Raw genomic sequence first — 57,671 nt, 5'->3', positions numbered from 1 at the left:
ATCCCATTTCATCTCGTAAAACACTATCTACATTTGCTATAACAAGACCTACTGTATCGCCATATTTTACCGATCCCACAAATCCAGATATTGGTGTTTCTATATTCATTACATATTTCTCCTTTTGAAGTTAAATTTTATCTTCTGATTTTATAATTTTACTTATTTACTTATTTACTTATTTACTTATTAAGAGTCAAATTTACTTAAAATTTAGCTAGAGAATAGCAGTAGTGTTTTATTATTAGATTATTACACCTTCAAAATGATCCATTTCATGTTGAATTATTTGTGCCGTAAATCCAGTAAACACTTGCTTTTGCTTTTTAAAATTTCTATCAAGATACTCCACCTCTATCATTTCATATCTCTTTGTTTTTCTAACGCCAATTAAAGATAAACAACTCTCTTCTGTTTCATAAAGCTTTTCTTTCTTTAATATAACTGGATTTATCATAGGCACAATAAGGTTACCTACAGTAAATACCAATATACGCTTTTTTACTCCAATCATGTTACCAGCCAATCCAACACAATGCTCTAAGTTTGCTCTTAATGTATCTATTAAATCATCAATTACTACTATATCATTTTTAGTTGCCTCTTCTGATTTTTGTCCTAAAAACAATATATCTTTTACAATCGGTTTTATCATATTTATACCTCTTTTTTAGTTATATTTCTTATAAAAAATAAGATATGATTTTAAAATATATCTTATAACCTAACCCTATTAAATAAATTTGCTTGACTATATCCTTTCTTAATAATTAGCTATAAGTTCTTTACTTAATTACTTATTTCCTAATAAATATTATTTATATTATAAACATTAGCTATTTCTTCACTTAATACACATCTTTAACTCAAAAAAATTATAACATAAACCAATGACAATTTTAATATCATTGGTTTATTTGCTAACATTTAATTAATATCTATTTATTTTGGTTCTCCACAGGTACGCTTCACAATATCATAAGTAAAAAATAGACACTTCCCCGTATACATATATCTAAATCCTTTATTATAATTTCCCACAAAAAAAGTAGCTAGTATATAATTAGTTTTACTAGCTACTGATTTAATATATTACTTGCGAAGCTTTGCACTTTTTTATAATTTTAACTATAAATATTCTTATACTTTTTTTCTATGCTATGAAATCCTAAGACCTTAATATAGTTTTCCTCTACTAACTTTTTTATGACCTTCTCATCTTCTTTATTGTATTCCATGGATATTCCACAACAAGTTGAAAGTTCTCTTGGTGTTGGTACTATGGTATATTTTATTTTATGCTTTTTTAGTATAGTTTCTAGGGCAAGTCCACTACTATGCGAAGGAAATAATACATAATTTTTTATATTTCCATTACTGTTCATTAAAATTCATCACCTTAAATCATTTCTATGAAGGCTTCCACTCTTGTTTTTATTTGACCTGAGTCTTCTGTTGAGTAGTCTGTTTCTATATTAATCATAGGTATTCCTGCTTCTTTTAAAGCCTTTTCTACCCTATTATATTCTACAGAATAAGTGTGGCAGAATGAAAGGTTTGAGTAAACCACTCCGTCTATGTTGTATTCTTTAACGTATCTTAATATATCATCTATTCTTCCTTCATTTGGTGTAAAGCAAGCACAGTTTATATTTAAATATCTGTCTGCTAGATTAGTTATTAAGTCTTCTATAGTCTCTCCTTCTGGATTTACTTCATTTTCAAAGTATCTAGTACCTGTACAAGTTTCCTCTACAACAACCTCTGCTGGAAGGCTTTCTATTATACTGTGAAGCTTCCAGTTAGGAATAGCCATAGGTGTACCTGTTATCATAATTCTTTTCTTTCCTTCAGGTTTGCCTTGCTTTACTCTTTCATCTAATTCATCACATAGCTTGTTTAACTCTTCAGTGAATCTTTTAGGATCATCATTGAATGCAATTTGTGATATTAAAAGAGAATCAAGCCCTGTTATCGGAGAAGGGGTCACCTTTCTTAAATCGTAAAGTCTTTTAAGGGCTCTTCTCTTCTTATTACAGACATCTATACCTTCCTTTAAACTTTCTACTGTAACTTTATTCCCTGTAAGCTTTTCTACCTCATCTATGAACAATTTTATCTCTTCCATCCACATACTATAGTCCTTATTTCTCTTCATTTGTGGAAGATCCATTACATGAACAGGTACATAGTCACTTAAGATTTCCCAAGCTTTCTTTTTACCATCACAAGTAGTTTCACCAATTACCATATCGCAAGATTGGAAGTAAGGGCATGTACCACTTACCTTTGCACCAACAAAGGCCTTTATTAGTGGACAAAGATTTCTTGGTAAATGTTTTTCACCATCTTCAACCCAAAATTGTGATCCAGCACAAAGTCCTACAGATATAGCATTGACTGCCAATATAACTTCATCTGGTACAAATACGCAAAAGGTTCCAAGCACCTTTCCACCTTGCTTTTTATGATCTTCAAGTTCTTTTATCCGAAGTCCATGAACCTCTGAAAAAACAAAGTTAAAATAGTTCATACCTTCCGGTCTATTTTTTTGAGTTAAATATACGCTTCCAAACATTTCAGGTAAGGCTGCACAAAGCTGATCATGTTTTTCTAAATCCATGTCTAACTTGCCCCACATCTCTCTGTAATCTGCCATTATTACTCCTCCTTAAAATTAGGTTTGATTAAATATTAAACTTTGCTAAATATTAGCCTTCATTATATATGTAAATGTTATTTAATCCCAATTTAACTTATCACTTGTTTCTTTTGCTACAATAGCTGCACCTATAGCTCCTGCATATCGTCCTAGCTTACTAGTTTCTACATTTTTCCCCAGCTTTTTTGCAAGACTATCTATTAAGTATGTATTTTCTGAAAGCCCTCCACTTAAAAAGTAGTTTTCATCCCTTCCATGCTTTTGGCATAAAGAGTTTACCTTTCCTGAAATAGATTCAATGACGGCAAAGGCAATATTTTCTCTCTTTTCACCACTGCCTATAAGACTTATAACCTCAGATTCTGCAAAAACGGTACACATAGAACTAATACTTATTCCTGATCCATCTTTAGAAAGTTTGCTCATCTCCATAAGATCAAGCCCTAAAGTATTTGCCATCATCTCTAAGAATCTTCCTGTACCTGCAGCACACTTATCATTCATAGTAAAGCTTGTAACCTTACCATTTTTTATTGTTATTATCTTAGTATCTTGGCCACCGATATCGATTACAGTGCAATCCTTATTAATAATGTAGTTTGCTCCCTTACCATGACAAGTTATTTCAGTTACAGTTTTGTCTGCATAGGGCACAGAAACTCTGCCATAACCTGTAGCCACAATATATGAATTTTCTACATAGTTCTTACTTTCTAGATGATCTTTTATCTCTTCTGCAGTTTTCACGCTACTCCAACCCGTTGGAATCATAAAAGTTTCCACTAAATCTTCATGACAAAATACAGCAACCTTAGAAGCTGTAGATCCTATATCTATACCAATATAATGCATACTCATCTTCCCTTTTTAGTAATTTTTTTAATATAACCTTAGAAATGTATTTCTATAGACAACCTCATTATACTTTACATAGATCCTTTCTTCTAATTCAAAAAAGCTATACTATACGCTTGTCCTATTGGTAATATTGATAATACATTGCATCAATGATGTCATCCTTACGGTTCTATTAATCCATATTTTATCTTTATTCTATCTAGTTTTTCTATCATTGGCTGTGATATTACAAATAGGAAAAACACTGTGGATACAGCGTGTACTGCATCAAAGGGTATACCTGATATAATGCAAGCTATGAATACCTCTATGCTGAACTTAGAATACATCATAAATACAGAGGCTGTATTTAATAATATTCCGTATATAAAAAAGGTGGCTAATCCTCCATATATACATAGGGCTATCCTATTTTTCTTTAGTCTCCCCTTTTTAAATAAAATCCCTGCAAGAAAGCCAATTATTCCGAATCCGAACATCTGCCATGGTGTCCATGGGCCCTGTCCAAAAAAGAAGTTGGATACAAATCCTGATATAGCTCCTACAAGAAAACCTGATTCTGCTCCAAAGCATACTCCTGCAATAATTACTATTGCAACTACGGGTTTAAACTGTGGTAGCATAAAAAAGGCTGCTCTTCCTGCCACTGCAATTGCTGATAATACTGAAATTATTATTAGTTCCCTTGCCTGTGGCTTTCTTTTTTCAAACACCATAAAAAATGGAATCATTGTATCTATAACAATTAGTAAACTTATGAAATAATATTTTCTATCATGTAACACAAAGATCCCAAATAATATAGTTACTGGAACTACAATTAATATTAATACTGATGCAAATAAGGTTCTTTCATTTAATTTATTGCTTTCAGCTTTAGCTTCCTCTTTATATTCATCATCTGTTTCTTTTTGACTTTTATCTTCATTTGTTTTGTAACTGTCTAGAGAATTCTCATTGTATTTTATCTCTTCCTCTATTTCATCTTCCCCATATTTATATTGCATAAATTGATCACATCCTCACAGGTTACTGTATTTTGAAATACATGCCGTGACATCCTATTGGCAGCGGTAGTATAAAAGCTATTCCCAGAGAAAAACTTATTAGGGGTATCAGAGGTAACTATATTACCATCAAAAAATAGTGCACACCTATCTCCATATTCAGCGCAAAACTCGATGTCATGGGACACCATAACTATGGTGACACCTTCATTAAGTAACTTTTTGAAAATTTTATATAGCTTTTCTTTAAAGTGTCCATCCAGTCCCTTTGTAGGTTCATCTAGTAAAATAATTCTAGGCTCTAAGAGTAGAACCTTAGCGAGGGCGGCCCTTTGTTGTTCTCCTCCACTTAAGTCATAAGGGTGCATAGCTAAAAGATCCTCGATTTCTACTATCCTTGCTATTTCTTTAACCCTTTCTTTTTTCTCTTCTTTACTTAACTTAAACTTTGACAGCATTTCATGTAGGTCAAGTTCCACCGTCTTTTTTACAAATAGCACCTGAGGGTTTTGTGGCAGTACTGCTAGGTTTTTTGTAAATAACTCCTTACTTGCCATATTCCTTATGTCCTTACCCTGTATTAGAACTTTACCTCTATAGGGTTTATTTATTCCATTTATAATTGAAAGTGTAGTGGTTTTACCTGTACCATTTCCCCCTACAATGCAGTAAAACTCTCCGGCTTTTACCTCTAAAGATAAATCTTTTACTACATCAGGTAAGTTCTTCCCATATTTAAACCATACATCTTTAATACTAATTGCAATATCTTCTGATGCCTTAACTTTGCCTTTAAATAGTTTATTATTCGAATTTTTCATTGAAGGATCCTTATAACTAATTCTGAATCTTTCTTCGATTTTTTTTTGAAAGATATCCTTTTCTTTTAACAGTTCATTAATCCAATTACGCCCTTCTCTTACGGTAATAGGGCAGCTTAAGTTGTTTTCTACCATTGAGTGTATCTTTATAGCAGAGGGCATGGCTATAAACATTTCATGTTTGATATCTTTTAATGTTTTACCTACCTTTTGAGGAATATCATTAATTATAATTTCACCCTCATCCATTACAATTACTCTATCTGCCATGGTAAATACCTCTTCTAGACGGTGTTCTGACATAATTATAGTTATTCCAAGATCTCTATTAATCTTTTTTATAGTTTGAAGGAAATCACTTGCAGCTATTGGGTCTAATTGGGATGTTGGCTCATCTAAAATCAAAACTAATGGTTGCATTGACATAATTGATGCTAGGTTTAATAATTGTTTTTGACCTCCTGATAATTCTGTTACCTCCTTCATAAACCAAGTTTGGATACCAAAATAGCTTGCCATTTCAGCTACCCTAAGTCTTATAGTCTTATTATCACATCCAAGGCTTTCAAGTCCAAATGCAAGTTCATGCCATACTTTGTCTGTGACTATTTGATTATCAGGACTTTGAAGTACATATCCTATGTTAGATGCATCTTCCCTCATTGTCATATCTTCAATGGGCTTCCCATTAAATATAATCTCACCACTTCTAGTCCCGTGAGGTGTTAAGGCAGTTTTAAAATGACGTAGTAATGTACTCTTTCCACAGCCTGACTTTCCGCATATTACTAAAAACTCTCCTTGTTTTATAGTCAAATTAATATCATTAAGTGCTTTCGTATCTTTAAGTGGATATGTAAAGTTTACTCCTTTAAGTTCAAATGCCTCCATTTTATTTCCTCCTTAAGATCTATGATAAAAGGCATCATACAAAGTAGAATATATGCAATATAAACTAGTATACTGAATACAGTAATTGCCTTTATTTTTATAATAGGATAATATATTATGGTGTTTTCTCCTAAAAATGAACCTAGTAAAATTATTATTGTAAGTCCTATCATGGATAAAAATGTAATCCTATCTCTTCTATCGAACCTAAATATAGAAAAGCTTGTACGTCCTTTTAACCCATAGCCTCTTGCCTTCATTGAATCTGCTGTTTCAATAGCATTTTCTAAAGCCCAGGTGGTCATAATTGATAAAATCTTAATACCATTTCTAGCTCTAGCTATAATATTTCCATTACTTACATCACGCCCTATACATTTTTGACCATTAGATATAATCTTAATTTGTGCCTTATATCTTGGAACAAATCTTAGTACCATGGAAATTATAAGGGAAGTCCCTGGAATGATCCTTCCCCATAAATAAATAAATTTATCTGATGACATTACTGCATTATAACCTGAAAACCATAAAATAACTGAAATAAACATTACCGCTGCTGCAACACCGTATAATATGGATTCTAAGGTCATAGGATTTCCACTCTCAAGATAAAATAAAATAGTCACACCTTGATGATTGAAGACTGGGTTCATAATTGCGGTTATAATGAGTAGGGGCAACATATATAAAAGATTAAATTTAACTGCCTTTTTCCCATTTAAACTTACAGAATAAATAAAGGAAGAAATTAAAGAAATACCTAAAAATATTGGATGCATAAAAAACATACTAAATATTATAACCACTGTGAAATAATAAAAGTTCACTACTGGATGAAAGTCTTTAAAAGAATTAGTCAAAGTTACTCTCCTCCCATCCACTCACAGCCAACATCTCTACCTAAATCGCAGGTGTAAACCCACTCAATAACATCCCCCTCTTTAAGTAAGTATCTACTACATCCATAGTTAGGAAACCATCCATTAACCTTGTACATCCATCCACTTAAGGCTCCTCCATCAAACTCATATAAATTATGAATTCCTTGGATATAGTTACTGTTATATATTGGTGTCATTTCAAATTCCATGTGTATTTTATTCTTTTTTACTTCCCTTAGAAGTACATCAAATACAAATTCTCCTTCATAAAAATCCACTGTCTTTGTAGAATAAATGATACCATTTGAAGGAATCATCTCTTCCTTTCCATTTGATTTTGCTTCTGCATAGTTAGCCTGCTTTAATAATGTATCGCATCTAATAGAAAGGGTAGCATGTCTAACTTTGCTTTTATCAACTGATGTATCTTGCCATTCTATAGGTACTGGCTTTCCCTCTGGAATAGGATCTGTTTGATACTTATCTTTTTTATCAGAGCCCTTTGCCATTTGTGCTCTTTTTTTTGCGGTGGACTTATACTTTTCTTTAGATTTATTAGTATAGGTACCTACTCCTGATTTTCCTGACTTATTAACTTCTCCAGAGTTACTATCTATTAAATACTTAGGAGATTCACCAATCTTTTCCTCTTCTTTTTTCTTTTCTTCTTTACTAGAAGCTGTATCTAAGGATTCTCCTGTACCTACTATGTAGAACTTTCCTTTATTATCTAAATGAATGAAGGTTATCATGGTATTTCCTGAATTCTCAACGCTAGCTCCTGATATTATTTTATAGCTATTGCTCTCTTCGTCAAATTTATAGATATCTGCTCCACTGCAATCCCATTTATTATTTAGTTCAATAGATATTGTTGGATTATAATCAATAGAATCCTCTTCCTTAAAACTAAAGCCCTGTATCCATTCTGATTTGGTTTGATCCTTTATTAAATCTAATTTATCATTATTAAACTTCATTAATAAATTTATGTCTTTTGGTTTTTTTATATCATTGCCTAAAAATAGCCATTGATACTTTATGCCATCCTCTTCTCCACTAAACATCTTCATATCATGACTTTTCATAAGTTTTTTAAATACCGAGGCCGAAACTACCCCATCACTTGGAATGTCATCACTTCTAGAATTGCCCTTTTGCTTATATATTGACCATGCTGTTAAAGACCCCATTATAATCACAGCTATTAAAAGCACTGGTATAACTATCTTCTTCCAATTCTTTTTCACAAAACATCCCCCCTCACTTATTTTTTAACTACTATCTTACAGCTTTTAGCTCTTAGCGTGTTTTGATTTGTAGCAAGACTGGTTTTTTCTTTATCTCCATTTACAGTAGCCATTACTGCATCATGAATAGTAATATTATATACTTCACCTTTTACTGCACTATCTTTCAATTTAAATCCTAATCTAAGCACCACATTTTTTGACTTTTTATCAAATCCTTCATTAGAATAAGCGTACTTTCCTGCAGTCATATCTAAGTACATAGTATTTATCTGACCTCCCTTATTTGCATTTTCTACATTACAATTCCAAAGAGGAATATCAAAAGAATTTTTATCTATTGTCACATCTCCATGAGTCATCATAGTTCCAAGCTTTGTTCCTGTAAATTCAAGCTTATTTTTATCAAATCCTAAAGTTGAACTTGCTGCTGGATATATATTTTTAGGTAGGTCTGATAAAACTATATCTATAATTATTTCATCTCTATTTGAAACCTCTATAGGTGCTGGTGGTACTAAAGTAAGTGTGGGGGTTTTTATTACCCAAAAGATTTTAAAAATCAAAAAGATAATTAAAGCTACAATTATTACAGCTGTAGATGCTCCAATTATTTTTTGTTTTCTAGTCATATTTTTAATTTTATCTATCACAATAAGACCCTCCTAAACATTAGATGCAACCCATAGGAAGTTTCCTATGGGTTGCCCTATATTTATCATGTAAGCTAAACATTACTTGTTAATGCCTAAAAGTTTATCTAATCTCTAACATTGTCACCATTTTTCTCTTAATAAAGATTTATTTTCCTATAACCTTATATTCGATTCCATTTACGTAAGCTTCCATCATAGAAAGCACATCATAAGTATCAATTCTTGAATCTCCAGTAACATTCATAGAAAGTATGGAATTATTATCTGGAGTTCCAGTTTTACGTAGCCACCCTGATAAAGTATTTAAAGCATCCTGTGCATTTACGGTGTTATCACCATTTGAATCTCCAAACTTAAGGGTATCTGCCTTCTTTTTACTGCTTATATCATACCTATTTATATCCTTTAATCCATCTAAAGCTACAGTAGTATCAACTAAAGCAACATAAGTCGTAATCCCTGTCTTATCTGATATCTCCTTTGAATGAAGCATTGTAATATTATCATTTAACATAATATGAGGAGTATCTATTAAGTTAGTAAACTCTACTGCTATAGCTGATTTGCTTCCTGGAATAAGATCTACCCCATCCCCTTTATAAAGCTGTCTTGCATTTGCTGTTAATTGTTCTCCAATTATTATATTTGCTTCTGACTTACTTACATCAAATTTGTTTGTTTTAGAAGAGTCTGAACCAGCCTTTAATGTAAGGTCCTCAATATTAATTGATAACTTTGTATCCTTTTGAAGATCTTCAGTTAACTTTGCTGTAATTGTCATTACTTCTGAAGGGAATTCCGTAGGCTTAAATGATATATCTTTAAGCCCTGTATTAGTATATACAGTACGTAGTTTGCCATCTTCTACTCCGAAATCTGGAAGTCCTCCGCTCATACTGTCACTCATTGATACTTCGGTAATTTCAATGCTATCTGGAATATTTATTATACTTTCTAATAATTTAAAGTTTCCTTCTGGCCAGCTTCCAAGTTTAACTTGCATCTTAAACTCTGTTCCCTTATTACCATTAATTCTCTCCGGCGCTGATATTACTGCCTTATCTTCAAGACTCTTAACCTCTTTCGCATCTGTCATATCATAAAGAGAATTCTTTCCATTTACAAATCTATCATAGGCAACTATGGCATACATACCTTGATCCGTTGCCATGCCATTTATCTCTTGATCTAACACATGCTTAAATCCTCCACCACTAACGTAAAAGTCCATAATAGCAGAAATAACCCAACTTCCTTCACCTTTAACAAATCTTGTATCCTTGCTTGGATCTATACCAAGTGCAGTTAAAGCTACTATAACCTGTGCTATACTCTCACTATTTACTGATCCCCAACTTGAGTAGCCACCCTTGTCATTTTGAAGATTAGCTAAAACCTTAACTGCCCTATCAATATAAGGTTTAACTTTTTCATCATTTTTATATTTAGCTAAAGATTGTAGCGCCATTCCAGTTATGTCTGGATCTGGAGTCTTACCTGTTAGTGCCCAACCACCAACTACACCATTTTTATCTGTTATTTCCAAATCTAATATATAATCTATAAGGATATCTCTTGTAGTTTGAACCTTTACATCTTTCATTATAGGTATTTCATAATTATTAGTATCAAGTGCAATTAATGCAAATATAGGTCCATTTATTCCTTGTTTCTTTACAGAATTAAAATCCGCTAATTTTTCAAGTAAGTTATATCCTGCAACATTTGTTACATCTTTCCCTATGGCTGTAAGTCCTAATATAACTCTTGAGTATTCAGTATACTTAACTTTATGAAGAACTCCTCCCTTTTCCTTTAATTCATTTGCAACATTAATATAATATTTTTCATAATATTCTTCTGGAACAGTGTATCCTGCCCTTGCTAATGAAAGCATTGTCCACTCTCCACCAAGGGTTCCAAGAACAGGATTTGGTGTGTTTTTATACATTAAAGCTGCTGTTTCATCTATAGCTGTTTCTATGCTCGGATTTGACTTAATTAAATCTATTGATTTAGCTGGTTCTTCCGGTTTACTTGGTTCTTCTGGATTAGTTGATTTTTCTGGATCCTCTGGATTACCAGGTTTAGTTCCATTAACTGCATTGTCAAGAGTAGTAAATGCCTGATCTACGCTCTCTTGTGATGAATCCACCACCTGAGCTACCCTGTAAGCTTTGTCATAGGCTGCTTGTACACCTGCTTTTGAAAGAATAGCAGCTTTCTCTTTTGAGCTATTGATTTCTGCTAATTTTGCAGTAAGCTCACCTTTATTAGCAATAGGTTTATATGATCCTTCAAAGGAACCAGAAGTTGCGTCCCCTTCAAATCCACCACCAATATCTGACCCATAACCATAAACAGTAAACTGCCATCTAATAACGTCTCCGTCTTTTGGATAATATTCAGCAGCCCCAAAGTTAGGGAACTTATTATTTACAGAATACATCCACCCAGACATACTAGTATAATCAAACTCACCTAGCCAGTCATCTTCCGTTCTATCCTCATCAACATCTCCACATTCATCTAATATATATTGAGGGATATTTACCTTTCTTTTGTCCTTGTCCTTTACAGAGGCTAGATAGAACCCTTTATCTATCTCTCCCGTAATACGATAATTCCCTTCACCTAATAAATTAGTGATTACCTCAGATACCCTAGTATTTTCATATATAGGTACCTTTACCGGTTCTACTATATAACCAAGACCCAATGTGAATTTTTCCATAGATACTGTTACATAACCCTTTGGCTTTGAATCACTAGCCTTCTTAAATGTGTTAGAAATTGCACTAGCTGAAATCCCAAAAAACATAAATGCAACTAGTAGTACACTAAGCATTTTCTTCAGCGTTAAATTTTTCTTTTTCACAATTATACCCCCTTACTTTCTGTTGGTTTAATTTGATTAATAGTTACTTTTAACTATTAATTTACCCCTGGCACCTCCAGTTTTCTGGTCAGTACAATATTTTCGTTTATAACTTAATTGACTTTTTTAGTTCTTCAACTCTAATAGGTAATCCATCTTGAACAATAACCTTCATCTCACCAAATTCTACTTCTTTGATTATTTTTAATAATTTTTCCTCCTTTTCATTTAATTTGTAATGCTTTTCATCCATTGTTCTTATCCCCCCTATATACTACTTTGTGAAGCTTGTCTTTTCATGTAAACTTTATTCTATCCTAATACCTTTCCAAAAGGAACTCATATTCATAACCTAAAAATCACTTTATAGTTATCTAAAATTACAAATAAAAAAAGCCCCATTTCTAGGGCTTTAAGCACTTAATAACACATGGCATACTCAACATATACAGAGTAGTCGCTGCATAGTTATGGCATTAATTTCCCGCCGAAATCTTACACTTTCATTTTATGGCAGGTCTCCTGACTTATAGCTTCCATCCTAATCCTCTTTGTCTTCTCAAGAATTAATCTTAATGACTTTAGTAGAGTTTCGTAGCTATTACAGTAGCGGGGGCTGCTAAGGATTCTAACCTTATTCCCTATTATTGCATATGCAACCATAAAACATAATATTCATTATATATCTTCCTTCATTTTGTCAATTGATTTATTATATTATACTAAGATATAAATTCATCAATTCCTTCATTATTTGCATCATTAGATTTAATTAGTTTCCCATCACTTATGGTGATTACCCTTTTGCAATAAGATTCTAATATCATACAAACTTACTGTTCAAATCTTTCCATAGTTTATTTAAACACAATATCATTGAGCTTTGTAATGCCAAACACTAAATTTTACAAACACCTTTAAAATACTCTGAATTAAATGGGGGAAAATTTATCTAATTATCATTTAAAGTTTAATATTTTTATAAGTTTTATTTGCGAATTTTCTGTAAATTGTCGGTGTATTTGATATAATGGTATAGGAAGCAATAAACTATTACTTTCTATTTAATTTAAATAGTTGTATATTTGTAATAAAATAATATTCTTCTAGACAACCTATTTAAAATATTATATAACCAGTGAATAGATCTTATTCACCTAAGCCTTTTAAGAAAATATGAAAGCTTAAATTAAAATAAATAAAAAGGAGTACGCTACTAGACAAAATATATTTAACTAAGTCTACAAGGTACAAAATTTAATAATAAAACCAATGTTATGTGTACCGATGGCTAGTCGGGAGTTTATGACTTTTAAGATGCAAATGTAATCTTAAAAGTAAAAACCTTGATATGGATATATTTGTCCATATTTTAAGTAGCAGTGATTAAAATGGCAAAAATGACTACATCAAAAAAAATTGTTACTATGGCATTATTTATTGCAATAACCTTTATACTATCTAGATTCTTATCTATACAACTTTTACCTACAATAAAGATAAGTTTTGCGTTTTTACCCATAGCTTTAAGTGCTATGCTCTTTGGTCCCGTATATGGGGGAGTTATGGCAGGAGTAGAGGATCTTATTGGTGCCATCTTAGTTCCTAAAGGACCCTTCTTTCCAGGATTTACTTTAAGTGCATTTATAGTAGGACTAATTTATGGGTTAGTGCTTTATAAAAAGCCTAAAACTATAACAAGATTTATAGTTTCATCTGTACTTATAACGTTAATTGTGCATATATTCTTAAATACCCTTTGGCTTGCTATATTATTTGATAAAGCATTTATATTAATAACTCAAACTAGAATACTTAAAGCATTAATTATGCTTCCTATAGAGGTTATAACTTTATCTCTTACATGGAAGTACTTAGGAACAAAAATAGAAAAAGAGATATAATATCTCTTATAATAAAAAAATACTCAAAGGAGCACCAAGTATTTCTTGGTGCTCCTTGGTTTTTATTATAGTATTTGTGTATCTCTAAAGCAATTAGTTATATGATCATTAATAACACCTATAGCCTGAAGATATGCATAGATTATCGTTGACCCTAAAAATTTAAATCCTCTAGATTTTAAGTCCTTACATATCCTATCAGAAAGTTCTGATGTAGCAGGAACCTTAGATATATCTTCCCACTTATTAATTAAGGGTGATCCGTCTACAAAGTTCCATATATAATTATCAAAACTTCCAAACTCCTTTTGTATATTTATAAACTTATTAGCATTGTTTATGGATGCTTCTATTTTCTTTTTATTTCTTATTATCCCTGGATTTTGCACTAATTCATTTACCTTTTTTTCATCATATTGTGATACTTTTATAGGTTCAAAATCATCATAAACTCGCCTATATTCTTCTCTCTTTTTAAGCACAGTTATCCAGCTTAAACCTGCCTGGGCTGATTCTAATACTAAGAATTCAAAGTGTTTTATATCATCATGTACAGGTACACCCCACTCTTCATCGTGATATTTAATATAAATCTCATTATCTTTACACCATGGACATCTATTCATTTTAGCCTCTCCTTATACATTTTATTTATTATATTCTTCTAACATTTTAAAATATCTGCTTTCTAATCCTTTTATAGTGCTCTCTCTAGATAATAGTTTGTTTTCTAATCTACTTATCATATTATAAATTCTCACTAACCCTCATCATGGACTTTACCTTTTTTTCAACCTGCTTTGGTAGTTCTTGAAGAAGTGCCCTTTTTAATAAATTCGGGTTTTTTATTCCTTCCTTAGTTAAATACCCCTCTATTAATTTAACCTTTTGCTCTCTACTTGGCATTAATTGATATGCAACATACCAATCTTCTAATGATGAAATAGGAACCTTAACCCCATTTATATCTTTAAAGTCCCCTATAGACTCCTGATCAAAAGGATATTTATACATACCACTGCTGTGATTTATAATAAACCCTGACATTACATCAATATCCACATCACATATATTATATTCATAAAAATATTCGGTAGAATAAACCTTAGTTTCATCTCTTCCCTTTTTATCTCCTAAAGACTTTAATATGTTATCTAAGGTTTCTACATCCTTTTTATGGACAATTATATCTATATCATTTGGTGAATCTACTAATCCATAATGATTCAACACTATAGAGCCACCTACTGCCCAAAATATGTTTTCATTATTTAATTTCTCTCCTATATATGAAAGGACCTGAAATAACTTAAAATTACTTTGTATTAATTTATTCTTAGTTTTAAATTTAACTATATCTTTTTCATCTTTCCTTACAATTTCATAGCTAAACTCAATAGGTGAATTTACTTCATTAAATTCTTTCATTATACTATCTAATACCCTAAGTCTTAAATGGGAATAGACATATGCAAGGTTTGGTACCATCAATATATGTTTAAGTTCTTCTAAAGAAATTTCAAAGTCCGTAGAAGGCTTCCTTTTTTCTAGTTCTAGATAAAATATCTTAGCATATACACTTTTAAAATTTGGAATGTCAGATCTTACAATAGATTTTCTTCTTCTTTTTATAACTTTTAGTTTTTTTAAATCTTCTCCCACTTAAAAGCCTCCTCTTTATTTATCTTTATTACATTGTATTACATATAATTTAATACTAGCAACCCTATTAAATCTTTTATTGATTTAAAACCTACTCTGGTTATATTTTAATTTATTTTTTAATTCTAATACATGCTATTACAAATAGATATGGTTTATTTTTCTATAAATATCATATTACTGTTGACGTTTTCATCAGTTTGGCTAATAATGTATATATATTTATTATAATCATAACTTTACATTTAGGAGGCTTCTAATGTTAAATTTTAAAAAAAAGAGAACAGTGGTTCATGATATTCCTGTGGAGGACACTAAAATCAATTACAAAATTCAAAACATATCATCTCAAAACAAAATTGCTATTTTAAAACACAATCAAAAATGTATCGTAAATAAACTAAGTAATAAAATTGATGAAACCGGTTTTGCTACAGAAAACTTAATTGAAATTACAACAGATATTAATAAATATGTAGAAGTACAAATGAGTTCTATTGATAAATTAGTAAATGAAATCACTAATTATTCCGCTTTAGCAGAAGAAGTTTTAGCTAGTACAGATAATTCAAAGCAAATAGCACATCAAACTATGGGCATAGCAAAGGAAGGAAGGAAGGCTGTAGGTGATTCTATTAAAGCCATGAATGAAATAGAGTCTTCTGTTGAAGATGCGAAAACAGTTGTTATGGATCTTAATTCAAAGTCTGCACATATTAATGATATGTTAGATGTCATTAAAGACATAGCTAATCACACAAACTTGCTTTCTTTAAATGCATCTATTGAAGCTGCAAGAGCTGGTGAAGCTGGTAGAGGGTTCACTGTAGTTGCAACAGAAGTTAAAAAACTTGCTGAAAGAAGTGTTGAATCTGCTGGTTTTATTTCAAAAACTATAAATGAAATAAATGCTAGTATTACCCATACAATTGAGGCTATGAACAAAACAAGCCTAAAGGTAAAAGAGGGAACTGAAATAGCTAACAATACTATGACAGTTTTTCAAAACATTATAAAAGCAGTACAAACTAGCACAGATGTAACAGGAGAAATAAACCTTGCTCTAGTAAGTCAAACTGAAAACTTAGAAAACGTTATAAGTTCTGCAGAGAATATGAGTCATATTTCCGAAAAACTATTATCTGTTGTAGAATCGGCTACTTTAAATACTCAATATACTAAAACCTCACTCACTATTTTATCAGAGGTTTCAGAGGATCTAAAATACATATCAGATAAGTTGCTTCAAGAAGTTGATTCAAATGCTAAGGAGATTTCTACTTTAAAGACTTGTCTTAACAGTGCGCCACTTGGATTTGATCCAGCTCTTGCTATTGATCAAGAAAGTGGACAAGTAATTGTGAATGCTCATGCTTCGCTACTAACCTTTGGCTCTTCAGGCGAAATTTCTCCTGGTCTAGCTAAAAGTTGGTATGTGGAAGAGGATCATCTAACCTGGGTTTTTAATTTAAGAAAGGGAGCAAAATTTCATAATGGAAGAGAAATTACTGCAACTGATGTTAAATATTCCTATGAGAGAATCCTAAGTCCATTATTAAAGTCCCCAAATAGTTGGTTCCTTGAAAGTATAGAGGGTGCTGATGAATATTTAAAAGGACATGCTAAAGAGGTTACTGGAATAAAAATATTAGATAAATATAGACTGTCTTTAAGACTTGCAGTACCATATACAGGTTTTTTATTAAACCTTGGTCAATACTGTTGTTCTATTATAGAAAAAGAAGAGATGGAAAAGGGTAAAATTGTAGGTTGTGGTCCCTTTGTTTTAGATGAAATAAAGGCTGATGGCTGTACCCTTACTGCCTTTAAAGATTATTTTGGTGGGGCACCTTATTCAGACAAAATCCACATTGAATTTAATCCTTTAAATGCATCAGAGAAATTTTTAAATAAGGATTATAGCTTCATTACAGTGGATAATAAGACCCTTATGGAAAGCTTAAAACATTCAGAATCCACATCAATTAAAATGAAGGATGTTATGGGAACTTATTATGCAGGCTTTAATTTAAAGAGTAACTCACCCCTTGTTAAAGATGCAGAAATTAGAAGAGTATTAAATCATGCCATTGATAGAAAAAGAATTATAACTGAAATTTTAGGTGGTATGGCTACAGAATCAAAAGGCCCAATTCCTCCTAATATAATAGACAATAAATATTTACCCTCTTTCAATTACAATCCTGAAATGGTGAAAAGCCTAATATCTAAAAAAGGACTCTCATCAAAAATCAGGCTTAAATTGCTTATAAGAGAAGGTAGCAGTGATACTGTCTTTAATAAAATAGCTAAGTACCTCATTGAAGACCTAAAAAAGGTTGGCATCGAGTGTATAATAACAGCAGTTCCAAATGATAAATATTTTGAATCTATACCCAACTCTGATATATTCATAAGTAGGTGGATAGCTGATACTGGGGACCCTGATAATTTTCTTTTGCCTAACTTTAACCCAAGTAATTATACAGACTTTACAGGATATGAAAATAAAGATGTATTAGCTATGATGAGAAAGGCTAAAGAAATAATAAACCCAGTTAAAAAAACTAAGGTATATGAGGATATTCAAAATCAGATTATTAATGACAGTCCATGGATCTTCTTGTATCATCCCCAAATAGCCATAGCTACTAATCCTGGTGTATTAGGTGCAAGACTTAACCCTCTAGGAATGGTAAGATTTGAAGATATTGTTATAGAATAATCAATATTTATTACGTTAGTGAAACTTTTCATAAAAAATAAAATAAGATAAAATAATAAGCCATGATAAAATCTTAAAATTTATCATGGCTTATTAATATTCATCCATATATTATGGAGGTCTTTTAATAAATGCTATTTAGTATTATATTTATTTATTGCTTTTTTTCTAAGCTTAACACCTAATGTTTCTGCTACGAACCTGTCAATCATATCCTCTTTAGTAGCTTTGTCTACAATAAATATATCATGTTTCTTGCAAAGCTTACTTAGCTCACCCTTACTTATATCACAAGTTTTAATAAAACTCTTTCCAGCCTTAACAGTAGCCATTACCATTAGACGTTTATATATTTCATCATTAGTCATATTTCACCTCTTCATTTAACTTTTAAAAATTCGCTTCTTTTAGATAGATTATAATACTATTATATCAATTTTTATCATTAAACTAAACTAAATTATATTTCTCCTAAATACAAAAAAAAGCACAGACTCATATAATATGAATCCGTGCCCTTCCTTTTACACCTCTCGCCCTATATAATTTCTATTTTCAGCTTAAGTTTAAAACTTCACCTAAAGCCAAGAACTTTCCTTATTTTACTACTATCTCTACATTTATAGCCTGTGGTCCTTTTTCACCTTCCGCTACATCAAAAGCAACTTCTTGACCTTCATGAATATTTTTGCTGTTAGATTGATCTTTGACCTTAGAATGATGCAAAAATAAATCTTTTCCATCGTTTCCAGATATAAATCCATACCCCTTTTCAGCATCAAACCATTTTACTATTCCTGTCATAGACATATTTTAATCCTCCTTAAATATATTTACCTTTAGTATCTGCAAACTTTAGATAAAATATTTAATAACCTTTTATGAATCTAACTTACCTATAAATTATTTAATTATTTAAAAGGTTGTACATTTATTTCAAAAAGTACTTTCTTACATAAGGTGATGTCATTGTAGCTAGTAAACAGGGGTAGTCCATATTAAATTCTACAATATCTCCTACCTTATAATCTTTTTTGCAGTTTGTTAGATCTAATAATAGATGGTCACTACTAGCACCTAAAATATCAATATCTTCATCTCTTACATATAATCCTTCTAGACATATGTCTTGTTTTCCTAAAGCTATTATAGCCCTAGTCATAACTCCCTTATCTTCAAAGCTTGGCGTATCTCCGAAGGCATCTACCCCTACCCTTCCTTTAGGTAGAGAAGTCTTTTCCTTTAATTCTATTATCTCACCTTTTAATATAAAAGCATGATTATAAAAGTTTTTTATATCCTTTTCAAATGCAGCTTCTGTACCTAAAACCACTGCTTCACCTATTCTTAATTGATTTATCCCCTTAGGTATAGAATCATTTAACACCATATATAAGCTACTAGAATTTCCTCCTGAAACAATAGGTACCTCTATTTTTAACTGTTCTTCTATAAGATCCTTTATTTCTACAAGTTTACCTAAATTATTTTTGTCTGGAATTATACCACCATAACAAGTAAGGTTAGTTCCTATACCTGCAAATTTAATATTAGAAAGTTTTAATATTTCTTCCGTTGTATATATAACATCCTTTGGAAGTACTCCTTCTCTTAAATCTCCAAGGTCAATCATGAGTATTACTTCATGTACCTTTCCTAACTTTTGGGCTGCTTTTGATAATGACTTCATAACTTCTAACTCTGAATTTAAACTTACATCAGAGTATTTAACCACATTTAAAGCTTCACTTATCATAGGTATTCTTAAAAGCATTTTTTTGCAATTAAATTCTTTAACATTTATAAGGTTTTTTATTCTAGAATCTCCTATGGTTTTAATTCCTTCATCAATTATTGTTTTTACTATAGACTTTTCAGCACAAAATACCTTTGTAACTATTACAGTCTCGATGTCTTCTTTCTTACAAACCTTAATAATTTCTCTTGTGTTATGTGCTATCTTATCTAAATTTACTTCTATACATGGGTACTCTTGAATCAAAACCCACACCTCCTAAAATAATAATTATTCTTTGGTAATAACTTAATTATATCACAAAATTCTTAATTTTAAATTATATTGCAATATTCGCTCATATTGTAATATAATAATTTTACAATATTTTATAGTGTTTTTAATTTATTTATATATTTTTATAGAACAATGTTAATATTTTATATTTATTTTGAAGTTTTTGTGAATTCTGTGTTTTTTTTATCTTTTTCATGTTTTGTGTGGTATAATGTATATACATCAAATACATTTAATAAAAAATATTGGATTTTATATTCACTATTTTTAGACAGTTATATATTTAAAGGCAATAATCCACCCAACAAGATTATATCCCTAACGCGTTTAAATCACCATAAACTGTAAACTATTATCCTTATACTACTTTGCCAGTATTAGGTACATTGTTTTATGCAGTCTATAGTGTTTTTTTTATACACTTTTTATTACTTATATTGACAATACAAACAAAAATACATTTTAATCTTACTAAATTTATACAAAAAGGAGTAGATATTATGAGAATTAATGCACTAGTTTATTGTGAAGGTCTCTTTGGAGAATCAGATGGTAAAATTGCAAATGGTCTTGTACGATATTCAGAAAAATATGAAATACTAGGAATTATAGACAGCACAAAAGCTGGCATGGATTCTGGAGAGCATTTAGATGGTACTAAAAATAACATACCTGTATTTAAAAATACTAAAGAAGCACTACAATCCTTAAATGTTAAACCTAAGTGTTTTATTATAGGACTTGCACTAACTGAGGCATATTTACCTCTAGACCTTATAGAAGCCACAAAAGAAGCTATGAAATATGGAATGGATATTGTAAATGGTCTTCCAGTATTTCTAAAAGATAATAACGAACTAACGGAAAATGCAAAAAAGTATAATGTTGAAATTTATGACATAAGAAAACCTAAGTCGCTAACTGAGCTAAAATTATTCACAGGCAAAATTGATACTGTTGAAGTGCCTGTAGTAGCAGTCTTCGGTCTTGATTGTGCCATAGGTAAAAGAACAACTTGTATGGAAGTTTTACAAGAGTTAAAAAGTAATAATATAAATGCAGTTTTTGTAGCAACAGGCCAAACAGGAGTACTTCAAGGTGCTAAATATGGCGTACCTATAGATGTTATAAACTCTCAATACGTAGCAGGAGAAATTGAATCAGCAGTAGTAGCTGCCTTTGAAAATGAGGATCCTGATGTTATATTAATAGAAGGACAAAGCTCTCTAAGTCACCCAGCTTATTTATCTAGTTATGGAATTATAAAAGGAGCCATGCCAGATGCCTTCATAGTTCAATATGCCCCAAAAAGAAAAATTCGTGCAGACTTCCCACTACTAAAGGTTCCATCCTTAGAAAGTGAAATCAAACTTATAGAATACATCGCTAAAAAACCTGTTATAGGGATTACTATAAACCACGAAAATATGTCCAAGCTAGAGATAGATAAGGCCATAAAAGATTGTGAAAAGAAATTCCATATTCCAACAACAGATGTACTTAAATACGGAAGCAAAAAGATTACAGATGAAATCTTAAAAATATTTCCAGACCTATCTAAAAACACCGCTTCATAAAAATAAATATTATATATCTAAAAATTAATAGCTTAATATATATAAAATCATTTACCTATTCATGACCTTAACTTTACCAAACTACCTTATTTACAAGGAGAAACTTAGTAAACTATTTCTCGTTTCTTAGATAAGGTAGTTTTTTTATATTGTTATATTATAATTTTAGTAGGCATAACTAGTACAAAGAACTATATAAGCAATTGGAATACATATAAATTATAAGGTGAATATAAAAAGAGTCCTATTGTTTTTGTGGCTTATTTTGTATTGTATAAGTATAGAAGCCTTTCATTATATTTTAAAAATAGTATCATTTAAGGTAAATATATATAATCACAAATGAACATATATGTAATCAGAGTGTTATAATAAAAACTAAAATAATAGTTTTTTCATTAATTTAATATAAATAAAAATTTGTATTAAAATATAACAGACACTATAAATCACAGGAATTGAAAGTACACTTAAGGAGAATTTCTGAGGTAGCATACATGAAGTAATTACATCATATACGGGAGGTAAAAGCCATGTAATTGCTTTTGCAATAGGGAACTCTTTTATTAAAGGTCCTTTAAGAGCAGATAACAATGCAATTAAAAACATAAGCATTACTCCTCTATTCCTATTTCCAGTAATTTTTGTCTGAAAAGTCATTCCTAGTATTACACCCATAAATGTTACTAATATATAAATAAAAAAACCTAATAAAACATTATTTAAAGTAATGCCATTATTAAATAAACTTCTATTTCTATTATTCAATAAATTAACGGCTAATGGCCAAGTTATAGCGATTAAAGATACTATGATTCCTACCATCCACATAAAAAGTATTTTGGAAATCCAATATAATTTATTATTATTTACCTTAAGAAATACAATTTGTTCTGTAAGAAAATCCTGCGTTTCACAATAACTAAATCCTATCCAAGTCATCATAAAAAATACTACATTAGCACATATTATTATACTTGATGTAAAATCTACAGAATCTGTACCATAAAAAATTAATTGAAATATACAAAAGATCAAAAGCGGAATTAAAAATTTATTGCATTTTATATAAATCTTATAATTATACTTAAATAAAGCTATCAACATAATATCTCCTTTCACTACTTAAAGTATTTTAATACATATCCATCTTGTAGCATCTTTAAAAGTATCTCATTAGCCTTGTTTTCTCTTACATTTAATTTTAATAATTCGTTCTCTTCACAATATTCTCCAATACCTTTAAGTTCTGATTTAAATTCAATATTGCTTCTTTCTTTTTTATCAAAAATCATTAAATTATACATAAACTTTTCTAATTTAGGCTTTTGGACTTCAACTATTTTTTGATTCTCAATTTGAAGTATTCTACTAGATAATTCTTCTACTAAAATCATTTCGTGGCAAGACATAATAACAGTAACTCCTTCTGATATTAATTTTTTAACAATGCGAGTAAAATTCCTTTGAGAATTAATATCCTGTCCTGATAATGGCTCATCTAATAATAGTACATCAGGTTTGGTAATTAATGCTTGTATTACAGCTACTTTTTGTAAGGTTCCCTTAGATAAATGCTTCATAGGAACATCCTTCATACTTTCTAAATAAAACTCCTTGTAAAGCTCTTTAATCTTTTCACTATAAAACTCTTTGCTTATCTTATCTAATTCTCCCATGGACTTCATATATTCTTCTACGGTTAAATTAAGTTTAGAATAATTTTCTGGGATGTAATTAAACTTTATATTCCTATTAACAATTATCCTTCCACTACTTATGCTGGTAAGTCCGCATATCATACGAAGGAAGGTGCTTTTCCCCATTCCATTATTGCCTAAAATAGCCACACTTTCACCTTGCTTAAATTGGATATTAACATTATTTAAAATTATTTTTTTACCAAACTTCTTACTTAAATTCTCTATTTTAATAATACACTCTCCCATACTCATCGCCCTCCTTTAGGATCATAATCCTTAATCTCTATACCATCATAACATTTGTCAAGCAACTAGACCCATGCATTTTATTAATATCCATATTACTGTTTCATATTTTATTAAAAAACATTATATCTAATTTTAGGATGTATTTAAATTGTTTTCTTTGGCTCCCAAATCCTTCAGTTTATTCTATTCAATCTTTTAAAGTTCACTTAAAAGTGATTCCCCTTGATCAGCTAACCCCTACCGCCGCAACAACCTATCTTAAATTTATCTCCTTTTATTACCCAGTGTAAAAGAAATTAATAAATTAATTAATTATTAGTAATAATTTTTCCTCTTATTGCACATAATATTAATCGTAAAGCTTAACTTAACTACTAAATTAAATATAGGAGGTCTACTTATATGAAAAAAAAGTCCTATGCCTTTAAAAATGAAAGGGGGGAGCTTATAAATTACATTGTTAAAGAGTATCTTTCGGTGAATAGCAGTGACTATGTAATTATGTCACCTGAAAATAAAGCTACACAGCTGGAAGTTTATAAGTTTAATCTTGAAGATGGTAATGAGTACTTAGATGCTGTTAAAAACCAAGGGGAGCTTAATTTAATAAAAGCTTCTGCAAAGACTATTTAATTTAAGCTTTACATAAGCTTTACGTACCTTTATTTGCCTTTAAATGAATTTCAACAAAATATTTGCTTTGTGATTAGATTGTAAAATTTGCTTTGTAACCAAAATAAAATATTTGCTTTGTAACTAAAATACAAAATTTGCTTTGTAATTAGATGTGCAATCTGCTTTGTAACTAATAAAAGAGAAACTATAGAATATATACATATACTACAGTTTCTCTTTTATTTAATATCGTATTACCTTATAGCGTTTCTTGAATATAATATAAATTTAGATCGGTCTAAGGGGTCTACCCCTATTCGTTCTCTCTTTTCCCCAAGCTCTAGTTGTACAGGCTTGTAGCTTGAAAGTTCAGTGCTTATTACACCTTTACCACTAGATATTATTCCAAGCCTTACTGAGTAATCTAAAGAAGTTGATGCTGGCATTTCTCCCTGTACAGTAAAGTTTCCATTAGAGATCATTGGGGCTTCAAAGGTTCCTCTCATATTTATAATGTCTCCTAAAACCTTTCCTCCAATGTCTTCTGGTACAGAAATTCTAAACTTAATTATAGGTTCTAATAAGGTAGTTCCTATATTGTTTAATCCATTCATTATCCCTATAGTGGTGGCTATAATAAAATCACCAGGATTACTATGCATCACATGATCCTCACCTGTAAGCAATGTTACCTTAAGGTCTGTAACCTCCCAGCCATAAAGACCTTGACTTAAAGCTATTGGTAATTGGTACTCTATTTCTCTTTGATATCTAAGCCTTATAGCATCCATTCTAACCTGTGATTCATAAACTAGTCCTGAACCCCTTTCTAAAGGTTCTATAAAGAATTTAACTACAGCCCAGCAAGGTTTTGGCATTGTATAAGCTTCAAATCCTACAGAATTTCCTAGGGGTGTTTCTTTATATATTATAGAAGGCTTTCCAAAAGAGATTTCTATATCAAATCTGTTTTTCAATATGTTTTCTAAAATCTCTAGTTGAATCATACCCATTATTTGAATATGAAGCTCATTTTCTTCTTTTAGCCACTGTACATTAAGAAGTGGATCCTCTTCTTCAAGTTCATTAAAGGCTTCAACTAGCCTTATATAATCTTCCTTTTTCTTTGGAAATGCTTGAAGTGTTAAAATAGGTTTTGCTATACTTAAAACTTTAGGAACCTTTTTAGGATCACCTAAAATATCTCCTATACTAGCATTTGATAAACCAGAAACGCAAGCTATCTCTCCCGAGGAAACATATCCGTAATCTATTTCCTTTTGACCTTTAAGTTTTTTAATTTGTGTTACCTTTTCTTCTATAGACTTAGTATAGTTATACACTAAATCTCGACTTTTAATTTCCCCACTGTATAATCTTATGTAGGCAAGCTTTCCAAGAGTCTTATGCCTTTTTATTTTAAATACTATAGCAGAAAGTTCTTCATCATTAAAATCATTCTTAATAGGAATAATTTCAGCTAAGAAATCTAAAAGTTCACTAACTCCTATATCTTTTATTGCAGATCCATATAAAAGAGGATAAATGCTACAATTATTAGTTAAATTAATAAGGCTTTCCTTTATAAGTTCAAAGCTAATATCTTCCCCTTCTAAATATTTATTTAATAATAATTCATCCGTGTCAACTAATGCTTCTAATAGTTTATCTTCATATTCACCTTTTTCATTAGTATTTATCTTGTTTTTTGCATTCTCATTTATATTAACTTCTTTATTACTATCTACATTATTTTCCTTAAATAATAGTTGTACCTTTGGACTTACCGTACCTTCTTTACTAATGTCTTCTATTGATATAAAAGAGTCTGTCAAAAGACTACTTATATCTTCTAAAACTCTTTTTATATTAGCTCCCACCCTATCAATTTTATTTATAAATATTATAGTAGGAATACCAATAGTCTTTAGTGCCTTAAAATAAACTTCTGTCTGAGGTTGAACTCCTTCCACTGCTGAAATAACAATAACTGCCGCATCTAATATGCTAAGAGTCCTCTCAACTTCTCCTGAAAAGTCCACATGACCTGGGGTATCTATTATATTTATCTCTTTACCCTTCCATAAAAGATTTGCTTCAGAAGACTTAACAGAAATACCCCTTTCTTGTTCCACCTCTAAACTATCCGTATGAGCAGTGCCTGTATCCACACTTCCAAGACTTCTTATAACTCCACTTTTATATAAAATATGCTCTGTTAAAGTAGTTTTACCTGCATCAACATGAGCTAATATGCCTATATTACTAACACCCCTACCTCTTTCCATATACACTGTCCTTTCACCTTTTAACTATAACTTTATTATACAGCCTTTGTTCTTTAATGACTATCTTACAAAATAGAAAAAGGCTACCATTTCGGCAGCCTTTTTCCCTTTTAACTTTATCTTAATTCTATCTTTGAAGATTCCTTTTCTACAACTTCAGCTGAGTCTTTAAACATTAATGGTCCACCCTTAGATGTTATTACACCCTTAGATATAATGCTATCCATTAATGTTACTATATCATCCTTAGATAAATCTTGTTTTACATATTCCACCCTTAAATTTACCTTAGTTCCTGATTTATTTATAAAAGTCATTGTAACTATTTTATTGTTATCCATATTTACACCCCTTTTCTAAAGATTTTTAATTTTTCTTTTACACTGCTTGTCCGCCATGCTCCACTACATTGAAGTTCTAAGTTTTAGATATATTTAAACTACTATCTAAAACCAAGGTTACTATTTATTAAGATTCTTTGATATTTTCTTGGTATTCTCTAAATAAACCATGTATAGGTTTGTTTAGAACTTTATTAAAGTCTTTTGATAGGTCTAATATTTCCTCTTCTGTAGCTCCGTCTTTTATGCTAGATAGTTTATAGCTCTTTATAACCTCTTTACCCTTCTCGTCCATAACCCCTGTTCCATACTTCATTACTATAGCGTCTTTAACTAAGTTTTTTGTTACTGCCATATTAATCAACTCCTTTCATACATTAAGTATGCCGTTACATAAAAAGTTACCCTTATTTTTACTATATATTTTTAAAAACTTTAATATTTCTTTTTAAAAGTTCTTCTATCCTTCTATTTGCTTATCCAATAGATAAGTTATGAGGGATTTACATTATCTATTGGAGTGTTATGAATGTAGGATGTTATAATCTCTATGGAAATACAAAATAAATTTTAAATAACTTATAATTATTTATTAGGAGGTTTTTTCATGAAAGCAAAAAAAATGCTTGCAGTTATAATGGCAGCTTCAATGATTCTAGCTACTGCTTGTGGTACTAAAAAAGATGGTGCTCTAAACACTCCAGTGGATAAAACCATAAAAGATGGTGGAACTATTATATTCCAAGCTGGTGGTGATCCAAATGTCTTAAACCCGTTATATGGGAATGATAGAGTTACTATGACAATTAACAATGCACTGTTTTCTCCTTTATTTGTAATGAATGGCGATAAAACTGACTTTTATCTTGCAGAAAGCTTTGAAAGTTCAAGTGACTTTTTAACATATACATTAAAGCTTAAAAAAGATCTTAAGTGGCATGATGGAAAGCCCTTAACTTCAGATGATATGATATTTACCCTAGATAAGATATTAGATAAAAATGAAAATAGTTTACTTAGAGATTATTTAGTTGTTGATGATAAACCTATTGAGTATAAAAAGATTGATGATACCACAGTAGAGTTTAAGCTACCAGAAGTCACTGCAACTTTTAAGTCCTCTATAGCTAGACTTACACCAATCCCTAAACACATATTCGAGGGTGAAGAAAATATAGCTAAGAGCACAAAAAATGATAACCCTATAGGGTCTGGTCCTTATAAGTATAAGGAATCTACTAAAGGAGAAAGTGTAACTTTAGTTAGAAATGAAGATTATTTTAGGGGAAAACCTCATCTTGAAACTGTTGTTTATAGAATAATACCTGATGCTAATGCTGCAAATTCAGCTTTAACTACAGGCGAAATATCTGCTAAATACATATCCGCTAAAGATGTAGACAAGTTTAAAGATAAGCTTAATGTAATAACCTTTAGTGAAGATATGTTAAATAATATGGTTATAAATCAAAATAATGAGGCCTTAAAGATAAAAGAAGTAAGACAAGCTATTGCTTATGCCTTAGATAAAGAAGAATTGATAAAGGGTGCCTATACTTCTACAGAATATGGTGACAAAGCTAATACTGTATTTACCCCAGGTACCTTGTATCATGATAATGACAATATAGAAAAGTATGATTTTAACATAGAAAAATCTAAAGAGCTTTTAAGCAAGGCAGGAATCACTTCCTTAGATTTAAAATTAGCTTATACTAATGGAAGTAAAGAACAAGAAGCTCAATCTTTAATAGTTCAACAACGTCTTAAAGATGTTGGAATAAATGTAGAGCTTATGGGTATGGAGAGAAATGCCTTTATACAAAAGCTGGTAGATGCTAAGAATAATAAGGACTTTGATTTAGGATTCAATGGTTTTGTAATGGGTGTTGACCCAGATGGCTATAAGCCCCTATTTCTAACCGAAAACCCTAATAACTTTATGAATTACAGTAATAAAGATCTTGATATACTATGGGAAAAAGGTGCAGTTGAAACCGATGATACTAAGAGAGGTGAAATATATAAAGAGATTCAAAAGACCATTGCTGATGATATGTCTTTATATCCAATTGTATTCCCTAAATCCATAGTAGCTATTGATAATAAATTTGGTGGAGTAGAAGAAGCTGAGCCAGCTCCAATATTTATGTTTAGAGACTTATCTAAACTTTATGAAAAATAATTAATTTAGTGTATATATTATAGGGAAACCATAGTGGCTTCCCTTTTATTTTCTTTAGATATCTTAAAAAAACTTAATATTCTAGTCGACTTTTTGAGATATCTTATGTTAAATTTTAAACCTCGGAGGTGAAAAAATTGGCACGTTATATATTTAAAAGAACACTTCAAGCTATTCCAATGTTAATATTTATATCCATATTATCCTTTCTTCTTATTAAAATGGCTCCAGGGGATCCTGTTAGATCCTATGTTACCCCGAATATGAGTGCAGAAGATGTGGAGAGGGTAAGAGAAAATTTAGGTCTTGATAAGCCTGTTCCTATGCAATATGTAGCCTGGTTAAAAAATGTTTTAAAAGGTGACTTTGGATACTCTCTTATAAACTATAGGCCTGTATCTCATCAAATAAAAGAAAGGATACCCGCAACCTTACTTCTTATGGGTACCTCTTTAATAACAGCTATAATCTTTGGAATAATTTTCGGCTTAATTGCTGCTTATAATAAAAATAAGTGGATAGATAATATTATATCTATAATTAGTTACATAGGTATTTCTATCCCTTCCTTTTGGTTTGCCATGATACTTATAGTTATATTCTCACAAAAGCTTAGGCTACTACCTAGTGTTGGTATGCATACCATAGGGATAAATTCTACTTTAGATGTAATTAAACATACTATAATGCCCGCTACAGTTTTAAGCTTTCAAAACTTTGCAGTTATAACAAGATATATAAGAAGTAAGGCAATAACTGAAATGAAAGAAGACTATGTAAGAACTGCTATTGGGAAAGGTGTCAGCTCTAGAAAAGTTTTTGGTACCCATATTTTAAAAAATACTCTTTTACCTATAATAACTATTATAGGAATGTCCTTACCTAACCTTATTGCAGGTGCCTTTATTACAGAAACAATTTTCGGCTGGCCAGGTATGGGTAGACTAGGGATAAATGCTATATTTAGCTTTGACTATCCTCTAATAATGGCTATAACCATGATATCAGCTTTAATGCTTATTTTGGGAAACCTTATAGCCGACATATTATACGGGGTAGTAGATCCTAGAATAAAGGCGGTGAATTAATATGGGTGATAGTTTTTTTCAAATGGTAAAAAAGGATTTCAAAAAAAGCAAATTATCTTTAGCTGCTATAGGTATACTTATAGTACTTCTTATAATTTGTATATTAGCATTTTTATCCCCCTATGATCCTAACGCTATTGATGTAAATAATAAACTTCAAGGTCCTAGCTTCCAGCATCTTTTTGGTACAGATGATATGGGGAGAGACTATTTTACAAGAGCTTTATATGGTGGTAGACTGTCCCTTTTTGTAGGGTTTTTGTCCATGATTATATCTAGCACTATAGGAACTATAGTTGGAACCATAAGCGGATATGCTGGTAGCATTGTAGATACTCTTATAATGCGACTTATAGATATTTTAATGTCTATACCAAGTTTCTTTTTGATTCTTACCCTAAATGTATATTTTAAACCTGGTGTTAAAAACATAATAATTATTATAGCTCTATTTAGTTGGATGGGAATAGCTCGTATAATACGAAGTGAAACTTTATCTATAAAAGAAAGAGAGTATGTATTATATGCTAAGGCTCAAGGTATAAAACCATCTAGAATAATATTTAAGCATATAATACCAAATGTTTTCCCAAGTATAATAGTTGCTTCTTCTATAAATATAGCAAACTCTATCCTTATGGAATCTTCTCTAAGCTTTTTAGGTCTTGGAGTTCAGCAACCTAATTCTTCTTGGGGTAGTATGCTTCAAAGTGCTCAATCTTATATGATAGACCAACCAGCTCTTGCAATCTTTCCTGGTCTTTTAATACTATTTACAGTATTAAGCTTTAATATAATAGGTGATACTTTAAGATTAACCTTTGAACCAAAGGCTAAATAGTTATTTTAGTATAATAATTTACCTAGGCTCTTATCATTAATTAATGATAAGAGCCTTTTTTATTCCATATATATTTTAAAACAGAGCTTTAAAAATGAACTTTCCTTTTATATTGTTATTTTTCAGATACCTTATTTTAAATATAGTGATATAATTATATGAATAAGTTAGTGAGGGGGTGCTTTATTTTTTGAGTAAATCTAAGACATTTAACACCAAAATTAAAGTACTAAGGACAGAAAAAAATATAACACAAGAGCAATTAGCTACATGTATAGGGGTTTCTAGAGGAACTATTTTAGAAATAGAAAGAGGAACCTTTAATCCATCATTAAAATTAGCCTTTAAAATAGCACAATATTTCAATGAGAAAATTGATGATATTTTTGAATTAGAAGGATATCTTAATAGCGAGGATTAATTTCTTATTTACCACTGTTTACTACATATTTCAAAAGTATATCTTACATAGGGTAGAAGGTACTTAAGCCCTTTATTATTAACAAATAATTAACTTTAAGGTTATCCATATTAAAATCTTTTTAAGTTAAGACTTTTGTTATATCATGTATATAACAATGTTTATATATTCAAAGTTATGTTATTTAACATTTTAGGCATAATAACAATAAGGAGGTAGTTTTTAATGAAAAAATTAATAAATGATCCTAATTTAGTTGTAGATGATATGCTTCAAGGAATGGTGGCAGCTCACCCTGAATACCTAAAGAAGTTAGATAATGCAAACGTACTTATAAGAAATGATTCTCCTATAAAAGGAAAGGTAGCCCTAGTTAGTGGCGGTGGCAGTGGTCATGAACCTGCGCATGGTGGATATGTAGGAAAAGGCATGCTAAATGCTGCTGTAGCTGGATCTGTATTCACATCTCCAACACCTGATCAGATATTTGAAGCTATAAAGGCTGTTGATGGTGGTAAGGGTACCCTTCTTGTAATTAAAAATTACACTGGAGATATTATGAACTTTGAAATGGCAAAAGAACTTGCAGATATGGAAGATATAAAAGTTGAAACCGTGGTTGTAGATGATGATGTAGCTGTAGAAAATAGTACCTATACTGCTGGAAGACGTGGTATCGCCGGAACAGTATTTGTTCACAAAATAGCAGGAGCTAAGGCTGAAACTGGTGCATCCTTAGAAGAAGTTCAAAAGACTGCTAAAAAGGTAGTGCAAAATGTAAGAAGTATGGGTATGTCCTTAAGTTCTTGCATAGTACCAGCAGCTGGAAAGCCTAACTTTACATTAGCTGAAGATGAGGTAGAAATTGGTATGGGAATCCACGGTGAACCAGGTACTCATAGAGAAAAGATAAGCACTGCGGATGAAATAACCACACATTTAATGGATAAAATATTAAAAGATATGAGCTTAAATTCTAAAGATGAGGTAGCAGTTATGATAAACGGACTTGCTGCAACTCCTCATATGGAACTCTATATAGTAAACAAAAAGGTAAGTGAAATATTAAAAGAAAAAGGGATAGTTGTTCATAAAACTTTTGTTGGTGAATATATGACTTCTCTAGAAATGGCTGGTTTTTCTATAACACTATTAAAGCTAGACGAAGAATTAAAAGAACTTTTAGATGCACCTTCAGATACTCCAGCTTTTAAGGTTATTTAGTTACTTAAAGCTACTTTAAGCCTTAAATTAAAATACGGTTTAGTGAACTACCACCACCTAAGAGTATGGAAGAATTCTACACAATTAGGTTAAAACCTTTAATAATTTATATAGAAAAGAGGCGATATCCTTGAGCTTAAAAGGTATTGAAATCAAAGAATTATTAATTAAATTAAGTGAAGTTATGACTAAAAACAAAGAATATCTAACAGAATTAGATGCTACTATTGGAGATGGAGATCATGGATTAAATCTACACAAAGGCTTTACAGCAATGGTTGCTAAGATAAAAGATGATTCTGGAGATGATATAGGTGATATGCTTAAAAAGTCAGGCCTTGCCTTAGTATCAAGTGTTGGAGGTGCTTCTGGCCCCTTGTATGGAACTGCTTTTATGAAGGCTTCTATGAATGTTCAAGGTAAATCCGAGGTTGATCTTAAGGACTTTTTAGAAATGCTTCAAGCTGCTTTAGATGGTGTAAAATTAAGAGGAAAGGCTGAAATAGATGATAAGACCATGGTAGATGCTATTGAGCCTGCATTAAATCAATTAAGAGAATCCTTAGCTAATGATGAAAGTCCAATAGATACCTTATTTAAAGTTAAAGAGGCTGCATATAAAGGTGCCAATCACACAATGGATATCATAGCTAAAAAAGGAAGAGCAAGCTACCTTGGTGATAGAAGCCTTGGACATAAAGATCCTGGTGCTGTATCTAGTGCCCTTATATTTGAAACAATCTATGACTTTGTTAAATCAAAAGGCTAAAATTAATATAATATATCTTACTTTTCAGGTAGTAGGTAATTTACAAAGGAGGTGCTAAACTTGGTAGGACTAGTTATAATATCTCACAGTAATGAGATTGCAGAAGGTACTAAAAAGTTAGCCCATGAAATGGCAAGTGAAGTACCAATAGCAGCTGCAGGTGGTACTGAAGATGGCCGAATAGGATCAGATATAAATAAGATTTTAGATGCTATAAATGAAGTATATTCTGATGAAGGTGTTTTAATTTTATTTGACCTTGGTAGTGCATTTATGAATGCAGAAATGGCTATTGAAATGCTAGATGATACTATGAAAGCTAATGTAGAAATACTAGATGTTGCTCTAGTTGAAGGAGCTATTACAGCTGCAGTAGAAAGTAGCATGGATAAAAATAGATCTGAAATAAAAGAAGCATTAAAAGGTTTATCTCTAGGTAAAATATCATAATTTTTTAAAATAGCCCTCTATTGAATTCAATAGAGGGCTATTTTTTTATATCTTTTATATCTTTTATATCTTTTATATCTTTTATATCTTTTATATAATAATAGTAATACTGAAAGACTAATATAATATCATGAATCCATAGGTTAGAGGTCCATAGACTTGTAACCTTTTTAATAAGCACCCTTTGAGATTTCAGTTCTTAGTCTCTTAGTTGGAAGAACAGCTAAAATTATCATAGCTATTATAGCTTCTGGTAATAAATAAGTTCCATTGTATAATATAGAATAAACTAAAGCATTTTGTTCTCCTGCATAGGAAGCGAAGAATATTACACCAGATGCAATGTGGCATAAAAATCTTAATGCTATAGCAACCAGTGCTCCAATAGATATATTATTCTTAAAATATCCTGCTACACCTAATACACCAAAGGCTAGTACATAATCAAGTAAAAGTTGCATTGGATGTACTACATAAGCACCTAGAAGCAAATCCATAACTCCAAATAACATTCCTGTAAGATAACCTACTCTAGGGCCATAAACATAGGCTATAAATATAATAGGTATCATGCTTCCAAGTGTAACTGATCCTCCCATTGGCATTTGCATTATTCTAAACATCTTAAGTACAATAGCAAGCGCTATGGCAATTCCTACATGAATTATAGTCCTTGTGGTAAGCTTTACCTTACTTATATATACAAAGACTATAGCTATTGCTAAAACTACTAGTAAAGTTAAGTATATCATAGGATTTGAGAAGACTTCCTTTAAAGACTCTCCAGCCTTTGGAGCTTTGAATTTAAAATTAAACCAATCCATTTATTAATCCCCCTTTAAATTTTTCAAAAAAAATAGACGCTGTAGAAAAACAGTGTCTTAATAACATTATCCGCTTTCCTACGCTGGAATTACCCAGTTCAGGTACAAGGGTCAGGAAAAAATTCCAATCTCAGCTTTAAAGCACCCCTAGCCTATATATTCTTTTGATTTCATTATACTATGTTTATCTTACTTATATCAATAGCTTATTTGAAGTTTAGGATAATTCTCACTTTAATTAATTATTTGTTCCACAAAAAAATAGAAGTTAGATATTATAATTCATAATGAATTAAAATCTAACTTCTATTTCTAATAAATGTTTCTTTCAATAGTACTCTCCTTAAACTGTATTTCCCTTGGTGTATCTAAGTTAGCCTAGTTTAAAAACTATTATAACTTACAAATATGCTAGGGTAAGCTAAATGTATACTTATCTATCTCTTAAATAATTGGTAAAATGGTCTTCACCTACTGCTAAAGGCAGCAACTCTCCAATTTTAAGAAAACTCGTTCTAATTTTTACGTATAAAAGATTAACTTTTAACTGAAAATTTTAGTTTAGTAGTTTAGTCTTAACTCTCTTGTGTACTCTCCCCACGCTTTCAATATTATTACTTCTAATTTGGGGGTACTACTTTCGTTGTTTAAAGATTTTGCTATATAATAAGAAATATTTCTTATGTTTATATTTTTATAATACTACTTTAAAATCCTATTGTCAATACTAATTATCCATTAATAATGTTAATACTTAATGGATAATTAGGAAATTTAACAATTACCTGCTATTATTTATGAAATATCCTGGCAATCTTTATTTATGAAATGCCCTGGTAGTTTTTATTTGTCAAATAAACCGCCTGTTTTCTTTGTACTTCTATTTGCTTTTCTGTATTCTCCTGTAGTCTTTTCAGCTCTTTGAGTTACGCCCTTTTTTAAGCCTTTTAATCTTTTTTCTTCAATAAGCCTTTTCATCATTTCAATATCTTTTTCTGACATATATAGTCCTCCGATTTAATTAAATATTTTTACTTCATTCTATATTATAGTTTATAATTAGCTTTATAGCTACAATATATATGTCCTATATGTCACATTGATTAATTTCTATAGAATAAGTTCCGCAACTCTCACAGACCATTATTATTACAATAAAGCTATTGTCTATCTTTCCAAGAGCTTTAAGTTCTGTAAAGGAAGTGTCTTCAAATTCTTTAGATATGTTGCTCATTACATATTCATTTTCTTTTGTGAATATAGTAAAGTGATATTCTAAAAAGTTAAAGTACCTTTTCTTTTCTTCTTTTCCAGCTAAACATATTTCGCAAGGAACACTATAATATTCTAGGTCAAAGTCCACCTCTTGGCTCTCATTTAAAAGAGTTAGAATATCTTCTATGTCTATTCCTGTAACTTCATTTTCTTCATCGTTTAATAGGTAATCAAATTTATCAAGAGATAATTCGTAGGTCTTACCATTAAAGTTAAATGTATAATTATTCATTTGAATCCTCCTATATTTCTTTTATTTTTTTAAGGTTTTTATAATTGTTTCGGCTTTATTAAGATCTTTTATGCTATCTATTTCAAACCAGGAATGAAGACTAGTTTTTTGTACCTTTACCTGTAGCTTAGATATTATCTTTGCTATAACATCATCCCAATAAACATTATCAAAATTTCCGGCTTTAATAACTGTTTCAAGCTCATCTTTTATGATCTTTCCGTCTCTTTTACTCCAGTAAGATATGCCTGACATAATATATCCAGATCCAGGTCCTACCTCAATACCACTAACATTACCCTCATCATCAAATTTAGGTATCCACTCTTTTTCAAAATTCTCTTTCATTCCTATAAAATAAGTGGAGGTATCTATTTTTGGTTCAAAGAAGTTCTCTACCATATATACATCCGCTTCTGTAATATAACAATCTTTAATATAGTCTCTTACTAAATACATAGTGTAAACATTGTTATAAACATCATATTTATCATTATATATTAGTTTTACGCCATACTTTTCTTCTAGGTATTGAAACTTTTCTTTCATATATCCTACAACTATAATTATATCGTTAATTCCTTTTTCCTTAAGAAACCTAACTTGTCTTTCTGCCATAGGTTCCTCGCAGACCTTAACTAAGGATTTTGGTATATTATCTGTAAGTGGCTTAAGTCTAGTTCCCATACCTGCTGCTAAAATAATAGCTCTCATTATTTTATCTCCTTTATATCAAGTGATTCTTAAAGAAATCATTTGTTTATTAGTAACCTTATTCTATCATAAAATAGATGGTTAATCATTCTAATTTTAAAAATGTACTTAATTGACTTTAAAGCCTTCATGGAATAAAGTTATACTATACATTTTAAAATTATAATTAATATGCTTTTGATATATTATAATTTAAATTAGTATTTTATTTTGATATCTATTGAAAATAATTATAATTATTTTCTCTTAAATTTTAAATGAGGTGTAACTTTATGACAATGTCCTATATGGCTAATATAAAAGATAAAACGTATTTTCCCAAATTTAAAGGCTTAAAATTATATAATAAAGATTCATTAAAACTTTATTTTTATACAATTAATTTTAGTAAGGATGAAGAAGCTTTATGTAAACTAGAAATGAAGTCCCTATTCAAAAGGTCTCTTAAAAACAAGTGTTTTTTTTCTAATCACTATGTGAATCCTTCTAGAAGCCCCTTCATAAAACAGTGCCTCTTCGTAAGTTTTATTGGTGATAGCTTGGATTCCATAATAAATCAGGTGGTGTCCGACAAATTACATTATGAAAATTTTAAGGTTTCGTATATTCTAGGTCAAGATAATCAGGTTGGATTTCATGAAAAACGTAAAATAGAAAACCTTGTAGGCTTAAATATTCTTGGTGAAGCTGAAATGAATAATCCTGATGTTCTACTAGGTATAAGCAATGTAGGAAATAGGTGGATCTTTGGTATAAATGAACCTAATGATAACAATTGGCAGCTTCATAACAAAAAGCCTTATTCCTATTCTAATGCCTTAAATGTAAGAGTTTCTAGGGCTATTGTGAATATAGCTGTTGGGAATAATTTAAAAACTAAGGTTGTGGATCCTTGTTGTGGTATTGGTACAGTCATTGTTGAAGCTTTGTCTTTAGGTATTTATATAAAGGGTTTTGAGATAAATCCAAGCATTGCTTATAAGGCAAAAAAGATACTTGAATACTTTGATTATGAAGATGTGATCACTAATGCTAATATGACTACCATTGAAGATAAATTTGATGTAGCTATTATAGACCTTCCTTATGGATTATTTTCACCAACTACCCTTGAAGAACAGCTAACTATTATAAATAGCAGTAGAAGAATTGCAGATAAGATAGTTATATTAACCTTTGAAGATATGGACAAACATCTTTTATCCTCAGGCTTTAAAATCATTGAAAAATGCGATATTTCTAAGGGTCAATTTAAAAGATACTTAACTATATGCGTCTAAATTTTAGAAACTTATATTAATATCACTTTAATTACTATTCTTCTAGTAAATAATAATCAATATTTTTCTAATTAATATTGATTATTATGAAATAATGATATATAATATGTTTAACAGTAATAAATGTATTAGTGTATCAAGTGATTCTAAGACTCAGGTGGAGTTTGCTTATAAAGAATACATCTCTCCATCTGAGTCTTAGAAGAACTTATGCAGGGGCGTAGCAGCCGTCATCCCCCACCTTGAAGAGGATAGGGGTGTTACGGATGGTAGCCATCGGATAAAACCATTACCCTTTATATCCCCCTATAGACGAAAGACGCTGAAGTATATACTCCAGTGTCTTTCTTTTATTTAAGATTCATTTTGTAATTACTTATCTTTCAATTACATTAACATTTCCATCTTTGTCTTTAAGGTAATTTAGTGAATACCCTATAAAATCATCCATAGGTTCTTGACCATTTACCATTGTAGGCCTATACTCTAGCATTATAAGTCCTAGACCTTCTCTATAAGTTCTTCTTTCTACGTAAGTGTTATCTTTATATCCTTTTATGTCCTTTACTGTACTTTCAACAACAAATTCATCTTTATCACCTTTTTTATCTAAAGATTTTATTTCTGTTACAGCTTTATATTCCTTATCTTCAATCTTAAATCCTTGTTCCCACTTATTTCCTACCTTCACTTCGCCTTTAACCACAACAAAATTTTCAATAATAGAATTTAAGATGGTCTTTTTATTTTTCACATAGTCTCTATTGTCTATTTTTTCTACAATCTTATCTTTATCTACAGTGTAGCTTACTGTGAATTCCCTTGGGCCCTTGCCCTCAGGTTCTCCCATTCCATCTCTCATAGCGCCTTCATAAACTACAACCTTTTCTTTAGCGTCCTTTACATCTTCCTTATCGTATTTCGCCATAAAACCATATTCAGCCATACCTATATAAATTAGTTCGTCTTCACCTTTATAAAAGTATTTGTCGAATCTATTTAATACTTTAGCATCTACCTTTTCTTCTACAGGTTTTTCCTCAGGGTTTTTGACTTCTTCTGGCTTTTTAGCTTCTTCCACAGTCTTATTTGTTTCTGTCTTAACATTCTCCTCACCCTTTGGCGCGCAACCTGCTAAAACTACCAATGACATAATTAGTGGTATAATTAAAAATTTAAGTTTCTTCATGTAAATCACTCCTTTATATATATACTGACATGAGCTTATCCATTATTTGCAACTTCTAATTTACTTACCTTTATTATAACATAAGTTCATTGTAACAATAAATCTATATTTTAACCCATAAAATGTAAGTACCTCAGAGGTCCTCCCATTAATTGGGATCACCTCTGAGGTGCTTACATTAACTGGTTAACTTATTAACTTATTAAATTGTTCTTATATATGGTATCTCATTTACTTTACACTTAATCGCCTAACAAAGGTCCAGGATATGGCATAAAGTATCACCATAATTAAAGCAACTTTTAGCAAGTATAAAGAAGATTTATTAAAATAAAATATGAGTTTAATAAACTTTATAATAGGTATTTGTAGTAAAGGTATATTACCTACAACTACAAATAGTGCTGCAAATCCTATCCAAAACTTATAGCCGAATTTATAAATAACTGCCCCTAATAAATTACACATAGCTGCAAATAAAAGTATAAATAAAAATAAGACTATAATTATATAGAAAATATTATCTTCCTTAGTGTCAAAATATATTAAATTTGTTAATGCATCTCTTCCAATAGCATTTACCAAAAATCTGTCTGTTTTTAGAAGTATAGCTTCTACTGTTGCCATAGCTAGAGAAAGCACAACATGATAACTTATAACTCCCTTATAAAAGTCTTTTCTTGTAGAGCTAAATCCTATAGCTGTAGGAAAGCTCTCGTAATACATAACAATGGAAACTACCAATATAAATATAGCAATAGATATTATATTGCTAGCTGAAATATTTAAGCTATTAGATTGAATTACGCCAAACTCAACTCCACTATCAAACCATCTAACTCCAAAATTAGTATTAGTTTTATTAGTATAATTTAATACATAAAATAATATATTGCTTAATAAGATTACAAACCAAAATATAATAAAGGCAAACTTAACATCCAAGTATTGAAATCTAAACTGTCTCTTAAACCCTTCCATGACATCTCCTCCTAACCATTTAATTTTTCCGTAATATAAATAAATAACTTTTGCAAAGGTATAGGACTTATTTCTACATTTTTATCTTTTAATTCTTTAAGTTCCTCTTTTTTAAATACGCCTATAATCCCTATTATTGCTGTTGCTCCAAATTCGTCTTTATAAACTAATTCCTTATCCTTTATTAAAGGTAATATTATCTCTTCTCTTCCTCTTAAAAAATGTGCTTTCTCTAAAAGTGTTGTTACCTCTTCTTTAAGAATAACCTCACCTTTGTTCATTATTATCACCTCTTCAAATAAATTACTCACTTCATCTATTAAATGAGTTGATAGGATTATTGTTCTCTTATTTTCTTCATAGTCCTTTAATAAAATATTATAAAATTTCTCCCTAACAGCAGCATCAAGTCCAAGTGAAGGTTCATCAAAAATAGTTATCTTAGCTCTTGAGGAAAGACCTATTATTAATTGAGCTATAGATTTATTTCCCCTAGAGAGGTTTTTATACTTTTTCTTCACATCTAGATTAAATTCTTTCACTAAAAATTCTTTGTAATTTTCATCCCATCCCTTATATAAAATACCTGCAATTTCAAATATCTTTTTTACCCTCATTTCTTCCATAGGTAGTTCCTTTTCTTTAACCAAGCAGATATTTTCTAATGCCTTTGTGTTTTCAAATACCTCTTCATTAAATATATTAATACTTCCACTATCTCTAATAATTTGAGAGGCTATAAGATTTGCAAGGGTACTCTTTCCAGCTCCGTTTCTTCCAAGAAGTCCATATATCTTATCCTCTTCTAAAGCTAGGTTTACACTTTTAACAGCTTCTACCTTACCATAAGACTTTGATAAATTTTCACATCTAATTGCAACAGCCATTTAACCTTCACCTCCATTATAGTTTTGAATAACTTTTATAATTTCACTATCTTTCACTTCTAGCATTTTTGCTTCTCTTATAAGTTCTGGAATAGTCTCCTTAAAAAATGCCTCCTGCCTTTTCTTTAGAATTTTATCTCTTGCTCCTTTTGAAACAAACATACCTATCCCCCTTTTTTTATAAAGTATTTCCTCTTCCACTAATATATTTAATCCCTTTCCAGCTGTAGCTGGATTTATCTTATATATCTTAGCAAATTCATTAGTTGAAGGTGATCTATCATCCTCCTTTAGATTTCCTGTTAATATTTCATTTTCTATAGTATCTGATATTTGTATATAAATAGATTTATCAGAATTTAAATCTAGCATTAAATTCACCTCCTAGTATCAAGGTATTCCAAAGTTGTTAACTGGTCCATTACCCATGTAACTAACTATACAACTAAATTCTATCTTTGTAAAGGGCTTTCTCCACAAAATGTAAGCACCCCAGAGGTACTCCCATGAATTGGGAGCACCTCTGGGGTGCTTACATTAACTGGTTAATTCTTTTGTTAAATTCTTTTGTAATCTATATATTCATAATCATAAGGATTTTGTTCATCTCTTATTCCCTTTTCTTTGTAGGTTATTTCCCACTCATCTTCTTTTAGGTCTGGGAAGAATGTATCTGCATCTAAAGCAGCGTTGACCTTTGTTATATACACCTTATCTGTGTAGGGTAGAAGTAATTTGTATATCTGTCCTCCCCCTACCACAAAGTATTCTTCTTTGGATTCTATATAGGGCTTTAAATCCTCAGTAGAGTGTATTACTGTAACCCTATCATCTTCTACTTTAAAATCTTTATCTCTAGTAAGTACTATGTGATGTCTATTTGGTAAAACCCTTGGAAGCGACTGAAAGTTCTTTCTACCTAAAATCATAGTATGACCTGTTGTTATATCCTTAAATCTTTTTAAATCTCTTGGGATCTTAACTAAAAGGTCGTTGTCTTTTCCTATGGCATTATTATTAGCTACAGCTACTACGGCAGTTAACATTTAAACTGACACCTCCATTTTTATAGATGGATGATACTTATAATCTATAAGCTTTATGTCCTCTATTGTGAAATCGTAAAAACTCTTTATTTCTGGATTTATCCAAAGCTTTGGAGCATCATATGCATCATCTTCTCTTAAAATTTGTGTTTTTACACCCTCTACTTGGTTTTCATAGATATGTGCATTGTTTATAACGTGAGTAAATAGGCCTACCTTATATCCTGTTATTTGAGCAATAAGATGGGTAAGTACTGCATACTGCGTCATATTAAATGGCAATCCTAGTGGTACATCACAAGACCTTTGTACAAGCATACAATTAAGTCTACCATCTGTTACATCCCACATTGTCATAAAGGCACAAGGATACAAGGATCCTCCATCTAAATAAGGAATTTGCCAAAGACTTAATATGTGACGCCTTCCTTGAGGATCACTTTTTAAACCTTCAATTAGTTTATCTATTTGATTGTACTCTTTAACTATCCATCCATAAGATGTTCCTATAGTTCCATCTTCCTTTACCCATTCATCCCATATATGCACATTTTGTTCATGGAGCTTTTTTACTTCATTAGATTGATCTTTATATATCCATAAAAGTTCTTTTACAGCGGTTTTAAATGCTACAAACTTAGTGGTTAATATAGGAAACTCCTTTTGAAGATTAAACTGCATAATTTTATGAGGTAACTTATATGTAGGTACCCCAGTTCTGTTTCCAGTTTCATAATATCCGTTATCTAATATATCTCTCACTAAAGTTAAATATTGCTTATCTGCAGTACTAATGAAAACCAACTCCTTTTTATAATTTATAGCTTATAATTTATAGCTTATAATATATATAATTTTAGCATAAAGAATTAGTTTTTTGGACTTTTCAATATAAAAAATATATAAAGTTCTAAGTTTTATTATAAAAAGACTTCATTCCTCAAATATTTTAATTAATATATCACATTAATTAAAATATGTGGACTACTTAACATAGGTTATCCACAGAAATGTATGTTTTGTTAGTTGTTTGTGGATAACCTATTGCTTATAGTGTAGAAAGAGAGTAAAACCTAGCATTTTATGCGTTTTTTATAGCTGACATTTTTTTCATCCACATGACAAAAGGGCATTCTTCATAAACTTATCCACAAAAACCATGAGTTATGCACAAAATGTTGTGGACAACTTGTTGATTAGGTGTTAATTACAGTGGATTATTTCGTAAATCTCATATAAATCTAATTTAAACTTATTAATTGAGGTTAAAACTTAGAAGCTTTATTTCATGTTACTTACTTTACCTATTACTTTTCTCCTACAATTAAATAAGAGGCATAAATCATAAATACAAACATGCTGGGGTACCCATACCTTGAAAATGCTATATAAGGTAAGTGAGTAATATAGAAAAATAAAAGTACAAAGGATAATATCTTCCCATTTAAAAATTTTATTTCAGAAGAAGGTCTGTACATAGATAGTGAATAAGTATCATAGGAGTATTTATTACTATTTCTATGACCTTTTATATTTCTTAAATATTTTATCATTCCAACCATTCCAAGTATCAATAATAAAACATGATATACGGCTACAAATTCTATCTTTATTCCCCAAATCTCCTTCCAATAAAAAGGAGCTATCCAAAGCAATACACTTTTTTCTACAAGGTACCACTTAGCATAAGCAAAGGGTCTTTTTATCATAAAGTTTTCTACTCTATACTTATGATTTTCTTTATAAAAAGCATCTTGTTCTATAGGATCCTCTGAATATTTAACTGGGTAATAGTCTATATCTTCGTTATAATGTATATAGCCTCCTTGAGACATAGGATTACCTGCAGATATAGTAAGTGGGACAAATTTCCCAAAACTTTTATAATTTCTAACCCACCAAGGACTCATTATAGCTGCAAAAACTAAGGTGGTGACAACTCCAAATTTAATCATCTCAGTGAATTTATATTTTTTAGTTATCCACATAAAAAGTATAATCATTGGAAAAGCTGCAGTAGTTGGCCTATATAAGGTAGCTATACCCCATACAACTCCACCCCATATGTAATATTTAAACTCCTTTTTTTCAACAGCATAAATTGATATATATACTAGTAACACAAGAAAAAATTTGAATAATGTTTCTGTTAAAACTATATTGGTAGACCAAATCTCAGGTATATAAATCATATCCATTATGGCTGCTAAAAAACCTACCTTGCTATTAAATAGCTTTCTTCCTATAAAGTATACTATAAATACAGATAAGGTCTGAAAAAAACCTTGAAATATTCTAAAAGCTACAACGCCATTTGACTTTCCAAATATCTTCATAAAAAATGCTAAGGTGTAAGAAATGCCTGGCATTATAAATATTGTTTTAACACCTGGCGTGTGGTAAGAAAGTACACCTGTATCTAGTATATTCCACGCGCTTCTTATATATTTCACATCATCATCATCCATCTTTTCATAACTCCCTAAAAGATTATAATCTCCATATTTTAATGAAGTTATTACACAAAAGACAAAAAACAATATTGTTAATATATATAAGGTGTATTTTATGTTTTTATTTTCTTCTTTCATACTAAACAAACGTATTACCTCCTTTAAATCAACAATTAAATCATTATAAAAATATGATGAAACTTGCCTTTATCTAAAAAGGTATATATTTAAGCCTTCACCTAAACTCAAGAATCTTATCTATTTTGCTACAAAAAATGCTCCTAAAAGTATTAACATTATTCCAAACCATCTTGTAGGTGGAATATATTCTTTAAATACTATTATTCCTATAAACGCAGCCAAAACGTAACACAAACTTTGAAGAGGATAAACTAAGGATAAATCCGATTTAGAAAGTATATAAAGCCATATAAATGTAGCTACTGCATATACTACAAGTCCTGCAAATATATAAGGTTGAAATAAAACCTTAAATATTCCCCTTAAGCTAAGTTCTATACTTACACTTTTCATTCCTATCTTCCATAAAGTTTGTCCTAGTACCAAAAGTACTATATTTACCATAAGTAAACCATATATCATCTTTTTGTCTCTCCTTAATAATTAAATTTTTTTACTCTTTAAATACCCATTATATCAAACTTTTATTATTTAGAAGTTATAATATTAACATTTTATTGTTTTATAAACCTTTAATACATATTATAGTCATAAACTAGGAAAACTAAGCTTTAAATTGTTATAATTCTTTAGCAAAAAAGTTGGTTCAATAATAGCATTATATGATATAATGGTACCTAATAAGGGTTATCAATTAGCCTCGTATACTATAATCCCTATGCTTTTAAATTGATTAATAACAATTACTTTTATATTATAATGAAAATTAATAAACATATAACAAGGAGTGAACATTATGGGTATATATACTAAGACTGGTGACAAAGGTACTACAGGCAACTTGTTAGGTCAAAGAGTTGCTAAAGACAGTACATTTATAGAGCTTCAAGGAAACATAGATGAATTAAATGCACATGTAGGCTATTTAAATTGCCTATTATACGACTGCAATAAAGTTTCACGTGTTAAAAAGCAAAGACTTACAGATGACTTAATAGAAATCGAAAATGCTCTTTTTAATATGGGTGTAGAAATATCTATGGACTTTACTAAAAATAAATTACTTCCTACTCATTCTACTTTTTTAGAAAATGAAATTGATTGGATGACAAATCAAATGCCTCCACAAACTAAATTTATTTTATATAGTGGGACTAAAGAAGGTACTTATGCTCAAGTTACAAGAGCTGTAGTAAGAAGAGCTGAAAGATTTTTTGTAAGATACCTAAAGGAAGTAAATGTAACGGAGTATCCTGATAGCTATCAATATATAAATAGACTTTCAGACTTTTTCTTTACATTTTCAAGATATATAAACTTCCTTCAAGATAAGCCGGAAACTACAATGAAAGAATGGAAATTAGACTAATTAAAATATGGGCTATATTAGAATAGGTAGTATTTTATAAGGAAATTCAATCTACCTAACCTACTAATCACTAGATATAAAGGTGGCTTAAAGATTATTACTTTAAGCCACCTTTTTTATTTTACTTTATACTTGACTCTTTCTAAATTAGCTCTGAAACTAATTTAATACTATTATTTAAATCTTTAACATTTATCATCTCTTCATTAGTATGAATATATCTGCAAGGTACTGAAAGCACACCTGTTTTAACTCCACTTCCTTCTTTATGAATGGTTCCTCCATCCGTTCCCTCTTCACCTACTAAGTACTGAGTTTTAATATCAGATTTTGTGGCAGCTTTTTCAAGCATATCTTTAATTTCATGGTGAACTATTAATGTTCTATCAATAACTTTTATAATAGGACCCTTTCCAAGTGATATATTACCCTTACCATTTGGGTAATCAAAGGCTCCCTCTACATCAATAACTATAGCACCATCTGGATTAATATTATATGCTGCAGCCCTAGCCCCTCTTGCACCTAATTTGTTTTGTGTACTAAATACAAAGTAATATTCTTTATCTAAAGTTTTAATATATTCCTTATTTTCTTTAGCCTTTTCACATATATCTTTTAAAACCTTAAGTAATATATATACGCCAACTCTATTGTCCATATAAGGAGCTACTATATTATCCCCTATTTCAAGTACAGCTCCGTTAAATTTAGCTACATTTCCTTCTTTTACTAAGTTTAAAGCTTCTTCTCTACCCTTTACTCCAAGGTCAATAAATAAATCTTCGATATCACTGCCCTTTTTACCACTACAAATCCTTCCTATTGTTCCATTTTCAAATGTAACGAAATTGTTTACCATATTAGAGGCCTCAAAGTTTCCAAGAGCTCCTACTCTTATAAATCCATTATCATCAATATAATTTGCTATTATGCCTATAGTATCCATATGAGCACATAACATAAACTTTTCCTTATTTTCTAAGCTTTCTTCTGTAATTTTAACTATTAAATTTCCCATATTATCTTCTTTTATATTAAATCCCATAGTCTCTACTTCTTTTTCTATAACTCTTTTTACCTCATCTTCATGTCCACTTACTCCAAAAGCCTTTATTAATTTATCTAGTAAAATATCCATTTCATTATTCCCCCTTGTATAATTTAAATAAGAGATTTCAAATAAGCTATTAGTAAAGCTTTAGTATTTTCTACATCTTTTAAGGATGCTACCGAAACTGAAGAATGTATATATCTACATGGTACTGAAATTGTAGATATTTTAGCTCCTCCACCTGTACCATGAATTGCTGCTGCATCATTTCCACCTGCTATAGCTCTTCTTCTTTGATACATAATATTTTCTTTATTTGCAATGTTAATTATATCTTCCGCCATATCTTCATTAAAAATACTTGTTCTATCCATTATAGATATAGCTGGTCCTTTTCCTATTTCTGTAGCACTTAAATGTGCTGGTACATTTGGCATATCAGCGCAAATAGTACCTTCTAGAACTATCCCTATATCAGGCTTAACCCCATATGCTGCTACAAAAGCTCCTCTTTCTCCAATTTCCTCCATAACGTTAAATGTTGCATATAAATCACAATCAAATTTTTCCTTTAAAGCCTCTATAAGCACATAACATCCCATTCTATTATCAAATGCTTTGCCTTTTATAAGGCCTTCCCCAAACTCTTCATACTTTGTTGAAAACACTATATATTCCCCAAGGTCAATTAAAGCCTTGCTTTCTTCCTTTGAATTACTTCCTATATCAATACAACAATCTCCATAAGAAAGATTTTTATTTCTTTCCTCTCCTGACTGAAGATGGATTGGTTTCACTCCAATAACCCCTGTTATGTTTTTCTTACCTATATATACAACTTTAGAGGGTATTATTTTGTTATTTATACCTCCTAAAGCGCTAAATCTTAAAGTTCCATCTTCATTAAATCCCGTTACTATAAAACCAACCTCGTCCATATGTGCATCTATCATTACCTTTGGACCATTACCTTTTTTATGTGCTATTATATTACCTATCTTATCTATCTTTATATCTGTTACATAGCTCTCTATTTCCTCTATTATTATCTTTCTTACATCACCTTCAAATCCAGATGGTCCTGAAGCGTTACAAAGCCTTTCTAAAAGCATAATAATTCCTCCAATTCCTCACCTTTTAATTTTTCAATAAATTTTGCAATTATTCTTCCGGTGTTTTTTATATCATCTATATTTATAACTTCTACTGAGGTGTGCATGTATCTAATTGGTATTGATATTAACAATGTTGGTATTCCTGTCTTTGCAACTTGTATATCCCAGGCATCTGTTCCTGTGTTACCTGGCTCCACCTCTACTTGGTACGGTATATTGTATTCCTTAGCTATTGCTACAAATCTTTCCCTAAGCTTTGGATGTATATTAGGGCCTATGCATATAACAGGTCCAAGTCCTAACTTATTATCCCGATCCTCATCCCCAAGCCTGCCACTATCAAAGGTAGTATCTATTGCAATACCTATATCTGGATTTATTTCATGGCTTGCAACTTTAGACCCTCTGTGACCAACCTCCTCTTGAGCTGAACATACAAAGTAAACATCCATATCATGATTTATATCTTTAAGCTCTTTTGCTGTAGAATATAATGCTGCAACTCCTGCCCTATCATCTGTGGCCTTGCAACTAACATTATTATTTAAAAGTTCACTAAACTTTCTATCTAGGGTAGCATAATCTCCAACCTTTACTATAGCCTCTAAAGCTTCTTTAGAATATCCTGTATCTATTAATAAATCCTCTGCCTTTACAGCCTTTTTTCTATCCTCATCATTCATAAGATGTGGTGGCTTAATACCTATTATTCCTTTTATCTTCTTTTCACCGTGAATAATTAATTCTTGAGATACTAATGTTTTCGCATCTATTCCAAAGGCCTTAAATTTCAGAAATCCTTTTTCCTCAATAGAGGTTACCATGAGAAATATCTCATCTGCATGTGCCATAACCATTATTTTGCCCTTTTTGTTACCTTCTTTTTTTATATACATATTGTTTATATTATCCACAGTAGTTTCTGAAACTTCACCAAATATATCCTTTATAATGGGATGTAAAAGGTGTTCTCTTCCACTAGGCGCGTGAGCTTCACATAATCTTTTTAAAACTTCTTTTTCCTCCATGTTTATCCCCCTTTAATAATTTAACTTAATGTTCTTTAAGTTCACTTAGATGCATCTTAAAACTTTACAAATATCTTTTTTATTACTATTTAACGCAGTTACCCTAGATCTAAACATAACTATATTTTAACATATAAGTGAATTGAATATATAAATATTTATTATTATAATGGTAACTTTTATAATAATAGAATACAAGGCTACATATACATATAATCATTTATTAAACTTTATATAATTTAACTTAATTTTTGTATACTAGGCTACTGAATTTCAAATATATTTAAGCTATAATAAATTAAATGCAGCTCCAATTTTCCAAATTATCTATTTATTGAAGGAGAGGATGGTAAACATGTTAAAACTTATCGGTATTTTAATTGTTATTATTGGTTTTAGTCTAAAACTTGATACTATCGCAGTTGTATTAATATCAGGTGTTGCAACTGGACTTGTGGCTAAGATGGGGTTCATAAATATACTAAATGTCCTTGGTAAGGCATTTGTTGACACAAGATATATGACCTTATTTGTACTTACGCTTCCTGTAATCGGAATCTGCGAGAGATATGGCCTTAAGGAAAAGGCTATAGATCTTATTAAAAAGGCTAGCGGTCTTACTACTGGAAGATTATTATCTATGTACTTATTTATAAGAGAAATTGCAGCTGCACTATCCTTAAGACTTGGTGGACATCCCCAGTTTATAAGACCTCTTATAAATCCAATGGCTCAAGGCGCTGCTATTAGTAAATATGGTGAAATAGATGAAGAAGATGAAGATAACATTAAAGCAATTTCTGCTGCTTCTGAAAACTATGGTAACTTCTTTGGTCAAAATGTATTTATTGCAAGCGGTGGTGTACTTCTTATTGTGGGTACATTAGGTGAACTTGGCTATGAAGCAACTCAACTAAACGTAGCTAAAGCCTCAATACCTATTGCAATAATTGCCTTTATATTTGCATCTATTCAATTTTTATTAACAGACAAAAAGCTAAATAAAAAATATAAATCAAAATAAGGGGGACGTTAAGATGGATATAAAACAAATTTCAAGTTTTCTTTTAGAATTCTTTTATGTACTATCTGGAATAATAATGCTTTTTGCAGCTTTTTATACACTAAAAGATAGCACACATACGGCAAAAGTTGGGACCTCCTTATTTTGGTGTATCCTAGCTGTAATATTTATATTTGGTAAAGTTATGCCACCTGCTTTAGTAGGGTCACTTCTTCTTGTAATGGGAGCTTTAACTGTGACAAAGCAGGTAAAGGTAGGATCTATAGCTAATCCTTCTGATGAATTTAGAGAAAAACAATTTAAAAAGATTGGTGGTAAAATATTTTTACCTTCCATATTATTAGCGGTGTCAGCTTTTGCTATAGCTCAGTGGACAAAGCTTGGCGGACAAGTTGCTATAGGTTTATCAGCTTTAATAGGTCTTATAGCTGCTCTTTGGATTACAAAATCTCCAGTAAAAAACATTGCTTTAGATGGTGATAGGATGCTTAAACAAGTTGGACCTGCAAGTATACTTCCACAATTGCTGGCAGCCCTTGGTGCTCTATTTACCGCTGCTGGTGTTGGTGAGGTTATATCTAGTGGTATATCTTCCATAATACCAAAAGGCAATATATTAGCAGGTGTAATAGCCTATTGCATCGGTATGGCTTTATTTACTATGATAATGGGAAATGGCTTTGCAGCCTTTGCAGTTATAACTGCTGGTATAGGTGTTCCCTTCGTATTTGCCCAAGGTGCTAATCCAGCAATAGCAGCTTCTCTTGCATTAACAGCTGGTTTTTGTGGAACCCTTATGACTCCAATGGCAGCAAACTTTAATGTAGTTCCCGCTGCACTTTTAGAAATGAAAAATAAAAACAAAGTCATTACAGCGCAAGTACCAGTAGCTTTTGCTCTACTTATAGTTCATATTATACTTATGTATTACTGGGCATTTTAAAATATAATAAGACTTAAGACTTATGTATATAATTTTACTAATCGTTTTTTATATTCTAACTTATAATTCATTTGCTTAAAATTTATTAAAAGCTATCAAAATAACATTAGATAAAGCTTAATTGAGGAGGTATATTAAATGAAAATTTTAGTAACAGGCTTCGATCCATTTGGAGGAGAAAGTATAAATCCTGCTCTTGAGGCAGTAAAAAAGATAAGTGATAATATAGATGGGGTAGAAATAATTAAAATTGAAGTTCCAACTGTATTCAAAAAATCTATAGACACTTTAGACAAAGCAATAGAAGCACATAAACCTGATGTAGTTTTATGTGTAGGCCAAGCTGGTGGAAGATTTGACATAACTCCAGAAAAGGTAGCTATAAACTTAGATGATGCTAGAATAAAAGATAATGAAGGTAATAACCCTATAGATGAACCAATATTCAAAGATGGAGAAACTGCATACTTTTCATCTTTACCTGTAAAGGCTATAGTGAAAAATATTAAAGAAAATAATATTCCATCTTCAGTATCTTATAGTGCAGGAACATTTGTATGTAACCACATAATGTATGGTTTATTATATCTTATAGACAAAAAATATAAAAATGTAAAAGGTGGATTTATACACGTTCCCTTTATTCCATCTCAGGTTTTAGAAAAGAAAAATATGCCTTCCATGGCTTTAGAAGATATAACTAAAGGACTAGAATTTGCTTTAAAAGCAATTATAGAAAATAAGGACGACATAAAAGAAACCGGCGGAAAGATATCTTAATGTATTGAATTATTCTCAATCAATTCTATAAAAATATATTTTATGTTATAATTAGTGAAGCTCATATTGTTTAAAATTTAAAACAATGTGGGCTTTACTTTAATATAATTTATAAGTAAATTCCTAAATTAATTTTAAAAAGGAGAAAAATATGTACAAGGAATTGTTTGATGAAAAGAAACAAAATGAAATGCAGCGGTTTTTTTTAGACGTGGTGTCACCACTTGGCAATTTCTATACCTATAATAAGAATCAAATCATTAACATAGATATGGAATACTTTGTAGCTATAGTTATAAAGGGTAGGTTAAAGCATTGCATTTGCAATGATAAGGGAGTTGAAAAGGTACTTTATTTTCTTAAGCCAGGTGAAATTTTTGGAGAAACAGACTATTTTGCTGGTGGAAACTTAAATCTTACAGCTATATCTATAGAACCAACTACCATTTCAGTATTATCTATGGAGCTTGTAGATAAACTTCTTTATGAAGAGCCTTTAGCTTATTCTTACTTTATACACAGTATAACGAGAAAGTATAGGATATCGATTTTTCAATTGTCTGATTTATTATTTAATTCCTCTAAATCTAAGGTAGCTAGCACACTCTATAGGTTAAGTCTACAAGATATAACCATTGAAAACGGTAAATATATTATAACTACTCCAATGACTCACGAAGATCTCTCTCACTTAATTGGTTGTTCCAGGGTTACTGCAACAAGGGTCTTAAAGTCATTAAGAGTAGATGGGGTTATATCTATAAACAAAAGGAAAATAATAATAAATGATATTAATAAACTAAAGTCATTTATTTAAATATAATAAGAAAGCTATGTGAAAATAACCGCTCAAATTATTTTGACATAGCTTTCTTATTTTGATTACTTATATAAAACTAAGATTCCATTTATTTCTTCGGTAATTTCAAAGCTAAAGCAATTAAAATTAGTAACTTTGAAATTCATCATTAAATTGTATTCTAACTAAGTCTTCATAAAAATTTATAGTTGAAAGATGATAATAAGGCTGAAGCCATATAAAACCTATTCCAACACTTAATAAAGAAAGTAAAGACCATCCTATAAAACTAAGCTGAAGGAATAAAAGTCTCATTAAATTTCCTTTCATATAGCCTCTACTCATAGATAAAGCTTCTATAGCACCAACATTTGGGTTGTCTACCATTATTGGAAATGCTTGCGAATACATAAGTGCTATAACTATACCAGGTATGATTAAAAGAATTATCCCCACAATTACGGCTAGCTGTATTATAACTCCAAGTAAAAATGTGTCTTTAAATTTGCTAAATCCACTAAATAATACTTCATAGGGTACATTTTCTCTGGTTCTTTTAAATTGTAGAAAGAACTTAGAAAGTCCAAAAATCATAGGACCTTGTAGTAATAATGAAATTATCCATCCTTCATCCCAAACGCTAGATACAGCCCCTGTTATAACTGCATATATTAAAAACCCTAATATAGCATTAAACCACCGTCCTCGTAGCTGGAACTTAGCATTGTCTTTTATTTCTCCATTGCCTTTGTAGTAATAACCTTGTTGTTGCATTAAATTATCCTCCTTTTTAAAAATGACAGCTTTGTTTCTGTAATTATTATAGCTAGGAATATTATACCACAGCCCATAAACATTTTTAAACTCAACTTTTCCCCTAATAATATTACAGAAGCTAAAGTTCCAAAAACAGCTTCTGTTGATAATATAATAGCTGTTTTAGTAGCAGTGGTATATTTTTGAGCAATATTTTGGATTAAAAAAGCTACAGTTGTACTTACAATTCCTAGATATAATATAGCAAGTCCGCCACTCTTTGTAATTGGTGCCCCACCTTTTGTCATAAACTGAGCCACAATAGAGAACAAAAATGCTACTATCATTTGTATAGTTGTTAATTGTATTGGATTATGCTTTTCTGCATAATAGCTTATAGCTGTAATGTGCATAGCAAATGCAAAGGCACAAATTAAAGTTAAGAAGTCACCAAAATTAATAGTAAAGCTTCCATCTAATGTTAAAAAACTAATGCCAATTACAGTTAATAAAGCTCCAACTAAGGAATATTTGTCTGGTCTTTTTTTTGCTAGTATCCAATATAAAAATGGAACTATTACCACATTGGTAGCTGTAATAAAAGCATTTTTAGAAGGAGTTGTATATTGAAGCCCTATAGTTTGAAATGCAAAAGCTATAAAAAGAAAAAATCCAATTAAGCTTCCCGCTTTTAAAACTGGGAGCTTAATCCTTTTAACTTCCTTCCAAAATAAAGTCACCATAGCAACACTTGATATAAAAAATCTATAAGTCATTATTTGAAAAGGTGCTAAATTTGCATCTAGGGCAACTTTAGATGCTACAAAGCCAGTACCCCATATTATTGCAACTAGTGCTAGTGATAAATCTGCTTTTTTATTTTTCATTAAATCATCCTTTACTACTTTTTAAGTGTCTTTTACATACTCCCCTGCTTAGCAAGCATTAAAAAAGTTGTTCCAGTTACATATACTTTACATGCTATTTTTCCACTTATGAATAAAATTCTAGATTATATTTACCACAATTCATTACATTATTATACTTATCCTTAATCATAGAAATCTTTATACCAAAATTTTTTCATCTTGCTCTAATTATATCATATTCTGGTATACATATTCCTATTTATAATTATTTAACTTAATACCATATCTTAAATAAATGTTGTATTATGTTATGTTGACAAATTCCTTAATAAAAATTATAATATATCATATAACGTGTTACTGTTAAATCAGGCATAAGTTTTATTACTTGTGTCTGGTTTTTTTATTAGTACCTAGATTATAGTAAATACCAAAATTATATTTAAATTTAAAGTATAATTGGTTATACTAAATTTAAAGGTTTAACATTTTATTATATAATATTGAAAGGATGTGAATTTTCTAGACTTATTATTAAGTCTAGAAGAACTATATGTTTGGACTTTTTAAAAAGGATTATGAATTATTTGCTCCTGTTAGCGGAGCTATTATGGATCTTTCACTAGTACCTGATGCAGTATTTTCTGAAAAAATGGCTGGTGATGGTATTGCTATAAATTCAACAGGAGATACCTTTGTTGCTCCAGCAGATGGAAACTTAACTGTACTATTTAAAACTAATCATGCCTTTGCTATGACCTTAAAAAATGGTGCTGAGATATTAATTCATATAGGCATTGATACCGTTGAATTAAATGGTGAAGGATTTGAAAGACTTGCTACTGAAGGAACTGACGTAAAGGCCGGAACCCCAATAATTAAAATAAACAGAAAACTTATTGAGGATAAAGGATTCTCGCTTATTACCCCTTTATTAATAACAAATTCAGATTCTGTAAAGGAAATGACTATGATAAAAAAGGGGTTAGTAGAAGCTGGAAAAGATAAGGTTATAAGTTACAAAGTAAAATAAAAAAGACACTTAGATTTTTTTGAAACCACTGGAAAATTTCTATTTTTCAGCGGTATCTATTTTCTAGGTGTCTTTTGTGTATTATTTAAAAATGCTCGCTTATATCCTTTTGTATCCTTTTTACATCTTTTAATCTAAGATTTGTAACTTCCCTTACCTTATCCCAGTCTTCTCCAGCTATAAGCATTTCTCTTGCTTTATTTCTAGCCTCATTAGGATTATTCATTTCCATGTTTTAAAATCCCCTTTCGTTTTTTACTATTATATTCATCAATTTATATATAAATATTATGAATGTTGTTACTTGTTATACGTTATTTATTTACTATTAGTATAGACAATTATTAAAAATTTATGCTATACCTTCTATTGATGAACATAATAAAAAACATTCACTTAAGGAATCTTTTTAAGGGTGATCTTTAAATCATCATGTTAGTTCTTCTACATTTAAAGTTTTATTTTCAACTATTAGCCAGAAGCAAAATATAACTTCAAATGTTATCATAATTATTGAAACTATAACCGCATTAAACATAATTCCAATAATAAATATACTAAAAGATATAATCACAGACATTACTGAATATGCCTTTGATTTATATAACCATCCAAAAGGCATTAAATGTGCCCCAAAGATAACTGCTAAAACCATTACCATCTTATCTGGAACTGTTGGATATACCCACATAGCAATTAGTATATATAAAAATTGATTATATGAAAATAAAATTCCTAATTTATTTAAAGGATTATCTTTTACTGAAAACTCTGCTTTTATTATCTTAGAAATCATATATGCAAGTGGTAAAAGCGGTGTTGTAAAACAGAATGTTAGCAAGTTTTTCGTTATAATATTTTTTATAGGGAGTAACCATACAACTAACACGGCACACCAAATAATAACAGATGCTATAATAAAATGTATCCCTTTTTTACTCCTTTTTGCAATATCCATTCTTAGTTGATCTAAATTCATCTATTTTCTCACCTTTCAAATATAAACACTCTCTGTAACTTGTGAAATCTATACAGATTCTATTACTAGTATATACTATTTTAAATTTAATCAGGTTAATAAAGCCTGTACATATAGATTATTTATAAATTACCTAGTACTATTAGTATACATAATATTACATCTAATTACTATATATTTCTATATCTTTATACATTTATAGATCACTTTATTACTAATTTATAAATCTATTATTTGTGTATTATAAAAATTTAATTGTAAGGGGAATTTTATACTTAGTGTAATAGGATTTTCAGGATCCATATATTTTATGATCCATTTCTAACTGATATAACACGCTAGATATATAAATAGCGGAGATATACTTTTGGTATTTTTTAATAATATTAAATACTAAAATAAAGCATCTTATTAAAGTTGCTACTACTTTAATAAGATGCTTTTAATATTAAGCAAAATAAAAAACCACTCATTATAAGTGGTTTTTTGGTGGCTTACCGGGGAATCGAACCCCGGACACCATGATTAAAAGTCATGTGCTCTACCAACTGAGCTAGTAAACCTTGTTCTCACCCGGCGACGACTTACTCTCCCACAAGGCCTCCCTTGTAGTACCATCAGCGCTTTAGTGCTTAACCATCCTGTTCGGAATGGGAAGGGGTGTTACCACTAAGCCATAATCACCGGATCTTTGAAAGATTTTGTTCTTTCAAAACTGCATATGGTTTAAAATAATTTGGTCAAGCCCTCGACCTATTAGTATCAGTCAGCTTAATACATTACTGCACTTACACCTCTGACCTATCAACCTCGTGTTCTTCAAGGGGTCTTACTAGCTTACGCTATGGGAAATCTAATCTTGAGGTGGGCTTCACGCTTAGATGCTTTCAGCGTTTATCCCGTCCCGACATAGCTACCC

At 30.4% G+C, this 57,671-nt stretch carries 58 protein-coding genes, 1 tRNA gene, 2 rRNA genes, 1 pseudogene and 2 riboswitches (2 of these 64 only partly in view); of the genes and pseudogenes, 18 read left to right on the top strand and 44 right to left on the bottom strand.

The window, feature by feature from the left end; genetic code table 11:
* The 12 genes and pseudogenes from pduB to BV55_RS0106245 all read right to left on the bottom strand — a co-directional run.
* Window positions 1–112 (bottom strand): annotated as a pseudogene (gene pduB, locus BV55_RS0106300) (propanediol utilization microcompartment protein PduB) (its annotated part extends 596 nt beyond the left edge of the window); the annotation flags it as partial.
* Between the two features lie 132 nt (window positions 113–244).
* Window positions 245–655 carry a peptide deformylase gene (locus tag BV55_RS0106295; protein ID WP_029451967.1) on the bottom strand — a complete coding sequence of 137 codons (411 nt, stop codon included), beginning with the start codon at window positions 653–655 and terminating at the stop codon, window positions 245–247.
* 469 nt (window positions 656–1,124) lie between these two features.
* Window positions 1,125–1,385, bottom strand: coding sequence for a putative Se/S carrier protein (locus BV55_RS0106290; RefSeq protein WP_029451966.1), 261 nt, complete (start codon window positions 1,383–1,385; stop codon window positions 1,125–1,127).
* A 14-nt stretch (window positions 1,386–1,399) separates the two neighbouring features.
* The gene (locus BV55_RS0106285; RefSeq protein WP_029451965.1) at window positions 1,400–2,659 is read right to left on the bottom strand and encodes a double-cubane-cluster-containing anaerobic reductase; all 1,260 of its coding nucleotides are present in this window, start codon (window positions 2,657–2,659) and stop codon (window positions 1,400–1,402) included.
* Window positions 2,660–2,740: 81 nt separating this feature from the next.
* Complete coding sequence (locus tag BV55_RS0106280; protein WP_029451964.1) at window positions 2,741–3,514, bottom strand: acyl-CoA dehydratase activase; 774 nt, start codon at window positions 3,512–3,514, stop codon at window positions 2,741–2,743.
* 167 nt (window positions 3,515–3,681) lie between these two features.
* Window positions 3,682–4,527, bottom strand: a complete 846-nt coding sequence (locus BV55_RS0106275; protein WP_029451963.1) for an ECF transporter S component — start codon at window positions 4,525–4,527, stop codon at window positions 3,682–3,684.
* On the bottom strand, window positions 4,497–6,239 hold the full coding sequence (locus BV55_RS0106270; RefSeq protein ID WP_029451962.1) for an ABC transporter ATP-binding protein: 1,743 nt from the start codon (window positions 6,237–6,239) through the stop codon (window positions 4,497–4,499). Before BV55_RS0106270 ends, BV55_RS0106275 begins: the two co-directional genes overlap by 31 nt.
* Entirely contained in the window at window positions 6,212–7,102 is an 891-nt protein-coding gene (locus tag BV55_RS0106265; RefSeq protein WP_029451961.1) for an energy-coupling factor transporter transmembrane component T, read from the bottom strand. The genes BV55_RS0106270 and BV55_RS0106265 overlap by 28 nt, the downstream gene beginning before the upstream one ends.
* 2 nt (window positions 7,103–7,104) lie before the next feature.
* The gene (locus tag BV55_RS15800) at window positions 7,105–8,373 is read right to left on the bottom strand and encodes a DUF4430 domain-containing protein (RefSeq protein WP_051652419.1); all 1,269 of its coding nucleotides are present in this window, start codon (window positions 8,371–8,373) and stop codon (window positions 7,105–7,107) included.
* A gap of 17 nt (window positions 8,374–8,390) precedes the next feature.
* Complete coding sequence (locus BV55_RS0106255; protein WP_029451959.1) at window positions 8,391–9,026, bottom strand: cohesin domain-containing protein; 636 nt, start codon at window positions 9,024–9,026, stop codon at window positions 8,391–8,393.
* Window positions 9,027–9,174: 148 nt separating this feature from the next.
* Window positions 9,175–11,907, bottom strand: a complete 2,733-nt coding sequence (locus BV55_RS14860; protein WP_051652418.1) for a DUF4430 domain-containing protein — start codon at window positions 11,905–11,907, stop codon at window positions 9,175–9,177.
* 106 nt (window positions 11,908–12,013) lie between these two features.
* On the bottom strand, window positions 12,014–12,160 hold the full coding sequence (locus BV55_RS0106245; RefSeq protein ID WP_029451957.1) for a DUF2292 domain-containing protein: 147 nt from the start codon (window positions 12,158–12,160) through the stop codon (window positions 12,014–12,016).
* 242 nt (window positions 12,161–12,402) lie between these two features.
* A riboswitch (cobalamin riboswitch) is annotated at window positions 12,403–12,586 on the bottom strand.
* 712 nt (window positions 12,587–13,298) lie between these two features.
* On the opposite strand from BV55_RS0106245, the gene BV55_RS0106240 reads away from it, so the two are divergent.
* Window positions 13,299–13,811, top strand: a complete 513-nt coding sequence (locus BV55_RS0106240) for a folate family ECF transporter S component (protein ID WP_198023199.1) — start codon at window positions 13,299–13,301, stop codon at window positions 13,809–13,811.
* A 65-nt stretch (window positions 13,812–13,876) separates the two neighbouring features.
* Here BV55_RS0106240 and BV55_RS0106235 read toward each other — a convergent pair whose 3' ends face one another.
* A complete protein-coding gene (locus BV55_RS0106235; RefSeq protein WP_029451955.1) occupies window positions 13,877–14,437 on the bottom strand; it encodes a DNA-3-methyladenine glycosylase I in 561 nt (186 codons plus the stop codon).
* A 121-nt stretch (window positions 14,438–14,558) separates the two neighbouring features.
* A complete protein-coding gene (locus tag BV55_RS15300) occupies window positions 14,559–15,473 on the bottom strand; it encodes a nucleotidyltransferase domain-containing protein (RefSeq protein WP_084170497.1) in 915 nt (304 codons plus the stop codon).
* A gap of 259 nt (window positions 15,474–15,732) precedes the next feature.
* On the opposite strand from BV55_RS15300, the gene BV55_RS0106220 reads away from it, so the two are divergent.
* Entirely contained in the window at window positions 15,733–18,198 is a 2,466-nt protein-coding gene (locus BV55_RS0106220; RefSeq protein WP_029451953.1) for an ABC transporter substrate-binding protein, read from the top strand.
* Between the two features lie 134 nt (window positions 18,199–18,332).
* On the opposite strand, the gene BV55_RS0106215 is transcribed toward BV55_RS0106220, so the two are convergent.
* The 3 genes from BV55_RS0106215 to orr all read right to left on the bottom strand — a co-directional run bounded on the left by BV55_RS0106215 (window position 18,333) and on the right by orr (window position 20,200).
* Complete coding sequence (locus BV55_RS0106215; RefSeq protein WP_029451952.1) at window positions 18,333–18,566, bottom strand: hypothetical protein; 234 nt, start codon at window positions 18,564–18,566, stop codon at window positions 18,333–18,335.
* Between the two features lie 229 nt (window positions 18,567–18,795).
* Window positions 18,796–19,008 carry a cold-shock protein gene (locus tag BV55_RS0106210; protein WP_029451951.1) on the bottom strand — a complete coding sequence of 71 codons (213 nt, stop codon included), beginning with the start codon at window positions 19,006–19,008 and terminating at the stop codon, window positions 18,796–18,798.
* A gap of 121 nt (window positions 19,009–19,129) precedes the next feature.
* Window positions 19,130–20,200 (bottom strand): ornithine racemase Orr, encoded by a 1,071-nt coding sequence (gene orr, locus BV55_RS0106205; RefSeq protein ID WP_029451950.1) that lies wholly within the window; start codon window positions 20,198–20,200, stop codon window positions 19,130–19,132.
* A 530-nt stretch (window positions 20,201–20,730) separates the two neighbouring features.
* Between orr and BV55_RS0106200 the strand changes: the two genes are divergently transcribed.
* Window positions 20,731–21,807, top strand: coding sequence for an N-acetyltransferase DgcN family protein (locus tag BV55_RS0106200; protein WP_029451949.1), 1,077 nt, complete (start codon window positions 20,731–20,733; stop codon window positions 21,805–21,807).
* Between the two features lie 378 nt (window positions 21,808–22,185).
* Here BV55_RS0106200 and BV55_RS0106195 read toward each other — a convergent pair whose 3' ends face one another.
* Together BV55_RS0106195 and BV55_RS0106190 are read right to left on the bottom strand one after the other, a co-directional pair.
* Window positions 22,186–22,914, bottom strand: coding sequence for a hypothetical protein (locus BV55_RS0106195; RefSeq protein ID WP_157469613.1), 729 nt, complete (start codon window positions 22,912–22,914; stop codon window positions 22,186–22,188).
* Window positions 22,915–22,928: 14 nt separating this feature from the next.
* The gene (locus tag BV55_RS0106190) at window positions 22,929–23,756 is read right to left on the bottom strand and encodes an ABC transporter ATP-binding protein (RefSeq protein WP_029451947.1); all 828 of its coding nucleotides are present in this window, start codon (window positions 23,754–23,756) and stop codon (window positions 22,929–22,931) included.
* Window positions 23,757–24,161: 405 nt separating this feature from the next.
* Between BV55_RS0106190 and BV55_RS0106185 the strand changes: the two genes are divergently transcribed.
* The gene (locus BV55_RS0106185; protein ID WP_029451946.1) at window positions 24,162–24,392 is read left to right on the top strand and encodes a hypothetical protein; all 231 of its coding nucleotides are present in this window, start codon (window positions 24,162–24,164) and stop codon (window positions 24,390–24,392) included.
* Between the two features lie 236 nt (window positions 24,393–24,628).
* On the opposite strand, the gene BV55_RS0106180 is transcribed toward BV55_RS0106185, so the two are convergent.
* The 3 genes from BV55_RS0106180 to BV55_RS0106170 all read right to left on the bottom strand — a co-directional run bounded on the left by BV55_RS0106180 (window position 24,629) and on the right by BV55_RS0106170 (window position 27,358).
* Window positions 24,629–26,662 (bottom strand): GTP-binding protein, encoded by a 2,034-nt coding sequence (locus BV55_RS0106180; protein ID WP_029451945.1) that lies wholly within the window; start codon window positions 26,660–26,662, stop codon window positions 24,629–24,631.
* Window positions 26,663–26,778: 116 nt separating this feature from the next.
* Entirely contained in the window at window positions 26,779–27,003 is a 225-nt protein-coding gene (locus tag BV55_RS0106175; RefSeq protein WP_029451944.1) for a DUF2922 domain-containing protein, read from the bottom strand.
* A 127-nt stretch (window positions 27,004–27,130) separates the two neighbouring features.
* Window positions 27,131–27,358, bottom strand: coding sequence for a DUF1659 domain-containing protein (locus tag BV55_RS0106170; RefSeq protein WP_029451942.1), 228 nt, complete (start codon window positions 27,356–27,358; stop codon window positions 27,131–27,133).
* Between the two features lie 252 nt (window positions 27,359–27,610).
* On the opposite strand from BV55_RS0106170, the gene BV55_RS0106165 reads away from it, so the two are divergent.
* From BV55_RS0106165 to dhaM, 7 genes are all read left to right on the top strand, one after another.
* A complete protein-coding gene (locus BV55_RS0106165) occupies window positions 27,611–29,188 on the top strand; it encodes an ABC transporter substrate-binding protein (protein ID WP_029451941.1) in 1,578 nt (525 codons plus the stop codon).
* A 137-nt stretch (window positions 29,189–29,325) separates the two neighbouring features.
* On the top strand, window positions 29,326–30,276 hold the full coding sequence (locus BV55_RS0106160; RefSeq protein ID WP_029451940.1) for an ABC transporter permease: 951 nt from the start codon (window positions 29,326–29,328) through the stop codon (window positions 30,274–30,276).
* A gap of 1 nt (window position 30,277) precedes the next feature.
* Window positions 30,278–31,117, top strand: coding sequence for an ABC transporter permease (locus BV55_RS0106155; protein WP_029451939.1), 840 nt, complete (start codon window positions 30,278–30,280; stop codon window positions 31,115–31,117).
* A gap of 190 nt (window positions 31,118–31,307) precedes the next feature.
* Window positions 31,308–31,538, top strand: coding sequence for a helix-turn-helix transcriptional regulator (locus BV55_RS0106150; RefSeq protein ID WP_029451938.1), 231 nt, complete (start codon window positions 31,308–31,310; stop codon window positions 31,536–31,538).
* A 225-nt stretch (window positions 31,539–31,763) separates the two neighbouring features.
* Entirely contained in the window at window positions 31,764–32,762 is a 999-nt protein-coding gene (gene dhaK / locus BV55_RS0106145; protein ID WP_029451937.1) for a dihydroxyacetone kinase subunit DhaK, read from the top strand.
* Between the two features lie 130 nt (window positions 32,763–32,892).
* Complete coding sequence (gene dhaL / locus BV55_RS0106140) at window positions 32,893–33,531, top strand: dihydroxyacetone kinase subunit DhaL (RefSeq protein ID WP_029451936.1); 639 nt, start codon at window positions 32,893–32,895, stop codon at window positions 33,529–33,531.
* Between the two features lie 60 nt (window positions 33,532–33,591).
* On the top strand, window positions 33,592–33,981 hold the full coding sequence (gene dhaM / locus BV55_RS0106135) for a dihydroxyacetone kinase phosphoryl donor subunit DhaM (RefSeq protein ID WP_029451934.1): 390 nt from the start codon (window positions 33,592–33,594) through the stop codon (window positions 33,979–33,981).
* Window positions 33,982–34,151: 170 nt separating this feature from the next.
* On the opposite strand, the gene thiT is transcribed toward dhaM, so the two are convergent.
* From thiT to BV55_RS0106110, 4 genes are all read right to left on the bottom strand, one after another.
* Window positions 34,152–34,805: an energy-coupled thiamine transporter ThiT gene (thiT, locus tag BV55_RS0106125; protein WP_029451933.1), complete on the bottom strand. Its 654-nt coding sequence runs from the start codon at window positions 34,803–34,805 to the stop codon at window positions 34,152–34,154.
* Window positions 34,806–34,863: 58 nt separating this feature from the next.
* A riboswitch (TPP riboswitch) is annotated at window positions 34,864–34,964 on the bottom strand.
* Window positions 34,965–35,648: 684 nt separating this feature from the next.
* Window positions 35,649–35,807 carry a hypothetical protein gene (locus BV55_RS15670; RefSeq protein ID WP_198023198.1) on the bottom strand — a complete coding sequence of 53 codons (159 nt, stop codon included), beginning with the start codon at window positions 35,805–35,807 and terminating at the stop codon, window positions 35,649–35,651.
* 85 nt (window positions 35,808–35,892) lie between these two features.
* Window positions 35,893–36,312, bottom strand: coding sequence for a DUF3785 family protein (locus BV55_RS0106115; RefSeq protein ID WP_029451931.1), 420 nt, complete (start codon window positions 36,310–36,312; stop codon window positions 35,893–35,895).
* Window positions 36,313–36,333: 21 nt separating this feature from the next.
* A complete protein-coding gene (locus BV55_RS0106110; protein ID WP_029451929.1) occupies window positions 36,334–37,026 on the bottom strand; it encodes a CTP--phosphocholine cytidylyltransferase in 693 nt (230 codons plus the stop codon).
* A 272-nt stretch (window positions 37,027–37,298) separates the two neighbouring features.
* Between BV55_RS0106110 and BV55_RS0106105 the strand changes: the two genes are divergently transcribed.
* Window positions 37,299–38,306 (top strand): TRM11 family methyltransferase, encoded by a 1,008-nt coding sequence (locus BV55_RS0106105; protein WP_242850854.1) that lies wholly within the window; start codon window positions 37,299–37,301, stop codon window positions 38,304–38,306.
* Between the two features lie 376 nt (window positions 38,307–38,682).
* On the opposite strand, the gene BV55_RS0106100 is transcribed toward BV55_RS0106105, so the two are convergent.
* The 8 genes from BV55_RS0106100 to BV55_RS0106065 all read right to left on the bottom strand — a co-directional run bounded on the left by BV55_RS0106100 (window position 38,683) and on the right by BV55_RS0106065 (window position 45,465).
* Window positions 38,683–39,495 (bottom strand): hypothetical protein, encoded by an 813-nt coding sequence (locus BV55_RS0106100; RefSeq protein WP_029451927.1) that lies wholly within the window; start codon window positions 39,493–39,495, stop codon window positions 38,683–38,685.
* A gap of 231 nt (window positions 39,496–39,726) precedes the next feature.
* Window positions 39,727–40,476: a hypothetical protein gene (locus BV55_RS0106095; protein ID WP_029451926.1), complete on the bottom strand. Its 750-nt coding sequence runs from the start codon at window positions 40,474–40,476 to the stop codon at window positions 39,727–39,729.
* 11 nt (window positions 40,477–40,487) lie between these two features.
* On the bottom strand, window positions 40,488–41,363 hold the full coding sequence (locus BV55_RS0106090; protein WP_029451925.1) for an ATP-binding cassette domain-containing protein: 876 nt from the start codon (window positions 41,361–41,363) through the stop codon (window positions 40,488–40,490).
* Window positions 41,364–41,735, bottom strand: coding sequence for a GntR family transcriptional regulator (locus BV55_RS0106085; protein WP_029451924.1), 372 nt, complete (start codon window positions 41,733–41,735; stop codon window positions 41,364–41,366).
* A 185-nt stretch (window positions 41,736–41,920) separates the two neighbouring features.
* Window positions 41,921–42,409 (bottom strand): dihydrofolate reductase, encoded by a 489-nt coding sequence (locus BV55_RS0106080; protein ID WP_029451923.1) that lies wholly within the window; start codon window positions 42,407–42,409, stop codon window positions 41,921–41,923.
* Entirely contained in the window at window positions 42,410–43,204 is a 795-nt protein-coding gene (locus BV55_RS0106075; RefSeq protein WP_029451922.1) for a thymidylate synthase, read from the bottom strand. It abuts the gene before it with no gap.
* Between the two features lie 512 nt (window positions 43,205–43,716).
* Complete coding sequence (locus tag BV55_RS0106070) at window positions 43,717–45,000, bottom strand: ArnT family glycosyltransferase (protein WP_242850888.1); 1,284 nt, start codon at window positions 44,998–45,000, stop codon at window positions 43,717–43,719.
* A gap of 120 nt (window positions 45,001–45,120) precedes the next feature.
* Window positions 45,121–45,465 carry an EamA family transporter gene (locus tag BV55_RS0106065; protein ID WP_029451920.1) on the bottom strand — a complete coding sequence of 115 codons (345 nt, stop codon included), beginning with the start codon at window positions 45,463–45,465 and terminating at the stop codon, window positions 45,121–45,123.
* A gap of 334 nt (window positions 45,466–45,799) precedes the next feature.
* Here BV55_RS0106065 and BV55_RS0106060 point away from each other — a divergent pair, with 334 nt between their 5' ends.
* Window positions 45,800–46,372 (top strand): cob(I)yrinic acid a,c-diamide adenosyltransferase, encoded by a 573-nt coding sequence (locus BV55_RS0106060; RefSeq protein ID WP_029451919.1) that lies wholly within the window; start codon window positions 45,800–45,802, stop codon window positions 46,370–46,372.
* Between the two features lie 142 nt (window positions 46,373–46,514).
* On the opposite strand, the gene BV55_RS0106055 is transcribed toward BV55_RS0106060, so the two are convergent.
* Genes BV55_RS0106055 through BV55_RS0106045 form a run of 3 tightly spaced genes read right to left on the bottom strand, consistent with a single transcriptional unit; the run spans window position 46,515 to window position 49,569 of the window.
* Window positions 46,515–47,513 (bottom strand): M42 family metallopeptidase, encoded by a 999-nt coding sequence (locus tag BV55_RS0106055; RefSeq protein WP_029451918.1) that lies wholly within the window; start codon window positions 47,511–47,513, stop codon window positions 46,515–46,517.
* Window positions 47,514–47,536: 23 nt separating this feature from the next.
* A complete protein-coding gene (locus BV55_RS0106050; protein ID WP_029451917.1) occupies window positions 47,537–48,538 on the bottom strand; it encodes a M42 family metallopeptidase in 1,002 nt (333 codons plus the stop codon).
* Complete coding sequence (locus tag BV55_RS0106045; protein ID WP_029451916.1) at window positions 48,529–49,569, bottom strand: M42 family metallopeptidase; 1,041 nt, start codon at window positions 49,567–49,569, stop codon at window positions 48,529–48,531. The genes BV55_RS0106050 and BV55_RS0106045 overlap by 10 nt, the downstream gene beginning before the upstream one ends.
* A 355-nt stretch (window positions 49,570–49,924) precedes the next feature.
* On the opposite strand from BV55_RS0106045, the gene BV55_RS0106040 reads away from it, so the two are divergent.
* The 4 genes from BV55_RS0106040 (at window position 49,925) to BV55_RS0106025 (ending at window position 53,133) form a co-directional block, all read left to right on the top strand.
* Complete coding sequence (locus BV55_RS0106040) at window positions 49,925–50,593, top strand: DUF969 domain-containing protein (RefSeq protein WP_029451915.1); 669 nt, start codon at window positions 49,925–49,927, stop codon at window positions 50,591–50,593.
* 13 nt (window positions 50,594–50,606) lie between these two features.
* A complete protein-coding gene (locus BV55_RS0106035; protein ID WP_029451914.1) occupies window positions 50,607–51,536 on the top strand; it encodes a DUF979 domain-containing protein in 930 nt (309 codons plus the stop codon).
* Window positions 51,537–51,674: 138 nt separating this feature from the next.
* Window positions 51,675–52,316, top strand: coding sequence for a pyroglutamyl-peptidase I (gene pcp / locus BV55_RS0106030; RefSeq protein ID WP_029451913.1), 642 nt, complete (start codon window positions 51,675–51,677; stop codon window positions 52,314–52,316).
* A 151-nt stretch (window positions 52,317–52,467) separates the two neighbouring features.
* Window positions 52,468–53,133 carry a Crp/Fnr family transcriptional regulator gene (locus tag BV55_RS0106025; RefSeq protein WP_029451912.1) on the top strand — a complete coding sequence of 222 codons (666 nt, stop codon included), beginning with the start codon at window positions 52,468–52,470 and terminating at the stop codon, window positions 53,131–53,133.
* A 129-nt stretch (window positions 53,134–53,262) separates the two neighbouring features.
* Here the strand turns inward: BV55_RS0106025 and BV55_RS0106020 are convergent, their stop codons facing one another.
* Both BV55_RS0106020 and BV55_RS0106015 read right to left on the bottom strand, forming a co-directional pair.
* On the bottom strand, window positions 53,263–53,889 hold the full coding sequence (locus BV55_RS0106020; protein ID WP_029451911.1) for a DUF975 family protein: 627 nt from the start codon (window positions 53,887–53,889) through the stop codon (window positions 53,263–53,265).
* Window positions 53,889–54,758 (bottom strand): DMT family transporter, encoded by an 870-nt coding sequence (locus tag BV55_RS0106015; protein ID WP_029451910.1) that lies wholly within the window; start codon window positions 54,756–54,758, stop codon window positions 53,889–53,891. The genes BV55_RS0106020 and BV55_RS0106015 overlap by 1 nt, the downstream gene beginning before the upstream one ends.
* A gap of 535 nt (window positions 54,759–55,293) precedes the next feature.
* Between BV55_RS0106015 and BV55_RS0106010 the strand changes: the two genes are divergently transcribed.
* The gene (locus BV55_RS0106010) at window positions 55,294–55,773 is read left to right on the top strand and encodes a PTS sugar transporter subunit IIA (RefSeq protein ID WP_029451908.1); all 480 of its coding nucleotides are present in this window, start codon (window positions 55,294–55,296) and stop codon (window positions 55,771–55,773) included.
* A gap of 85 nt (window positions 55,774–55,858) precedes the next feature.
* On the opposite strand, the gene BV55_RS15540 is transcribed toward BV55_RS0106010, so the two are convergent.
* From BV55_RS15540 to BV55_RS0105985, 5 genes are all read right to left on the bottom strand, one after another.
* A complete protein-coding gene (locus tag BV55_RS15540; protein ID WP_157469611.1) occupies window positions 55,859–56,005 on the bottom strand; it encodes a hypothetical protein in 147 nt (48 codons plus the stop codon).
* Between the two features lie 198 nt (window positions 56,006–56,203).
* Window positions 56,204–56,752 carry a DUF7010 family protein gene (locus BV55_RS0106000; RefSeq protein ID WP_029451906.1) on the bottom strand — a complete coding sequence of 183 codons (549 nt, stop codon included), beginning with the start codon at window positions 56,750–56,752 and terminating at the stop codon, window positions 56,204–56,206.
* A gap of 487 nt (window positions 56,753–57,239) precedes the next feature.
* Window positions 57,240–57,315 (bottom strand) — tRNA-Lys (locus BV55_RS0105995).
* Between the two features lie 8 nt (window positions 57,316–57,323).
* Window positions 57,324–57,440, bottom strand: a 5S ribosomal RNA gene (gene rrf, locus BV55_RS0105990).
* Window positions 57,441–57,488: 48 nt separating this feature from the next.
* Window positions 57,489–57,671 (bottom strand): 23S ribosomal RNA (locus tag BV55_RS0105985); it runs 2,721 nt beyond the window's last position.

The sequence above is a fragment of the Clostridium algidicarnis genome (assembly GCF_000703125.1).
Lineage (GTDB): Bacteria > Bacillota > Clostridia > Clostridiales > Clostridiaceae > Clostridium_L > Clostridium_L algidicarnis.
This window is presented reverse-complemented; position numbering and strand designations above follow the sequence as displayed.

What these genes read in the sequence shown, in the direction of transcription:
- BV55_RS0106295 (WP_029451967.1), bottom strand. Translation starts at nt 655, where the DNA reads ATGATAAAACCGATTGTAAAAGATATATTGTTTTTAGGACAAAAATCA.
- BV55_RS0106290 (WP_029451966.1), bottom strand. Translation starts at nt 1,385, where the DNA reads ATGAACAGTAATGGAAATATAAAAAATTATGTATTATTTCCTTCGCAT.
- BV55_RS0106285 (WP_029451965.1), bottom strand. Translation starts at nt 2,659, where the DNA reads ATGGCAGATTACAGAGAGATGTGGGGCAAGTTAGACATGGATTTAGAA.
- BV55_RS0106280 (WP_029451964.1), bottom strand. Translation starts at nt 3,514, where the DNA reads ATGCATTATATTGGTATAGATATAGGATCTACAGCTTCTAAGGTTGCT.
- BV55_RS0106275 (WP_029451963.1), bottom strand. Translation starts at nt 4,527, where the DNA reads ATGCAATATAAATATGGGGAAGATGAAATAGAGGAAGAGATAAAATAC.
- BV55_RS0106270 (WP_029451962.1), bottom strand. Translation starts at nt 6,239, where the DNA reads ATGGAGGCATTTGAACTTAAAGGAGTAAACTTTACATATCCACTTAAA.
- BV55_RS0106245 (WP_029451957.1), bottom strand. Translation starts at nt 12,160, where the DNA reads ATGGATGAAAAGCATTACAAATTAAATGAAAAGGAGGAAAAATTATTA.
- BV55_RS0106240 (WP_198023199.1), top strand. Translation starts at nt 13,299, where the DNA reads ATGGCAAAAATGACTACATCAAAAAAAATTGTTACTATGGCATTATTT.
- BV55_RS0106235 (WP_029451955.1), bottom strand. Translation starts at nt 14,437, where the DNA reads ATGAATAGATGTCCATGGTGTAAAGATAATGAGATTTATATTAAATAT.
- BV55_RS0106220 (WP_029451953.1), top strand. Translation starts at nt 15,733, where the DNA reads ATGTTAAATTTTAAAAAAAAGAGAACAGTGGTTCATGATATTCCTGTG.
- BV55_RS0106215 (WP_029451952.1), bottom strand. Translation starts at nt 18,566, where the DNA reads ATGACTAATGATGAAATATATAAACGTCTAATGGTAATGGCTACTGTT.
- BV55_RS0106210 (WP_029451951.1), bottom strand. Translation starts at nt 19,008, where the DNA reads ATGTCTATGACAGGAATAGTAAAATGGTTTGATGCTGAAAAGGGGTAT.
- BV55_RS0106200 (WP_029451949.1), top strand. Translation starts at nt 20,731, where the DNA reads ATGAGAATTAATGCACTAGTTTATTGTGAAGGTCTCTTTGGAGAATCA.
- BV55_RS0106195 (WP_157469613.1), bottom strand. Translation starts at nt 22,914, where the DNA reads ATGTTGATAGCTTTATTTAAGTATAATTATAAGATTTATATAAAATGC.
- BV55_RS0106190 (WP_029451947.1), bottom strand. Translation starts at nt 23,756, where the DNA reads ATGGGAGAGTGTATTATTAAAATAGAGAATTTAAGTAAGAAGTTTGGT.
- BV55_RS0106185 (WP_029451946.1), top strand. Translation starts at nt 24,162, where the DNA reads ATGAAAAAAAAGTCCTATGCCTTTAAAAATGAAAGGGGGGAGCTTATA.
- BV55_RS0106180 (WP_029451945.1), bottom strand. Translation starts at nt 26,662, where the DNA reads ATGGAAAGAGGTAGGGGTGTTAGTAATATAGGCATATTAGCTCATGTT.
- BV55_RS0106175 (WP_029451944.1), bottom strand. Translation starts at nt 27,003, where the DNA reads ATGGATAACAATAAAATAGTTACAATGACTTTTATAAATAAATCAGGA.
- BV55_RS0106170 (WP_029451942.1), bottom strand. Translation starts at nt 27,358, where the DNA reads ATGGCAGTAACAAAAAACTTAGTTAAAGACGCTATAGTAATGAAGTAT.
- BV55_RS0106165 (WP_029451941.1), top strand. Translation starts at nt 27,611, where the DNA reads ATGAAAGCAAAAAAAATGCTTGCAGTTATAATGGCAGCTTCAATGATT.
- BV55_RS0106155 (WP_029451939.1), top strand. Translation starts at nt 30,278, where the DNA reads ATGGGTGATAGTTTTTTTCAAATGGTAAAAAAGGATTTCAAAAAAAGC.
- dhaK (WP_029451937.1), top strand. Translation starts at nt 31,764, where the DNA reads ATGAAAAAATTAATAAATGATCCTAATTTAGTTGTAGATGATATGCTT.
- thiT (WP_029451933.1), bottom strand. Translation starts at nt 34,805, where the DNA reads ATGGATTGGTTTAATTTTAAATTCAAAGCTCCAAAGGCTGGAGAGTCT.
- BV55_RS15670 (WP_198023198.1), bottom strand. Translation starts at nt 35,807, where the DNA reads ATGTCAGAAAAAGATATTGAAATGATGAAAAGGCTTATTGAAGAAAAA.
- BV55_RS0106115 (WP_029451931.1), bottom strand. Translation starts at nt 36,312, where the DNA reads ATGAATAATTATACATTTAACTTTAATGGTAAGACCTACGAATTATCT.
- BV55_RS0106110 (WP_029451929.1), bottom strand. Translation starts at nt 37,026, where the DNA reads ATGAGAGCTATTATTTTAGCAGCAGGTATGGGAACTAGACTTAAGCCA.
- BV55_RS0106105 (WP_242850854.1), top strand. Translation starts at nt 37,299, where the DNA reads ATGACAATGTCCTATATGGCTAATATAAAAGATAAAACGTATTTTCCC.
- BV55_RS0106100 (WP_029451927.1), bottom strand. Translation starts at nt 39,495, where the DNA reads ATGAAGAAACTTAAATTTTTAATTATACCACTAATTATGTCATTGGTA.
- BV55_RS0106095 (WP_029451926.1), bottom strand. Translation starts at nt 40,476, where the DNA reads ATGGAAGGGTTTAAGAGACAGTTTAGATTTCAATACTTGGATGTTAAG.
- BV55_RS0106090 (WP_029451925.1), bottom strand. Translation starts at nt 41,363, where the DNA reads ATGGCTGTTGCAATTAGATGTGAAAATTTATCAAAGTCTTATGGTAAG.
- BV55_RS0106085 (WP_029451924.1), bottom strand. Translation starts at nt 41,735, where the DNA reads ATGCTAGATTTAAATTCTGATAAATCTATTTATATACAAATATCAGAT.
- BV55_RS0106080 (WP_029451923.1), bottom strand. Translation starts at nt 42,409, where the DNA reads ATGTTAACTGCCGTAGTAGCTGTAGCTAATAATAATGCCATAGGAAAA.
- BV55_RS0106070 (WP_242850888.1), bottom strand. Translation starts at nt 45,000, where the DNA reads ATGAAAGAAGAAAATAAAAACATAAAATACACCTTATATATATTAACA.
- BV55_RS0106065 (WP_029451920.1), bottom strand. Translation starts at nt 45,465, where the DNA reads ATGATATATGGTTTACTTATGGTAAATATAGTACTTTTGGTACTAGGA.
- BV55_RS0106060 (WP_029451919.1), top strand. Translation starts at nt 45,800, where the DNA reads ATGGGTATATATACTAAGACTGGTGACAAAGGTACTACAGGCAACTTG.
- BV55_RS0106055 (WP_029451918.1), bottom strand. Translation starts at nt 47,513, where the DNA reads ATGGATATTTTACTAGATAAATTAATAAAGGCTTTTGGAGTAAGTGGA.
- BV55_RS0106050 (WP_029451917.1), bottom strand. Translation starts at nt 48,538, where the DNA reads ATGCTTTTAGAAAGGCTTTGTAACGCTTCAGGACCATCTGGATTTGAA.
- BV55_RS0106045 (WP_029451916.1), bottom strand. Translation starts at nt 49,569, where the DNA reads ATGGAGGAAAAAGAAGTTTTAAAAAGATTATGTGAAGCTCACGCGCCT.
- BV55_RS0106040 (WP_029451915.1), top strand. Translation starts at nt 49,925, where the DNA reads ATGTTAAAACTTATCGGTATTTTAATTGTTATTATTGGTTTTAGTCTA.
- BV55_RS0106035 (WP_029451914.1), top strand. Translation starts at nt 50,607, where the DNA reads ATGGATATAAAACAAATTTCAAGTTTTCTTTTAGAATTCTTTTATGTA.
- pcp (WP_029451913.1), top strand. Translation starts at nt 51,675, where the DNA reads ATGAAAATTTTAGTAACAGGCTTCGATCCATTTGGAGGAGAAAGTATA.
- BV55_RS0106025 (WP_029451912.1), top strand. Translation starts at nt 52,468, where the DNA reads ATGTACAAGGAATTGTTTGATGAAAAGAAACAAAATGAAATGCAGCGG.
- BV55_RS0106020 (WP_029451911.1), bottom strand. Translation starts at nt 53,889, where the DNA reads ATGCAACAACAAGGTTATTACTACAAAGGCAATGGAGAAATAAAAGAC.
- BV55_RS0106015 (WP_029451910.1), bottom strand. Translation starts at nt 54,758, where the DNA reads ATGAAAAATAAAAAAGCAGATTTATCACTAGCACTAGTTGCAATAATA.
- BV55_RS0106010 (WP_029451908.1), top strand. Translation starts at nt 55,294, where the DNA reads ATGTTTGGACTTTTTAAAAAGGATTATGAATTATTTGCTCCTGTTAGC.
- BV55_RS15540 (WP_157469611.1), bottom strand. Translation starts at nt 56,005, where the DNA reads ATGGAAATGAATAATCCTAATGAGGCTAGAAATAAAGCAAGAGAAATG.
- BV55_RS0106000 (WP_029451906.1), bottom strand. Translation starts at nt 56,752, where the DNA reads ATGAATTTAGATCAACTAAGAATGGATATTGCAAAAAGGAGTAAAAAA.